The sequence below is a fragment of the Prosthecobacter sp. genome (assembly GCF_044222565.1).
GTDB lineage: Bacteria > Verrucomicrobiota > Verrucomicrobiia > Verrucomicrobiales > Verrucomicrobiaceae > Prosthecobacter.
In genome coordinates this window covers 1-57,355 of record NZ_JBGANA010000020.1, presented here as the reverse complement: position 1 = coordinate 57,355, position 57,355 = coordinate 1, and the positions used below count along the sequence as shown (strand labels likewise).

At 61.4% G+C, this 57,355-nt stretch carries 48 protein-coding genes (1 of these 48 cut by a window edge); 20 read left to right on the top strand and 28 right to left on the bottom strand.

Going from position 1 to position 57,355, the window contains the following annotated elements; genetic code table 11:
- Together ACILSR_RS24305 and ACILSR_RS24300 are read right to left on the bottom strand one after the other, a co-directional pair.
- Positions 1-51: the start of a segregation and condensation protein A gene (locus tag ACILSR_RS24305; protein ID WP_395752482.1), read on the bottom strand. Its footprint begins 678 nt before the window's first position; only the first 51 of its 729 coding nucleotides appear in the window; it begins with the start codon at positions 49-51; its stop codon lies beyond the left edge, outside the window.
- Between the two features lie 156 nt (positions 52-207).
- The gene (locus tag ACILSR_RS24300) at positions 208-2,568 is read right to left on the bottom strand and encodes a hypothetical protein (RefSeq protein ID WP_395752405.1); all 2,361 of its coding nucleotides are present in this window, start codon (positions 2,566-2,568) and stop codon (positions 208-210) included.
- A gap of 152 nt (positions 2,569-2,720) precedes the next feature.
- Here ACILSR_RS24300 and ACILSR_RS24295 point away from each other — a divergent pair, with 152 nt between their 5' ends.
- The 3 genes from ACILSR_RS24295 to ACILSR_RS24285 all read left to right on the top strand — a co-directional run bounded on the left by ACILSR_RS24295 (position 2,721) and on the right by ACILSR_RS24285 (position 6,016).
- On the top strand, positions 2,721-2,990 hold the full coding sequence (locus tag ACILSR_RS24295) for a Precorrin-3B methylase (RefSeq protein WP_395752404.1): 270 nt from the start codon (positions 2,721-2,723) through the stop codon (positions 2,988-2,990).
- 149 nt (positions 2,991-3,139) lie between these two features.
- Entirely contained in the window at positions 3,140-4,015 is an 876-nt protein-coding gene (gene rlmF / locus ACILSR_RS24290; RefSeq protein ID WP_395752403.1) for a 23S rRNA (adenine(1618)-N(6))-methyltransferase RlmF, read from the top strand.
- 429 nt (positions 4,016-4,444) lie between these two features.
- On the top strand, positions 4,445-6,016 hold the full coding sequence (locus tag ACILSR_RS24285) for a hypothetical protein (RefSeq protein ID WP_395752402.1): 1,572 nt from the start codon (positions 4,445-4,447) through the stop codon (positions 6,014-6,016).
- A gap of 232 nt (positions 6,017-6,248) precedes the next feature.
- On the opposite strand, the gene ACILSR_RS24280 is transcribed toward ACILSR_RS24285, so the two are convergent.
- Positions 6,249-7,331: a cytochrome-c peroxidase gene (locus tag ACILSR_RS24280; protein WP_395752401.1), complete on the bottom strand. Its 1,083-nt coding sequence runs from the start codon at positions 7,329-7,331 to the stop codon at positions 6,249-6,251.
- Between the two features lie 74 nt (positions 7,332-7,405).
- Here ACILSR_RS24280 and ACILSR_RS24275 point away from each other — a divergent pair, with 74 nt between their 5' ends.
- On the top strand, positions 7,406-8,299 hold the full coding sequence (locus ACILSR_RS24275) for a POTRA domain-containing protein (protein ID WP_395752400.1): 894 nt from the start codon (positions 7,406-7,408) through the stop codon (positions 8,297-8,299).
- Between the two features lie 37 nt (positions 8,300-8,336).
- Here the strand turns inward: ACILSR_RS24275 and ACILSR_RS24270 are convergent, their stop codons facing one another.
- Both ACILSR_RS24270 and ACILSR_RS24265 read right to left on the bottom strand, forming a co-directional pair.
- On the bottom strand, positions 8,337-11,450 hold the full coding sequence (locus tag ACILSR_RS24270) for a fused MFS/spermidine synthase (protein WP_395752481.1): 3,114 nt from the start codon (positions 11,448-11,450) through the stop codon (positions 8,337-8,339).
- Positions 11,451-11,647: 197 nt separating this feature from the next.
- Complete coding sequence (locus ACILSR_RS24265) at positions 11,648-12,946, bottom strand: Gfo/Idh/MocA family protein (protein WP_395752399.1); 1,299 nt, start codon at positions 12,944-12,946, stop codon at positions 11,648-11,650.
- Between the two features lie 563 nt (positions 12,947-13,509).
- On the opposite strand from ACILSR_RS24265, the gene ACILSR_RS24260 reads away from it, so the two are divergent.
- A complete protein-coding gene (locus ACILSR_RS24260) occupies positions 13,510-13,665 on the top strand; it encodes a hypothetical protein (protein WP_395752398.1) in 156 nt (51 codons plus the stop codon).
- A 606-nt stretch (positions 13,666-14,271) separates the two neighbouring features.
- Here ACILSR_RS24260 and ACILSR_RS24255 read toward each other — a convergent pair.
- Positions 14,272-15,012, bottom strand: coding sequence for a YARHG domain-containing protein (locus ACILSR_RS24255; protein WP_395752397.1), 741 nt, complete (start codon positions 15,010-15,012; stop codon positions 14,272-14,274).
- 22 nt (positions 15,013-15,034) lie between these two features.
- Here ACILSR_RS24255 and ACILSR_RS24250 point away from each other — a divergent pair, with 22 nt between their 5' ends.
- Entirely contained in the window at positions 15,035-15,709 is a 675-nt protein-coding gene (locus tag ACILSR_RS24250; protein WP_395752396.1) for a DUF2306 domain-containing protein, read from the top strand.
- A 942-nt stretch (positions 15,710-16,651) separates the two neighbouring features.
- Here the strand turns inward: ACILSR_RS24250 and ACILSR_RS24245 are convergent.
- The 4 genes from ACILSR_RS24245 to ACILSR_RS24230 all read right to left on the bottom strand — a co-directional run bounded on the left by ACILSR_RS24245 (position 16,652) and on the right by ACILSR_RS24230 (position 19,644).
- Positions 16,652-17,152 carry a hypothetical protein gene (locus tag ACILSR_RS24245; protein ID WP_395752395.1) on the bottom strand — a complete coding sequence of 167 codons (501 nt, stop codon included), beginning with the start codon at positions 17,150-17,152 and terminating at the stop codon, positions 16,652-16,654.
- Positions 17,153-17,231: 79 nt separating this feature from the next.
- Positions 17,232-18,338: a hypothetical protein gene (locus ACILSR_RS24240; protein ID WP_395752394.1), complete on the bottom strand. Its 1,107-nt coding sequence runs from the start codon at positions 18,336-18,338 to the stop codon at positions 17,232-17,234.
- Between the two features lie 28 nt (positions 18,339-18,366).
- Positions 18,367-19,086 (bottom strand): metalloprotease, encoded by a 720-nt coding sequence (locus tag ACILSR_RS24235; RefSeq protein WP_395752393.1) that lies wholly within the window; start codon positions 19,084-19,086, stop codon positions 18,367-18,369.
- Positions 19,087-19,203: 117 nt separating this feature from the next.
- The gene (locus ACILSR_RS24230) at positions 19,204-19,644 is read right to left on the bottom strand and encodes a hypothetical protein (protein ID WP_395752392.1); all 441 of its coding nucleotides are present in this window, start codon (positions 19,642-19,644) and stop codon (positions 19,204-19,206) included.
- A gap of 419 nt (positions 19,645-20,063) precedes the next feature.
- Here ACILSR_RS24230 and ACILSR_RS24225 point away from each other — a divergent pair, with 419 nt between their 5' ends.
- Positions 20,064-24,098, top strand: coding sequence for a PQQ-binding-like beta-propeller repeat protein (locus ACILSR_RS24225; protein WP_395752391.1), 4,035 nt, complete (start codon positions 20,064-20,066; stop codon positions 24,096-24,098).
- A gap of 283 nt (positions 24,099-24,381) precedes the next feature.
- A complete protein-coding gene (locus ACILSR_RS24220; protein ID WP_395752390.1) occupies positions 24,382-25,425 on the top strand; it encodes a hypothetical protein in 1,044 nt (347 codons plus the stop codon).
- Between the two features lie 70 nt (positions 25,426-25,495).
- Here ACILSR_RS24220 and ACILSR_RS24215 read toward each other — a convergent pair whose 3' ends face one another.
- Positions 25,496-26,566, bottom strand: coding sequence for a WD40 repeat domain-containing protein (locus ACILSR_RS24215; RefSeq protein WP_395752389.1), 1,071 nt, complete (start codon positions 26,564-26,566; stop codon positions 25,496-25,498).
- Positions 26,567-26,612: 46 nt separating this feature from the next.
- On the bottom strand, positions 26,613-27,938 hold the full coding sequence (locus ACILSR_RS24210; RefSeq protein ID WP_395752388.1) for a DUF1501 domain-containing protein: 1,326 nt from the start codon (positions 27,936-27,938) through the stop codon (positions 26,613-26,615).
- Positions 27,939-28,193: 255 nt separating this feature from the next.
- Here ACILSR_RS24210 and ACILSR_RS24205 point away from each other — a divergent pair, with 255 nt between their 5' ends.
- The gene (locus tag ACILSR_RS24205) at positions 28,194-28,535 is read left to right on the top strand and encodes a hypothetical protein (RefSeq protein WP_395752387.1); all 342 of its coding nucleotides are present in this window, start codon (positions 28,194-28,196) and stop codon (positions 28,533-28,535) included.
- A 417-nt stretch (positions 28,536-28,952) separates the two neighbouring features.
- Here the strand turns inward: ACILSR_RS24205 and ACILSR_RS24200 are convergent, their stop codons facing one another.
- Both ACILSR_RS24200 and ACILSR_RS24195 read right to left on the bottom strand, forming a co-directional pair.
- The gene (locus ACILSR_RS24200) at positions 28,953-30,836 is read right to left on the bottom strand and encodes a DUF1549 domain-containing protein (RefSeq protein ID WP_395752386.1); all 1,884 of its coding nucleotides are present in this window, start codon (positions 30,834-30,836) and stop codon (positions 28,953-28,955) included.
- 428 nt (positions 30,837-31,264) lie between these two features.
- Positions 31,265-31,885 (bottom strand): hypothetical protein, encoded by a 621-nt coding sequence (locus ACILSR_RS24195; protein WP_395752385.1) that lies wholly within the window; start codon positions 31,883-31,885, stop codon positions 31,265-31,267.
- 500 nt (positions 31,886-32,385) lie between these two features.
- Between ACILSR_RS24195 and ACILSR_RS24190 the strand changes: the two genes are divergently transcribed.
- A complete protein-coding gene (locus tag ACILSR_RS24190; protein ID WP_395752384.1) occupies positions 32,386-33,261 on the top strand; it encodes a hypothetical protein in 876 nt (291 codons plus the stop codon).
- A gap of 148 nt (positions 33,262-33,409) precedes the next feature.
- Here ACILSR_RS24190 and nth read toward each other — a convergent pair whose 3' ends face one another.
- The 7 genes from nth to ACILSR_RS24155 form a co-directional block, all read right to left on the bottom strand.
- Positions 33,410-34,063 (bottom strand): endonuclease III, encoded by a 654-nt coding sequence (gene nth / locus ACILSR_RS24185; protein WP_395752383.1) that lies wholly within the window; start codon positions 34,061-34,063, stop codon positions 33,410-33,412.
- A 23-nt stretch (positions 34,064-34,086) separates the two neighbouring features.
- Positions 34,087-34,566 carry a 3D domain-containing protein gene (locus ACILSR_RS24180; protein ID WP_395752382.1) on the bottom strand — a complete coding sequence of 160 codons (480 nt, stop codon included), beginning with the start codon at positions 34,564-34,566 and terminating at the stop codon, positions 34,087-34,089.
- 345 nt (positions 34,567-34,911) lie between these two features.
- Positions 34,912-35,595, bottom strand: a complete 684-nt coding sequence (locus ACILSR_RS24175; RefSeq protein ID WP_395752381.1) for a CDP-alcohol phosphatidyltransferase family protein — start codon at positions 35,593-35,595, stop codon at positions 34,912-34,914.
- A 16-nt stretch (positions 35,596-35,611) separates the two neighbouring features.
- Positions 35,612-36,085 carry a hypothetical protein gene (locus tag ACILSR_RS24170; protein WP_395752380.1) on the bottom strand — a complete coding sequence of 158 codons (474 nt, stop codon included), beginning with the start codon at positions 36,083-36,085 and terminating at the stop codon, positions 35,612-35,614.
- 62 nt (positions 36,086-36,147) lie between these two features.
- Entirely contained in the window at positions 36,148-37,479 is a 1,332-nt protein-coding gene (locus ACILSR_RS24165; RefSeq protein WP_395752379.1) for an MFS transporter, read from the bottom strand.
- Positions 37,480-37,538: 59 nt separating this feature from the next.
- Positions 37,539-38,183, bottom strand: a complete 645-nt coding sequence (locus tag ACILSR_RS24160) for a DUF2490 domain-containing protein (RefSeq protein WP_395752378.1) — start codon at positions 38,181-38,183, stop codon at positions 37,539-37,541.
- Between the two features lie 8 nt (positions 38,184-38,191).
- Positions 38,192-38,566: a group 1 truncated hemoglobin gene (locus ACILSR_RS24155; RefSeq protein WP_395752377.1), complete on the bottom strand. Its 375-nt coding sequence runs from the start codon at positions 38,564-38,566 to the stop codon at positions 38,192-38,194.
- Positions 38,567-38,721: 155 nt separating this feature from the next.
- On the opposite strand from ACILSR_RS24155, the gene ACILSR_RS24150 reads away from it, so the two are divergent.
- The 4 genes from ACILSR_RS24150 (at position 38,722) to ACILSR_RS24135 (ending at position 43,850) form a co-directional block, all read left to right on the top strand.
- The gene (locus tag ACILSR_RS24150) at positions 38,722-40,389 is read left to right on the top strand and encodes a putative transporter (RefSeq protein WP_395752376.1); all 1,668 of its coding nucleotides are present in this window, start codon (positions 38,722-38,724) and stop codon (positions 40,387-40,389) included.
- Between the two features lie 74 nt (positions 40,390-40,463).
- The gene (locus tag ACILSR_RS24145) at positions 40,464-41,471 is read left to right on the top strand and encodes a tetratricopeptide repeat protein (protein ID WP_395752375.1); all 1,008 of its coding nucleotides are present in this window, start codon (positions 40,464-40,466) and stop codon (positions 41,469-41,471) included.
- Between the two features lie 120 nt (positions 41,472-41,591).
- Entirely contained in the window at positions 41,592-41,969 is a 378-nt protein-coding gene (locus ACILSR_RS24140) for a BlaI/MecI/CopY family transcriptional regulator (RefSeq protein ID WP_395752374.1), read from the top strand.
- Positions 41,970-41,981: 12 nt separating this feature from the next.
- Positions 41,982-43,850, top strand: a complete 1,869-nt coding sequence (locus ACILSR_RS24135; RefSeq protein WP_395752373.1) for a M56 family metallopeptidase — start codon at positions 41,982-41,984, stop codon at positions 43,848-43,850.
- Between the two features lie 215 nt (positions 43,851-44,065).
- On the opposite strand, the gene surE is transcribed toward ACILSR_RS24135, so the two are convergent.
- Together surE and ACILSR_RS24125 are read right to left on the bottom strand one after the other, a co-directional pair.
- On the bottom strand, positions 44,066-44,755 hold the full coding sequence (surE, locus tag ACILSR_RS24130) for a 5'/3'-nucleotidase SurE (protein ID WP_395752372.1): 690 nt from the start codon (positions 44,753-44,755) through the stop codon (positions 44,066-44,068).
- A gap of 5 nt (positions 44,756-44,760) precedes the next feature.
- Entirely contained in the window at positions 44,761-45,747 is a 987-nt protein-coding gene (locus ACILSR_RS24125) for an MDR family NADPH-dependent oxidoreductase (RefSeq protein ID WP_395752371.1), read from the bottom strand.
- A 197-nt stretch (positions 45,748-45,944) separates the two neighbouring features.
- Here ACILSR_RS24125 and ACILSR_RS24120 point away from each other — a divergent pair, with 197 nt between their 5' ends.
- The gene (locus ACILSR_RS24120) at positions 45,945-46,544 is read left to right on the top strand and encodes a nitroreductase family protein (RefSeq protein ID WP_395752370.1); all 600 of its coding nucleotides are present in this window, start codon (positions 45,945-45,947) and stop codon (positions 46,542-46,544) included.
- Between the two features lie 222 nt (positions 46,545-46,766).
- Here ACILSR_RS24120 and ACILSR_RS24115 read toward each other — a convergent pair whose 3' ends face one another.
- On the bottom strand, positions 46,767-49,406 hold the full coding sequence (locus ACILSR_RS24115) for a right-handed parallel beta-helix repeat-containing protein (RefSeq protein WP_395752369.1): 2,640 nt from the start codon (positions 49,404-49,406) through the stop codon (positions 46,767-46,769).
- A gap of 138 nt (positions 49,407-49,544) precedes the next feature.
- Between ACILSR_RS24115 and ACILSR_RS24110 the strand changes: the two genes are divergently transcribed.
- The 4 genes from ACILSR_RS24110 to ACILSR_RS24095 all read left to right on the top strand — a co-directional run bounded on the left by ACILSR_RS24110 (position 49,545) and on the right by ACILSR_RS24095 (position 55,176).
- The gene (locus tag ACILSR_RS24110) at positions 49,545-51,701 is read left to right on the top strand and encodes a M48 family metallopeptidase (protein WP_395752368.1); all 2,157 of its coding nucleotides are present in this window, start codon (positions 49,545-49,547) and stop codon (positions 51,699-51,701) included.
- A gap of 104 nt (positions 51,702-51,805) precedes the next feature.
- The gene (gene ileS, locus ACILSR_RS24105) at positions 51,806-54,559 is read left to right on the top strand and encodes an isoleucine--tRNA ligase (protein WP_395752367.1); all 2,754 of its coding nucleotides are present in this window, start codon (positions 51,806-51,808) and stop codon (positions 54,557-54,559) included.
- Between the two features lie 49 nt (positions 54,560-54,608).
- Positions 54,609-54,974: a hypothetical protein gene (locus ACILSR_RS24100; protein ID WP_395752366.1), complete on the top strand. Its 366-nt coding sequence runs from the start codon at positions 54,609-54,611 to the stop codon at positions 54,972-54,974.
- A 4-nt stretch (positions 54,975-54,978) separates the two neighbouring features.
- Positions 54,979-55,176, top strand: coding sequence for a hypothetical protein (locus ACILSR_RS24095; RefSeq protein ID WP_395752365.1), 198 nt, complete (start codon positions 54,979-54,981; stop codon positions 55,174-55,176).
- Between the two features lie 179 nt (positions 55,177-55,355).
- On the opposite strand, the gene ACILSR_RS24090 is transcribed toward ACILSR_RS24095, so the two are convergent.
- Positions 55,356-55,736 carry a hypothetical protein gene (locus tag ACILSR_RS24090; RefSeq protein WP_395752364.1) on the bottom strand — a complete coding sequence of 127 codons (381 nt, stop codon included), beginning with the start codon at positions 55,734-55,736 and terminating at the stop codon, positions 55,356-55,358.
- 98 nt (positions 55,737-55,834) lie between these two features.
- Between ACILSR_RS24090 and ACILSR_RS24085 the strand changes: the two genes are divergently transcribed.
- Positions 55,835-56,155 (top strand): hypothetical protein, encoded by a 321-nt coding sequence (locus tag ACILSR_RS24085; protein ID WP_395752363.1) that lies wholly within the window; start codon positions 55,835-55,837, stop codon positions 56,153-56,155.
- A 9-nt stretch (positions 56,156-56,164) separates the two neighbouring features.
- Here the strand turns inward: ACILSR_RS24085 and ACILSR_RS24080 are convergent, their stop codons facing one another.
- The 3 genes from ACILSR_RS24080 to ACILSR_RS24070 all read right to left on the bottom strand — a co-directional run.
- Positions 56,165-56,464, bottom strand: a complete 300-nt coding sequence (locus tag ACILSR_RS24080) for a type II toxin-antitoxin system RelE/ParE family toxin (RefSeq protein WP_395752362.1) — start codon at positions 56,462-56,464, stop codon at positions 56,165-56,167.
- Positions 56,461-56,691: an addiction module protein gene (locus ACILSR_RS24075; protein WP_395752361.1), complete on the bottom strand. Its 231-nt coding sequence runs from the start codon at positions 56,689-56,691 to the stop codon at positions 56,461-56,463. Before ACILSR_RS24075 ends, ACILSR_RS24080 begins: the two co-directional genes overlap by 4 nt.
- A 98-nt stretch (positions 56,692-56,789) precedes the next feature.
- Positions 56,790-57,355 (bottom strand): alpha-hydroxy acid oxidase (locus ACILSR_RS24070; RefSeq protein ID WP_395752360.1); only part of this gene is annotated, 566 nt, incomplete at its 5' end.

Here is a 57,355-nt window from a genome sequence, read left to right as displayed (position 1 = left end):
CAGCGGGCCTTCAAAAATCTCGAGTCTTACTTTGTAGTCGGTGTCTTCCACCAAGCGAGATAGAACGGGGATTCGGGGATGGCGAGAGGAAAATGGGGGAAGGGATGGCCGCAAAGAGGCGCAAAAAAGACGCAAGAAAATCCGGATTGAAATTTCACCTTCCATCTTCAGCCTTTTTGTGGCTTCTGCGTCTCTTTGCGGCCAGCATCACTTCACCCTTCTCAGGCGCACCCAGGCGCCGCGGGTTTTTGTCTTGTCGCTGCTGGTGCTGCTGGGCGGGGCTAGGGGGTAAAACTTGTCGAAGGGAGGGCTGATGGTTTCGCTCCACTCATCCAGCTCATGCTTGGCGCCGGGGAAGGGGGCGTCCTCAATGGCTGAGATGCGGAGGGTCTCTTCCAGACTGGGCTCGACGGGGCGGGCGGTGGACTGTTGAAGCTTGAGTTTCAGGCTCGCGTTACCGTCTGGATCTTCGGCAAGTTCCACTTCAAATTGCTGGCCGACGGGGAGGTCCATCAAGGCGGTGGGGCGCATGCGAAGGGGGGCGTTCTTGGTGGGCGGGTCGAACTCGGTGGCGGTGCGATATTCCTCTGCCACGGAGAGGGTGGCGCTGGTCTGGGGATTGCTGCGCAGCAGGGTGTGGGACTGGAGGGTAGCGCGGCCGCTTTTGAGCTGCTGGCGGGAGAAGGTCTCAAAATCATCGGGCTTCACGGCCTGCCAGTCTGAGGCATCCTGGGTGGCGAATTCGAAGATCTGCGTTTCGATTTCATAGTCGTGGGTTTCGATGGTGGATGTCGCGCCGGTGTCGAGGTGGCTGAAGTAGAGGTAGCTCTCATGCTCTGGAAGATCCGCTGCGGCCATGACGGCGGGGAGATCGGCCGCGGAGAGCAGATGTGTGCCGGGAGTGACCAAGGCGAGAGAAGTGGTGGCCAGTTTCATCTGCCGAAAACGCGGCTGCCACATGATGGCTTCGGGGACATCCCGCGCGAGTTTCCACTCGGTGCGGGCAGGCGGTGCCAGGTGCTGGGTGAGGGCCACGATTTCTCTCTCCTCCTCCAGTTGTGTGCCGACCTGTCTCATCTCCCACGCGGAGGGGATGCTGGGCATCTCGGTGGGGTAGTTGTGTTTGCGTGTGCTGAACTGATTGCGGCGCGTGGGTTCATGCGCTGAGAGGGCGAAGGTGACCATGCGGGCCTTGCCCTCTCTCACTCGGGCCAGCAGATTCTGCAGCAGCGGGGCATCGTCCTGCCCCGGCTGGCGTGCGCCCAGAAGCCCATGCGCGACATCGCTGTTGAGCGCGATGCCGATGAAGAGGCGGCGTGGAGGTGAAGGGCTGGTATTTTCAGCGGGCTTGGCGGTCCAGTCTGGCTGCTGAGCCACGGTCACATTCAGCTGGCGTTTAGGGCGCTCTTTGCCCGTTCCCCATAGCTGATCCGCAGGCGGCATCATCGCCACCACGTGCGGAGCAGCGCTGTCGAACAAAACGGTCCCTGCGATCTCCGCTTCAAAGTGATCGTGCCAGTCCATAAAGCCGTGGATGGCCCTGCTGTGCACGCCTTGTTCATCGCGTGCCCGCAGCCATGAGGTGGGCCATTGCACAGACAATGGCGGACGGGGCGCAAAAGTACTGCTGAATGCCACCTGCGCAGGATCGATGGGGATGTCTGGAGGGCTGGTGGTATTGAGGACCAGCCGGGTGCCTTGCAGCCATGTTTCAAAAGCGGTGGGCGGCAGATAGAGCTGATCGAAGTATTGGTCCATCTCCGTGGGCACCCAATGCTCGGTGCCTGCCTGCGCCTCCACCTGCGTGCCCGGAGTCATCGAGACTGTGGCGCTGGAAATGATGCTGGCCTGCCCGGCTGCCTGCGCCTCTGCCAAATGCTGCACCACAGCCGCGTCATCGCGCGGGGCCTTGAGGAGCCATTCGATCATGTCCAGCTCAGGCACGCGGTAGATGGTCTGACGCACGGCGGTGAGAGCCTTTGCCTTCGCAGCCGCTCCGCCGCCCTGAAGAAAGACCACGATGCGTGTGCCGGGATCGTGTGGTGAGGGAAAGCTGGTGAGCATGCGCTCCTCCTGCGAGGCCATGACTTCGCCCTTCCAGCTTAGGCGCTCAAAGCGCGGCAGCGGCACGCTGCGCCTCTCGCGCTCGGCACCGGTGGCTGCGTTGGCATAGGAGTACGGCTGGCTCTGCGGCGGCAGCAGATCGTGGGTGAGGGTGATGTCCAGGCGCACCCTCTGGCCATCATCATCGAGGCTGTCGTGCTTCACCCGCATCTCGGTGCCGATGAACTGCTTCTCGGTCTTCGTGGCTTTGACGTTCTGACGGTCCTCGGTGAGGTGCCACTCGGTCGGGAATTCCTGCTCTTTACCGATGTTGAGCAAGGTCACCTCGTTTTCGTTCAAGAGGCCCGCCAGCTCCACCAGGGTGCGTGCACGCAGACTCTCGCGCAAGCCGATGGGGATGGCCGGCTGCGCCATCTCGCGCTGCCAATCGCTCTCTTTGACGGCGGTGATGCGGGCGGTGAGTAGACTGGGCGGATCTTGCGCTGCGCCTCTTAAGTGGAACACGAATGCCAATAACAGAAGCGTGCGTCCAAGCCACCGATGTATGCCCATGTGCAAGATGTATGAAATCTTGAGGCCCTGTGGCAATGCAAATCATCGCCGCTCTTATTTTTCTCCTCTTTTCCCTTTTTCGGCTAACCTGATCTCATCCCTGCATGCCTGCCAAAAAGAAACCCAGCGACAAACCGCTCAGCGGCAGCGCCTTGATCAAGGAAGTCTGCCGCCGCATCCGCGTGGCGCGCAGCTACTGGGACGCGCACAACAACCGCGCCTGCCGTGGCGAGCGCGAGAAAGCCATGGCGCTGTATGAAACCCTGGGCGAGGCGGAGCGCGAAAAAGTGCCGCAGGTGCTGCGCGTGTGGCTGCGCTACCGCAGCGAGAAATACTTCGGCGAAGACCGCACGCCGCCGGGAGGTGGCAGGTGAGGAAGGATGACCGCAAAGAAACGCAAAGGACGCAAGCACGAGAACAGCGGAAGGGCTGATGGTGCTGTGTATCAAAACGACGTGATCGGGTGTTCGGATCCCTTTTTGCTTTTCTTGCGCCTCTTTGCGGCCCACTCCTCTCTGCCATCATGACCCACGCCACCAAAGCAGGCCTGCACCCGCGCAACCGCTTCAACGGACGCTACGACTTTCCACAGCTCATCGCGTGTGCGCCAGCGCTGGCGGCATTTGTAAAGCCGAATGCGCATGGCGATGACAGCATCGACTACGCGGATCCGCAGGCGGTGAAGGCGCTGAATGCGGCGCTTCTGCGGCAGGCCTATGGCGTGGCGCATTGGGACATTCCACCCGGCGCACTCTGCCCGCCCATCCCGGGGCGCAGCGACTACATTCATCATCTGGCGGACCTCATCGGCCAGCGACGTGGCGCAGAGGTGCGTGTGCTGGACATCGGCACCGGCGCGAACTGCATCTACCCCATCCTCGGCGCGAGCGAGTATGGCTGGAGCTTTGTAGGCGCGGAGGTGGATGCTGCGGCGTGCCAGTGGGCGCGGAAGATGGTGGCTAAAAATCCGGGTGTGGCGGGCTTGATCGAGTGCCGTTTGCAGAAATCGGCGCAGCACTGCTTTCACGGCATCATTCAAAAAGGAGAACACTTTGATCTCACGATGTGCAACCCGCCCTTCCATGCCTCGGCCGCCGAGGCAGCCGCAGGCACGCAGAGGAAGCTGCGGAATCTGGGTGGCAAGAGCACCGGGCTGAACTTCGGTGGCAAAGCAAATGAGCTGTGGTGCGAGGGCGGCGAACTGGGCTTCATCCGCCGCATGATTGCGGAGAGCGTGGAGTTTGCGCCGCAGTGCGGCTGGTTCACCACGCTGGTGTCCAGAAGCGAGCATCTGGGGCCACTGGAGAAAGCCCTCCGCAAAGTGAAGGCGGCTGAGGTGCGGAAAATCGACATGGCGCAAGGCCAGAAGAAAAGCCGCGCGCTGGCTTGGCGGTTTTGAGACGGAGGTCAGGCATCCTGCCTGACGGTCTGCAGCGTCGCAGCATGCATGCATGCATGCATGCGATCGCTCAATACGCCCGAACCGACAGGCTGGAAGCCTATCCTCCTTGCTGTGTTCGCGCGCAGTTCAGAGCGGAGGTCAGGCATCCTGCCTGACGGTCTGCAGCATCGCAGCATGCATGCACGCATGCGAACACCCAATACGCCTATACCGACAGGCTGGAAGCCTATCCTCCTTGCTGTGTTCGCGCGCGGTTCGGAGCGGAGGTCAGGCATCCTGCCTGACGGTCTGCGGCGTCGCAGCATGCATGCACGCATGCGAACTCTCCATACGCCCATACCGACAGGCTGGAAGCCTATCCTCCTGCATGCATGCTGGCGCTAGATCTTGCTCTGCCGTCCGTATAGCCTTGCCACATCCCATCTCATGAAATCTTCCTTTGCCTGCATCTCCCTGCTTTTGCTCGCCTCCGCTCTCCATGCGGAGGTGAAGCTCTCCAAAGTCTTCACGCCGCACATGGTCCTGCAGCGCGGCATGGCGGTGCCGGTGTGGGGAACGGCAGCTCCGGGAGAGAAGGTCACGGTCTCCTTTGCCGGTCAGAGCAAGACAACCAAGGCGGACGACAAAGGCGCGTGGAGCGTGAAGCTCGATTCCCTGCAAGCCAGCGCGGAGCCGCGCACGCTGACGATCGGCGACAAGAAGATCGACGATGTTCTCGTGGGCGATGTGTGGATCGGTTCCGGCCAGTCGAACATGGATATGGTGGTGGCCAGCTACACCAAGGATGATCCCGTGCTGGATGCCGCATCCAAGCAGAGCTGCCCACATCTGCGCCTGCTGCGCAAAGATGCCAATGCCACCTGGGAGCAGTCCACGCCGGAGACGAATGTGAAATTCAGTGCGCTGCTGTTCTCCTTTGGCTTTCCTTTGCAGAAGGAGCTCGGTGTCCCAGTGGGCCTGATGGTGGGCGCAGTCGGCGGAACGCCCTCCGGCTTCTGGCTGAGCGAGGAAATGTACCGCAGCGATGCCGCCAGCGCCGCGGCGGTGAAGGCCTTTGCCCCGACGTATAAATATGACGAACTCGTGGCCAAGTATGCCACCGACAAAGCCAAGTGGGATGCCGACATCGCCGCATGGAAGCCGCTGGCAGAAGCCGCGAAAAAAGAAGGCAAGCAGCCGCCTCCCGCTCCGCGTGCACCACAGCCTGTGGGCAAGGCGGGCGAGACGAATTTTGGCAAAGTGGGCCAGCTCTTTGAGCAGTTCATCCGCCCCTATGTCGGCTACGGCATCAAAGGCGTTCTGTGGGATCAGGGCGAGAGCCGCACGAACATCGTCGGTGTGGATCAGGTCACCCTCATGGGCGCTCTCATCGGCGGCTGGCGCAAAGCCTGGGGCCAGGGCGACTTCCCCTTTCTCTATGTGGAAAAGCCCAGCGGTGGCGGCTGTGCCTACGACTACTCGCAGCCGATGAACCGTCTCGCGGAGAAGTTTGCGGCGCTGCCCAAGACCATCCCGAACAATCCGGACCGCGAGTACTCGCACGTGGCCTTTGAGCAGATCATGAAGTACAAGAACACGCACATGGTCATCAGCAGCGATCTCGGCAACGGCATCCATCCGCCGAACAAGTCCGGCTACGGTGCGCGTGCCGTGCAGGTGGCGCTGGCGGTGGCGTATGAAAAAGGGAACGAATACCTCGGCCCGCAGCTGGCCTCACACAGCATCAGCGGCGGCAAGGTCACGCTGAAGTTCAAGCACCTCGGCAAAGGACTCGCTTTCAAGAACGGCGACAAACTGCAGGGCTTCGCCATCGCGGGTGCGGACAAGAAATTCGTCTGGGCCGATGCCGTCATCGAAGGCGACACCGTCGTCGTCTCCAGCAAGGACGTTCCCCAGCCCGCCGCCGTGCGCTACGCCTGGAGCAATGCCTTCCAGTGGGCCAACCTCTTCAACAAGGATGGTCTGCCTGCGCAGCCGTTTCGTACGGATGCGTGGTGAGAAGGGGACGCATAACGGAGGTCAGGCATCCTGCCTGACGGTCTGCAGCGTCGCAGCATGCATGCATGCGAACGCCCAATACGCCCATACTGACAGGCTGGAAGCCTATCCTCCTTTGCTGTGTGGCTCGCGCGGTTCGGAGCGGAGGTCAGGCATCCTGCCTGACGGTCTGCAGCGTCGCAGCACGCACGCATGCGAACGCTCAATACGCCCATACCGACAGGCTGGAAGCCTATCCTCCTACAGGCAGCCCGCTCGGCACTTTCTCCGGCACCGTCTTCTCATACTCATCGCTGCTCAGCGCTTCCAAGAAAGCCCGGATGGGCGCATGGTCTTCCGGCAGCAAATTCATCTGGCGGAGCAGAGGATCGAGCGGTGGGAGGCTGCTCTCGTCTCCGCCTTCCAGGGTCTCTGCGGCCTGATCCATGAGGCGGTCATAAAACAAGAGCACTTCATCCAGCGAGGTGCTGCCGCCGTGGTGCATGTAGGGCGCGGTGTGCCGCAGATTGCGCAGGGAGGGCGTGCGAAATTCGGTGCGGTTCGTGGCGCTGTCGGTGAGGCCGATGGCGTGCAGTTTGAAATCAGAGAGCATGGGGCCGTTGTGGCAGAGGGCGCATCCGGCTTTCTGAAAGGCGGCCATGCCCTGCTGCTGTTCAGCGGTCATGGCAGATTTGTCGCCACGCATGAAGCGGTCAAAGGGCGTGTCCGGCGCAATGAGCGTGCGCTCATACGCGGCGATGGCCTGTGTGACTTTCTCTGCGGTGATCTCGTTTTCAAACAGCGCCAAGTATTCGGGGATGGCCTTCAGGCGCGCCACCATTTGCGGGACCGCTTCGGTTTCGCTGCACGCATCGCCGCGCATTTCCTCGCGCTGGCGGATGGGCGCGAGCGCCTGCGCTTCCAGACTGCTTACACGATTGTCCCAAAACATCGGTGCCTGCGCGGGATCATAAGGCCTGCCGGAGGCGATGCCATTGAAGGCCGCATTGAGGATCGTGGGCGTGTTGCGTGTGAGCGGGGTGAAGGCAGCGCCCTGCACCAGCCTGCGTGCTGGCCCGAGGCCCGTGGCATGCACGCCGAGCGGTGTGGGCCTGCCGTCCGCCCACCCATGCTGCGGATGGTGGCAGCTCGCGCAGGAGACGGTCTGCGTGGACGAGAGAATGGGATCAAAAAACAGCAGCTGCCCCAGCGCGATCTTCTCACGCGTATCCCCCGGCAGCGCGGCCGATTTCGGCAGCGCGTCGATCTGCGTGCTCGGCAGCGGTTCAGCCGCAGCCGCAGCCGTCGCGAGGATCACGAGCAGGGTGGAGAGCATAAACAACGTACGTGCATGCGGGGTGCGATCATCCAAGCGGTGATTCACGTGTGGCAGAATTTGAGTGAGGCTGCTTGCAGGCCGGCGCACCTATCAATACTTTGCTGCCTGAAGAGCGTCACCGCCTCTCCTGCATTCCCACTTCCCTGTGCCATGACTGCAAACCCTTGGAATCCTCGGCTTATGATGCTTTTTCTGGGCCTGCTTTTGACTGTAGGCATCGCAGCATGGGCACAAAATCCAAAGGGGCCGGAGATGAAAAGGTTATTGAATCCATTGGTTTTGAAGGCGTCAAAGGTCTGAACGCGGAAGAAATGCGCTCAAAGCTCGGCCTCAAAGAAGGGGGGATCTATGATGAAGACACCCTGAACTCTGATGCGGAGATTGTTGAGAAAAGCCTGCGCGATCAAGGTTACACCTATGTAAAGCTCAAGGATGTAAGAGGCGATCTGGCGAAGGATGATCGCATGAAACTCGTGTTCGTGATCGACAGCGGAGACCTTTATCGTGTGAATGAACTGGAACTGACCGGAAACGAAACGTTCACTTCCAAGCAGATCGCGCCGACGACCCGCGCCGTTGTCGGGCAGCTTTATTCGGGGTCAGCATTGGAGCAGGACCGGAGGATGATCACCCGCTTTTATGGCGCTCGCGGCTACGCGGATGCAGCCGTGGAAACGAGCATCAGAGAAATCGGCAAGGGTTCGCTGCGGGTGCAGTATGAGATTGATGAAGGGAAGAAATCTCTGCTGCGGGAGGTCAGGATCTCAGGCAATGGGAGCGTCAAAGAGGAGGACATACGCAAGGAGTTCAAGCTCGCTCCAGGTGATGTCTTTAACACGGTTCTCATTGAGGAAGGACGTCAGGCACTGCTGCGCACGGGTCTTTTCGAGGCTGTGGAGGTCGAGGGCATCCCTGCGGCGAAGCCGGGCTTCAAGGATCTTCAGATCACGGTGGAAGAAAAATAGTCTGCCAGGACAAGCGGTGGGTTTCATGCCCGCTGCCCTATCGCGATGCCGCATTCGTACCTTCATCCAGCGGCCGGTCCGCATGCCGCAGAAACTCCTGCACATCATGCTCGGCCTGCGCGCTGAGTGCATGACCGGCAGCGCGATACGTCTTGGCGCGGAACTCCAGGAACTGGCGCTGCCAGGGGGGATTCGGCTCAAACAGGGAGAGCACCTCGATCTTCTCCGCATCTGAAAGCAGGGTGATGATCTGGATCAGCGTGTTCAAGCGGCTCGGCTCGGCCAGTCCGCCGGGAAAGGGCTGCTGCAGTGCAGCGACGAACTGCGGCACCAGATCGCGATTGTTGGCCGCGAGCGGCGGCACCAGTGAGAGCGCGGTCTGCACGGAGGAAAGCCGCACCCAGACCTGCGGGCGCAGCGCTTTGAAGCCTTCCAGAAGGTGGGAGGTGGTGTCGTCGTAGGACTCGTTTCGGAAATCCGCGAGCGCATGGCCGAAGTGAGCATCTGCCGGCCAGTCTGCGCGCAGGGCTTCGTAATAAGGTTTCACCCGCTCGGCCGTGCCTGCCTGCGCTGCGGATTCAAGAAGCATGAGCTGCTCAAAGGGACTGCCAGGCGCGCCCGTCCATGCGGCGAGGACCTGTGGGAAATTTCCCTGCGCGTAGGCAGAGATGGCATCGGCGCGGCGCTGGTCATCGCCTTCGAGTTCCACCGGGATGGAGGCCTCGGCACCGTCTGCGGTCAGCATGCGCAGGCGCTCATAGCCGAGGCGTGTGCGGTCGATCTGCGTGGCAAGGTGCGCGGGCACATCCTTTTCCTGCTCCATCGCCATGCCGAGGATCTGAGTGGTTTCAAAGGTGTTGTCTTTGGAAAGGGCACGTGCAAAGCCGTACTCCAGCAGGTTGCGGTCGTCGGTATTGATGTTGGCGGGCTGGGCCTTCAGCAGGCTCCGGGCAAAGTCCGGCGAGGCGAGATGATGCGCCAGCAGGCCTTCGAGGGAGCCGGAGAGCCACACGCGCTTCATCGCCTCCGCATACAGCGGCTGCGCAATGCGCCCACGGAGCTGCTCCATGGTATAGGCTGGTGCTTCCTGGTGCCCGATGAAAAGCAGGTCATTCGGTCCGGAGATCCACGTCTCCACATGGGGAAATACCGAGGTGAGCGTGGCATACACCTGGCGGATGGCCTGCGCATCCACCTCATAACCCTGCACCCATTGGGCAAAGAGGCCGTGCTTGTTCAGCCTTGCTTTGGCGGCAGCGTAGAACTCCTGCGTGAAGAGAGTGGACACGCCGGCGCGGTAGGGATTCGAAGGCTCGGAGATGATGAGGTCGTAGCGGCTGCCTGCGGCCAGCAGCGCCTCGCGGGCATCGCCGGGGATGAGGCGGACGTTTTTCTTCTTCATCACGTCGCGGTTCACGGGAGCGAAGTGATCGCGCGCGAGAGTGGCCATGGCGGCTTCCAGTTCCACCACGTCCACCTGCTTCATCTCGGGCACATCAGCCACCCAGCCAGCGGTGGTGCCGGTGCCGAGGCCGACGATGAAGGCGCTGTGTGGCTCCGGGTGCAGCATGGCGGGGACGAGGCCCTGCATCACCTGGGTGTCCGCATCGCCAAAGGCGGAGCCGTCGGACTTGCCGTTCACGTAGAGGCAGTAGCCGTCGTCGCTACTCACAGCGGCCACGCTGGCCTCGCGGCCTTCAAACTCATGCGCGATCTTCCAGCGGCTGGCGTGCAGCCAACCGCGCAGGCCATTGATGGAAGCGGGCAGCGCCTCAACGCGGCCGTAGCCGATGGGTTTGTGCCGCCACGCTGCCGTGGGGCCGGTGGGCAGAAACATCAGCGCGCCCGCACCAAGCCACAGCGCCGCGAGTGCATGGCTGGAGAGGATGGAAAAAGAGCGCAGGCCGAACAGCGCCGCTGCAATGCTGAGCAAGAGCGTGAGCACAAACACCGCCTGCCATGCGCCCAGTGCGGTGAGCCAGGGCAGCAGCACAAAGCCTCCCGCGAGCGAGCCTGCGATGGCTCCCAGCGTATTCGCCGCATACGCAAAGCCCAAATGCCGCCCGGCATTGCGGCTGCCGCTGCCCAGCAGGCCCACGAGCAGCGGAAACTGTACGCCCGCGAGGATGGATGGCAGCAGCACCAGCAGGCTGGCGATGAGCGTCCATCCTGCAATCTGCCCCGGCAGGCCAAGCGAGCGCAGTTGATTCACATCGATGGCAAACACCGCGATGCGGTCTCCCAGCGCCCAAGGCAGCGCGAGAAACAGCGCCTGCCACGCCGCCACCCGTGCGAGCGCCGCCTGCGTGACGGCCCCCTCCCGTGACGCCCACAGCATGCGATACAGCAGGCCACCGAACCCGATACCAGCCAACGCCAGCGCGAGGATCAAGCCAAAGCCATAGACCGAACTGCCCAGCAGGGGTGCCAGAATGCGGAACCACACGAGTTCGCTGAGGAAAAAGGTGAATCCAGTGATGCCTGCAGCAGCATACAGAAAGCGCCGCGTCAGTCGTCCGCTGGGATCTTCCGGGGTTTCTTCTTCTGCGGCCTTTGCATGCTTCTGCGCCTTCCTGCCTTTCTTTTCCACTTCCTGCTCCGAATCTCCCCGCGCCGCATACCACGCCATACCACCAATGAGCAGGTTCACGCATGCCGCCGCCACGACGGTGCTGCGGATGCCCCACAGCTCCAGCAGCCAGAAGGTGCTGCCCAGCACGCCAGCGAGCGCGCCGAGGGTGTTCACGCCATACAGCACGCCCAGGCTGCCGCGCTGCGCGTCCTGGTCTGTCTCCACCCATTTGAAAGCCGCAGGCAGGCTGCCGCCCATCAGCAGGCAGGGCGGCGCGAGCACCACCGTGGCCAGCACCAGCTGCAGCAACGTCGCTGGCACCACCCCCAGCGTGGAAATCCCGCCGGTGCTGAGATAAAGCGAACGCACCAGCGACAGCAGCAGGGGCGTGAGCAATGCCGCCACGCCCACGCCAAGCTCAATAAATGCATACAGCCGCAGCGGATTCGCGGAAGCCTCTGCCCTGCGGCCAAACAGCGCGCTGCCCGCACCCATGGCTCCCATGAAAATGGCCAGCACCGCCGCCGTGGCAGGCGTGGCTCCGCCAAAGACCAGCCGGAACTCCCGCAGCCAGGCCATCTGGTACACGAGTGCACAGGCACCTGAAAGCGCCAGCAGCGTGGCGAGGAAGGGGAGACGGAGGGGAAGTTTACGGTCGTTGACCGTGGTTGACGATGGTTGACGGTTGATAGCGATGGAAGGGCAGGGGTTCTGGGTGATTGGATAAACAATCGTCAACCACCGTCAACAACTGTAAACGACCGTCAACTCTTCCCTCACCCCACCGGCGTCGCCCAGTGCTCGCGATATTCACGCCTCAGCAGCTTTGAGGTGTCTGCGACAGCGCCGATGAACTGCTCTTTCGTGGGATCAAATACCAGCGCGCTGCGGGTGCGGGCGGCGACGTTGCCGAGGTGGCAGAGGGAGGTGGAGAGGTGGTTGATGGTGATGTCGGCGTTCAGCCTGGCACCGGTGCGGATGGCATCGAAGAAATTGGCGTGGTGCGCGGCCAGGTCGGGGCCGGAGGTGGGTTTGATGTCTTCGATGAGCTTGTTTTTCCGCCCGTAGATCTGCCAGCTGCCTTTCTGCTTGCCGCCGACGACCATGCCTTCCGTGCCATACCAGGCGCAGCCGTTTTCGTGACCTTCCTGTACGTAGGGGGACCAGTCGCGCTGCTCGTAGATGAGCTGCTTCGTCTTGCCTGCGATGTCGTACTCAAAGGCGCAGTAGAGCGTGTCCGGCCACTCCTGGTCGTCGTCAAAGAAGAGCTTGCTGCCCTGGCCGATGATGCGGTTTGGGTGCTGGTCCACGCCGAGTCCCCAGCGGGCGATGTCGATGTCATGCACGCCGTCGTTGCCGAAATCTCCGGCGCCGAAGTGGTGGAACCAGCGCCAGTGGCCGGGATGGTAGGTGGTCTTGAATGGCACCTTGGGCACCGGTCCCAGCCACTGCTCGTAATCGAGGTTCGCCGGTGGCTCGGTGTCGGGCTTATGGCCGTGGTTCGCGCGGAGCTGGCTGTTCCAGGCCTTCGCCACCAGGACCTCGCCGATGACGCCGCTGCGCAGTTTTTCGATGATCTGGCTGATGCTGGCCGTGCTGCGGCTCTGCGTGCCCACCTGCATGGCCACTTTGTTTTTCGCGGCGGCTTCAATCATGAGGCGGCCTTCGTGCAGATTGTGCGAGCAGGGTTTCTCCACATACACATGCTTGCCGGCATTCGCGGCCAGGATGGCGCCCGGTGCGTGCCAGTGGTCCGGCGTGGCCATCAGCACGGCCTGCACCGCTTTGTCATCAAACACCTGCCGCATGTCCTTGGCGATCTTCGGCGTCTGGCCGGTCAGTTCCTGAATCTTTTTGGCGGCGGCTTCGGCTCTCTTGGAGTCCGCGTCGCAGACCCAGGAGTAGATCACGTCATCGCGTTTGCACATCGTGTTGATGTGGTTCGTCCCCATCCCGCCGGGGCCGATGAAGGCCAGGTTGATTTTGTCCGCTCCTGCCGCCCTCAGAACAGCGGGAGCAGCGAGCGATGCCAAAGCAGAGGTGCGGACGAACTGACGGCGGTTGAGCGTTGTCATGGTTTCGTGAATACGGCCTCAACCCACCCGGCCCTTGCACAGACACGCAGCATGCTGCAATCCGCTGCGGAGCGGGGCAGGGGACTGCGCTGCATGGCAGAGTGCTGAAAAGCCGAAGTCCCTGGACTCAAAAGCAGGAGGGGAGGTTTCGTCGGTTTCGTCGGTTTTGGCGGTCCTTTTCAACAGGGAGAGATTTTTTTCGCGCTGCCTGGGATGGGGATTCGGCGGTTTTGGCGGTTTTGGCGGTTCGTTTTCAGGGGGGGAGTTAATTTGTGCGCCGGGAGGTTTCGAGGGTTTTGAAGGTTTTGAGGGTAAGTTTTGAACAGGGAGAGTTTTTTCGTGAGGAGTGGTTGATGCGCCAAAAGAGGAAAGAGGTGGCAGGAGAGGACTGGTGATAGTCACCTGGGGAAACTCTCGTGAGGGGGAGGGGCAGGGTAGGTGTGTGCCAGGAGAAGGAGGGTGGCACGCGGCATCTCATGGAGGGGGCGGTGTCTCTAGGGGGGGCTGTCCCTGATCACTGTGGAGGTAGCCCTCTTCACTGTTTCACATTCAATCTGTCAGCTTTGCTTACTCTGCGCGGGGGGATGCCATGGGCTGATGCTGAGGTTGTTGAACTTGCCGAGGATGTTGAAGATACTGAAGATGTTGAAGTTACCGAAGATGTTGAAGTTACCGAAGGTGTTGAAGATGTTGAAACCTGCCTTTGGCGGAACTTCTGACTAACGACACCGCAGAGCAGGCAGTAGCACGGGCAATCTTACCCGTGGCGTGAGCGCTCTTCGCGGGCAGGATTGCCCGCACTACTTTCCCCCTCGTCGTTACCCTAGGGTACACAACCCAGCCTCCTTGAGTTCTGCCGCTCTGTCATGGGAGTGTGGGCCATGAAAAAAAGTCTCCCTTGTTAAAAAGCACCCTCAAAACCCTCAAAACCTCCCGCGCGGAGATGGATAGTCGCAAAGATGCCTTCCTTTGCTGGCTTGCATGCATTCAGTGAGCTTTGCCTGCCTGAGGCGGGTGGTATGGGTTCATACCATGGGCTGGTCTTGGGACTGGCCGGAGTGACGCAGAAGTTTCGGACCCTTCTCAAAATGAACCGCCAAAACCGACGAAACCACCCTCCGCTGGGCTGGTCGTGAGCTGCGGGGACGCAAAAAAATGTCTCCCTTGTCAAAACACACCGACGAAACCCTCCCGCTGAAAAAAGTCCCTCCCTGAAAAAGGAACCGCCAAAACCGCCGAAACCGACGAAACCCTCCCGCTGAAATAGGAACTGCCAAAACTGACGAAACCCCGGCGATGGGGGCCTGCGGGAAGGGGGGGCGCGCTTATCGGCCGAAGCGGTCGTAATACTGTGCGCCGTAGGTCTCGTAGCGCTTGATGAGGGCGGCGTTTTTGGTTTCGATGTCGGTGAGCTTGGTCGTGACATCGAGCACCATGGGCATGTACCAGTCCTGGGTGGCGAAGTGCTGCTGCATGTCCGTGATGGTGAAGGTGTAGCCGTGGCGTGCGTAGATCTCGTTGCGCATGAGGCGCAGCTCTGCCTGGCGCAGGTTTTCCACGTCGGCGGTCTTGAGCAGTTTCGTGGAGGCTTTGGGGAACTGGCCGGCCTTGGGATCGTATTTGAACTTCCGTGGCTTGAGCGCCAGCTCCACGGGGGTCTTGCTGCTGTCGTTGGGCTCCCAGCGCCCGGCGAGGTCCTTGGTCTGCCTGTTGAAGGTCATGCTGAAGTTGCCGTCTTCGGCATTGTCTCCCGGCTCCTTGGCCAGAAAGTGGATGCCTTCGGGAAGCGCCTGCCATGAACCGCTGAAGGCGCGCTGGTTGGCGTTGACGATGCTGTAGCCGAGGACGGTCTCGCCGACAATTTTTTCAATGCTGAGGGTGATCTTGAGGTCGCCAAAGAAACCGACGTAGGTGCCCACCATGGCGGTGGCGTCTTTGCTGACCTCGGCCACTTCATCGTTTTTCACCACGACTTTTGGCTGGGCGTGGCAGGGGGCGGCAGCGGAGAGCAGCAGGGAAACGAAAGCGAAAGCGGAAAGGAGGAAAGTCTTTGGCGGAAGGCTCATGCCGGGCAGTATGCGGGGAGGGATGCTGTTTTCCACCGCAAAAAAATCCAGGGCGCTGCAAACGATTTTGCGGGTGCTCGGCTACGCATTGCTCGCATGGCTTTCGTGGCTGATGCTGGAGATCACGCTGAACTACTGGCCGGTGCGGGATGACGCGGGCTTTCTGCAGATCAAGCAGGACTACCTGGGCATCCGCCACTGGGAGGCGGCGTTCTGGGTGCATGTGTTTACCAGCATGCTGGCGCTGGTGGCGGGCTTCACGCAGTTCGCGCCAGGAATCCTGCGCCGCATGCCGGGGCTGCATCGGTGGATGGGCCGCTGCTATGCGCTGAACGTGTGCTGCATCACCGGGCCCGCGAGCCTGATCATGGCCTTCTATGCCAATGGAGGGATCACTTCGCGGCTGGCGTTCGTGATCCTGGCCACGGGCTGGATCCTGACCACCGCCATGGGCTGGCGGCTGGCGCTGCGACGGCAGTGGGCATGGCATCGCGAGTGGATGATGAGGAGCTACGCGCTGACGCTTTCCGCGCTGACTTTGCGAGTGTGGAAGTACACCCTGGTGCTGCTGTTTGAGCCGAGGCCGATGGACGTTTACCGTCTGGTGGCATGGCTGGGCTTTGTGCCGAATGTGCTGCTGGTGGAGTGGCTGATCCGGCGGCGAAGGAGGGGGCTTTCTTGTGAGACACAGGGGTGAAAAATCCTTCTCTTCCTCCTGCTCTTTCTCTTCCTCCCTTTCCGTGAACGCGGAGTCGGTATGCGTGGAAGAGAGCGAGGAGCCGTTCGGCGGCGGCTTGAGGACAAGCCGCCCTAACTGCGCTGGGCACCTCGCATGCCCAGCGCAGGTAGGGCGGGCTGTCCCAGCCCGCCGTCGTCGAAGCCCGGCGGGTGTTTGAGCCGAAGGAGTGCCGGGGCTTCCTGTGCGTTTCCGTCCGGGAGGAAGAGGAGTAAGATCTTCCTCCCTTTCCGTGAATGCGGAGTCGGTATGCGTGGAAGAGAGCGAGGAGCCGTTCGGCGGCTGCTTGAGGACAAGCCGCCCTACCGCCGCTGGGCAAACGTGGGCGTCCAGCGCAGGTAGGGTAGGGCGGGCTGTCCCAGCCCGCCGTCGTCGAAGCCCGGCGGGTGTTTGAGTTGGAGGAGTGCCGGGGCTTCCTGTGTGTTTCCGTCCGGGAGGAAGAGGAGGAGTAAGAGGAAGAGGAGGATGCTGACGCACGGGGGCGGGGCGGGTCGTTGCTTGGAATCGTAAACTTGAAGCAATGCCCCACGATCGAGGACCCATGTTTCGTTAAAGCGATGAAGGGCGGGCCGAGTGCGAGTACGATAAAGCTCGCGCGTGCGTGCGGCGGGAATTGGGAGTGCGGCTGCGGCGCGAGGGACGAGCGAAGCTGCCGCTTTCGGGCGTCTCGTGGCGGGCGTGGGCATACCGGGTGGCGTGAGGTCGATCGCTCCCGCTCCCGGTTGGATTTGGGGGACTTTGCGCATCGTCCGGCATGGCGGAAAGCGGTAGCTGCGCTCATTCTTCGCTGCGCGACCGCACTCCAAATTCGGCCTTTCCCTCTACTTCTGATAAATCGGCAGGAAGTGATGATGCACGCTCATGCTAAGCAGGGCGCAGTGGAACTGGCTGACACAGCTTTATCTAACCGTATCCATTGCAATTGATCAGCATGACTTTGAAAGTCGTTAAATCGACGAAAACGCGGCAGCTGGCAGTGCCTCCATCGAAGATCGTGAAATAGGTTTTACGCCAATTGTCCACACCGACTTCCGCCGCCAGCAGGTGGAGCATGAGCACTCGCTTCCCTTTAATGAGGACGGGCATCATTTGAATGTGATACGCGGCTCGCTGCAGGCTGTTTATGATGCGCTCAATTTCGAATTCTTCCCCGGTTCCGAGTCTGCGGATGCGAAATTTTTTGACCATCGAGGTTAGGTTGAGGAGTACTTTCTTCTCTTCCTCGGGTGTGAACTGGCTCTCGAAAGCCAAACCGTAAAAGGCTTGAGCTACCATCAAGAAATTGCGGTCGCCGTGGAAAACGACGTGTTCGCAAACGGCTGGAGGCAGAGCCAGGCAGGGACTACTGTCCAACGACAGGATGAAGCCCAGGAAGACCGATTTGCAGAGACCTTTGAATGTCATGTCGATTCTGTGGTTGGGGAGAGAAAGACACGAAACTCTGAGCAACTCGGCTATTTTCCTCACCCCTAACCCGCACGCACTACTTCTGATAAATCGGCAGAAAGTGATGATGCACGCTGAGGCTCAGCAGGGCCAATGAGGTGGCATACACGGCACCAGCGCTTTTCTCATTTCCATTGCGCGGGTACCAGCTGCCGTCCTGGCCTTGGGCGGCGATGAGGGTCTGCTCGGTTTTTTGGCGGGCGGTGGCGGCGTGGTCGCCGCCGCGCTGGTACATGCCCTGGGCGTAGTAGTAGCAGCCGTAGAAGAACCAGGGCTCATTGATCTCGGGCGGGGACTTGAGCAGCCAGTTGGCGGAGCCGAGCACTTCGGGGGCTTCATACTGGCCGCAGACTTGCAGGGAGAGCAGACCGGCGGCGGTGGTGGAGAAGGTCTGGCGGCCGCCGTAGGGCTCGTAGCTGAAGGCGGCGTTGTCGCTCTTCGGCCTGCCATTGGAGTCGCGGTCCACGCGGTAGCTGCGCTTGATGTAGGCCACGGCGTTGTCGATGGCTCCTTTGGGCACTTCAAATCCGGCGTTCTTCGCAGCACGCAATGCCATGACCTGCCACACGCTCACGGAGATGTCGCTGTCGCTGGAGCTGGGCTCATAGCGCCAGCCGCCGCGGTTGGCCTCGCTCTTGGGCACCTGCTGAGAGCGGATGATGAGCTGGATGGCGCCCTCCAGCTGTTTGCGCAGGCGTTTGTCCGTGGCCTCGTCGGGGGCGTGGCCGACCATCTCTCCCATCATGAGGGAGATGATGCCGTGGCCGTACATGCGCGAGCGGTCGCTGCGGCCGAGGTAACCGTTTTCATCCGGCTCCACACCTTCGACCACATAGCGCAGGGCCCGGCCGCAGGCCTGGCCTTCGGGCGTGGGGTCGCTCGGCATGTAGCCCACGGAGGCCAGTCCCATGAGAGCGAGCGAGGTCATGGCCGCGCTGTGGGAGGGGAGGTCGCCACGCGTGGGCTTGGCATCGGTCTTTTCATCGACGATGTAGCCGGCGGACTTTTGCTGTTTGATCAGCCAGGCGACGGCCTTGTCCACCGCCGCTTTGACCTGCGGGGAGATGAGCTCCGGTTTGGGAGTCTGGGCTGCCGCGAGCGTGGTGGCCGCGAAGAGGATGAAAAGTGTTCGGGAAAGGCGCATCAGGGGACGAAAACAGTCCAATGCACCTTCAACGCGCATTCATCCACGGAATTTGCGGCTCATTCTGCAACTGCTTCCAATTATTCCAGGCCAGCATGCCGAAGACGATGAGGGTGAAGAGGCCTCCACCGACGCGTGCGTGTGCGTCGATCTGCAGCAGCCGCAGCACGCCATCCTGCAGCCCCAGCCACAGGCCGGGCATGAACGAGACCACCGCCAGAGCCACCGCGCAGGCCAGGCTGATCTTCAGCGCCTGCGTCTGCTTTCCAGGCCCGAGCAGCGTGCGGCACAGGTGCCCGCCATCCAGAGGCAGCACGGGCACCAGATTGAGCAGCGCCCAGAAAAGGCTGATGACTGTGAAATTGGCCAGCAGCAGGTACAGCCAGAGAGGGGGCGCCTGCCAGAGGCTCATGGCCCAGCCGACGACCAGCCCCGCGAGAATCTGCAACCCCGGCCCCGCCGCGCTGACGATCAGCGACTCCCTCCGCGTGCGGAGCTGGCTGCCCTGCGCCAGCCCGCCAAAGGCAAAGAGAATGATGCCCACCCGGCGGTCGCCAAAGTTTCGCATGGCCAGGGCATGCCCCAGTTCATGAATCATGACCGAAAAAAACGCCGCAGCCACCCAGGTGAGCACCTGCAGCCACTCGAGCTGGGACTGGGCACTGATGGCACCGCCCATGAGCGCGGCATTCAGCCAGAACATGCCTTGGATGATGACAGGGAAGCCGAAGAGTGTGAAGCGGAGCATGGGAGCGGAATGTCGGATGAGGATGGACGAATGTCGAATGGGGAGACAATCAGACAGGGAGATGAGGGGAGGTGCGATTCATGAATATCTGAGAGCGCCAGATCCATCGATGTTTCCTCAGGTCTTGAACGGCTTAAACCGGGGGATTTTGGCGTCGTATCGGCCTCGTTTGAATAGGGAAACGGTTCGCCCTTCATCGGCGCTTTCATGGTAGCCTCCAAGTCTCAAACCGAGGTTCATCAACATGATGAATCCCACCCAGATAAATGGCTCACCATCAATGTCCGCGAGCCTGCGCAGAGCATCTGCTCCTTTCATGATCTCAATGCCCCTGAACAGCAGTTCACCGGAGAAGCTTTTATCGAATCCAATCTGGTAGAGTTTATCTTCGGTGTCGAATGCCAGGTTAAACTGATCGTACACCCACTCTTGACCTTCGGGGCCATAGCTGGTGGCTTGTCGATGCCGGGGAATTCCAAGAATCTGTGATGCTTCGGGGGTGGTCAAACCAAACTTCAAAGGTAGTGCTCCATGGTAGGGTTCGAAAATAAGGTGCATGGCCGTTTTGACCCTTTAAGAACTGCACCCGTCACATTTGCGCAAGGATTCTCTTGTCAGGGTTTTGAGGTCTGCTGGGCAAAGGCTGAATGTCGAATGGGGAGATGGGAGGGCGAGGAGTTGGTTTGGAGTGCGGTCGCGAAGGGAGGCACGACCGCAGCTACCGCTTTCCGCAGGCGGGGTGGATGTTCGTACGCCGTGAGTCTTTTGATGGCGAGAGCGAGAGGACGTTCGCAGGCCGGGTGAGCCTGCGCCTGCCACGAGACGCTCGAAAGCGGCAGCTTCACTCGTTCCTCGTTGCGCAGCCGCACTCCAAAGATGCTGCGCATCGGCTCCGGGAGGGGGGCGTACGCCCAGAACCAAAAAAACCGTGGAAACATCCGTCCCTCGGGCATCGTTACGCGCTCTTCCTCAACCCCATGAAACGATTTCTCACCTGCCTCCTGTTTTCCTCCGCACTTCTGGCCGATGACGCGGCGGACTTGCTCTCCCAATCCGGTGTCAAAGGCGGGATCGTGGTGCACGTGGGGTGTGGCGATGGCAAGACCACGCTGGCGCTGCGGCCCAGCGAGCGTTATCAGGTCCAGGGGCTGACGCAGGATGCAGCGGCTCTTTCCACCATTCGGGAGTCCATTCACAAAACGGGCAAATACGGTCCCGTGGCCGTGGACGCCTGGGATGGGAAGCACCTGCCTTACATCGAGAATTATGTGAACCTGCTGGTGGTCGAGGACGCGGCGGCAGTGGACAAGGCGGAGATCGACCGCGTGCTGACGCCGCTCGGCGTGGCGATGCTGCGCAAAAAGGGCGGCGGCTGGGAGAAGATCACCAAGCCGTGGCCGAAGGGCATGGATGAGTGGACGCACTACGCGTATGACTCGAAGGGAAACCCCACTTCCAAGGACATGCTCACGGGGCCTCCTTCGCGCATGCAATGGGTGGGAAATCCGCGCTGGAGCCGCCACCATGACCGCATGTCTTCGGTCAGCGCGGAGGTGAGCGCGGGCGGGCGTCTCTATTACATCATGGACGAGGGCAGCCGCATCTCCATCCTCATGCCGGCGAAGTTTGCGCTGATCGCGCGCGATGCGTTTAACGGCACCGTTTTGTGGAAAAAGGCCATCCCACAATGGAGCACGCACCTGTGGCCGCTGAAGTCCGGACCCACGCAGCTCACGCGCCGCCTCGCGGCGATTGGGGACAAAGTGTATGTGACCCTCGGCATCACGGATCCCATCACCTGCCTGGACGGCGCGACGGGCGAGGTGATCCGCGAATACCCGGAAACGAAGGGCGCGGAGGAGCTGCTCTATCGCAATGGCACCCTTTACGCTCTCGTGAACCCCGATGCATGGCGCTTGAACGAAGAATTCGCCGTGAAGCAGCAGAGCGACCAGAAGCGCGTGGAGACGGAGTTCAACTGGGATGGCAAGACGCGGCACCTCATGGCCGTGGACGCCGAGAGCGGCAAAACGATCTGGAAGGTGGATGACAAGGTGGGCCCCATCACCATCGCGCTGGATGACAAGCGCATGGTCTATTACAATGGCGACGGCCTCACCTCCCGCGATGTGAAGACGGGCAAGGTGCTGTTTGCCGATGTGCCTGAGGCGCGCCGCAAGCTCTATGAGTTCAACTTTGCCCCGCGCGTGGTGCTGAACAACGACGTGATCCTCTACGCCGGCGGCGATGGCCTCATGAAAGGCATCAACGCGGACACCGGCAAGGAACTGTGGAAATCCTCCCATGAGAAGAGCGGCTACCGCAGCATGGAGGACGTCATTGTGGCGCAGGGCTTGGTCTGGAATGCAGGCACCACGCAGGGCAATCAAACGGGCGAGTACACCGGGCGCGATCCGCTCACGGGCGAGGTGAAGAAGCAGTTCTACCCCGACGTGCCGCAGGGCACCTACTGGTTCCACCACCGCTGCTACATGGCCAAGGCCACGGAGAAGTTCATCATCCCATCACGCACCGGCATCGAGTATGTGGACATGGAAAAGAAGCACTGGGACCTCAACCACTGGGTGCGCGGCGCCTGCCTCTATGGTGTGCTTCCTTGCAACGGCCTGACCTACGCCGGCCCGCACAACTGCGCCTGCTATCCTGAGGCCAAGCTGGACGGCATGGCCGCCATGGCTTCCGCACCGCGCTACCCCATGCCACCGCACACCGCAGACAGCGCCCGCCTGACCAAAGGCCCCGCCTATGCCGAGGCCATCGAGGAAAAGCCCGCCGATGCGAAGGACTGGCCGACGTATCGCTCCGACAATGCGCGCAGCGGATTCTCCAATCAGGACCTGAAGAAGGACCTCGGCATGGCCTGGGAAGTGAAGCTGACGCCACCGCTCAGCACCACCACCAGCGCTGCCGGGCTGACGTTTGTCTCCGAAGTGGACAAGCACACACTGCATGCCTTCGACTCCGCCACAGGCAAGGAGGCCTGGCATTTCATTGCGGGTGGCCGCATGGACTCACCGCCCACGTACTGGCAGGGCAGGGTGTTCATCGGTGGCAATGACGGCAACGTGTACTGCCTGCGCGCCAAGGATGGCGCTCTGGTGTGGAAGTTCCAGGGTGCTCCGGTGATGATGAGCCACGGTGCGTGGGAAATGATGGAGAGCGTGTGGCCCGTGCACGGCAGCGTGCTGGTGGAAAACGGCCTCGTGAGCTTCGTCTCCGGCCACTCCTGTTTCCTCGATGGCGGCCTGTGGTTCTACCGCGTGGATGCCAAGACCGGCGAGATGAAGGTCAAGATCAACTACGATGACCGCGATCCTGACACCGGCGGCGATTTGAACGACCGCCACAAGACGCTGCAGATGCCTGTGGCTCTGAATGACATCCTGAGCAGCGATGGCAAGTGGACCTTCTTGCGCACGCAGAAGATCGGCACCGATGGCAAGCGGGTGGAAGTGGGCCCGGTGAGCGGAGATTTCGACAAGCAAGGCGGCGCGCACAAAGGCGAAGGGCAGCACCTGTTTGCACCGATGGGCTTCCTCGATGACTCGAATTTCCACCGCAGCTACTGGGTCTATGGCAAGAGCTTTGCCGGCGGCCACGGCGGCTATTTCCAGGCGGGCAAGTATGCGCCTGCGGGCCGCATCCTGGTGCACGATGACAAGAACGTGTACTCTTACGGCCGCGAGGCGCAGTACTACAAGTGGACGACCACCATGGAGTACACCCTCTTTGCCACGCCGAAGGCTCCGCCGGAGGAAGCGTATGACACCGAGTCCGCCACCACCGAGCGCAAGGGCAACAGTGTCGTGCTTGACGAAAAAGGCGTGCCTCTCGCGGTGCAGCCCAAGGGGGAAACCCAGGTGGGCCACAGCGAGACGCTCAAGGCCCAGGCCGAAGCCAAAAAGAAGGGCAAGGGCAAAGGAGGCGAAGCCAAGGGAATGGCCAAAGGTGCTGCCAAAGGAGGCGGAGCCAAAAACGCGCCGCTGCCCGGCAGCGTGCAGTTCCCGGCCGTGGAAGCGCTCGATCCAACGCAGACCCCCATCACCGTCGAAGCCTGGGTGCTGCCAGACAAGGCCAGCGGCACCATCATCAATCACGGCGGCCCGCGTTTGGGCGTCGGCCTGGACTTCCACGACCGCAAGCCGCAGTTCCACATCCGCGACGACTCGAAGGTCAGCACCATCGTCTCCGCCGAAGCCTTTGGCGAGGGCTGGCACCACATCGCCGGCGTGCTGGCGGCGGACAAGAAGATGACCCTCTACATCGACGGCAAGCTGGTGGCCGAAGGCACTGCCGGAAACCTCATCTCCGCCAAGCCCGCCAACCCGCTGATCGTGGGCAATGGCAATGGCGTGGCCGAGGACAATGCCGGTGCCTACAGCGGCCTGCTGGACCAGTTTGCCATCTACCACAAGGCCCTCAGCGCCGCCGAGGTGCAGCAGCGCTTTGAGCAGCCGGACGCCAAGCCCGTGGATGCAGTGCTTTACTGCAACTTTGACAACGGAGACTCCCGCGACAGCTCCGGCCACGATGCCCACGGTGTGGGCGCGGGCGTGGAGTCCGGCAAGGGCAAGGTAGGTGGCGCACTGTGGTTCAAAGGAGCCGACGACGGCAAAGGCGGCGGCAAAAGCAAAAGTGGCGGCAGCTTCGTGCAGCACACCTGGGACCGCTTTGTGCCCATCGTCGCACGCAGCATGGCGCTGGCCGGCAAAACGGTGCTCGTCAGCGGCGCACCGGACACCATCGATGAAGAGTACGCCTTTGAGCGCCTCGCCGCCAAAGACCCCGCCATCCTCCAGGAGCTCAAGGAGCAGGACGAAGCACTGGACGGCAAGCGCGGCGCCAAGATGTGGACCGTGAACACCGAAACCGGAGAGCAGGGCAGCGGCCTCGAACTCACCAGCCCGCCCGTGTGGGACGGCATCACCGTCTCCCAGGGCTGCATCTTCGTCAGCACCATGGACGGTCGCCTGCAGTGCTTCGGGAAATGAGGACTGGGAATGACGAATGACGAATGCGGAGCAGCAGTTCATTTGGAGTGCGGTCGCGCAGCGAAGAATGAGCGCAGCTACCGCTTTCCGCAGGCTCTCAAGCTTGCGCCCGCCCACCACCTTCCCCAAGTACCCGCCTCTCAGCACTCGCCAGCCTGTAAGTTTACGCCCATCATGAGACGCTCGAAAGCGGCAGCTCCGCTCGTCCCTCGCTTCGCAGCCGCACTCCAAATTAGACGCTCCGCTCTCTCAGCCATTCGTCATTCGTCATTCGCTTCTCCCCATGCCCCACAAGCGCCTCATCCTCCTCATCGCCCTCTGCACCACCAGCGCGCTGGCCTGCACCATCCCCGTGTTCCGCTTCGCGCTGGACCGCTGGGAGGCGGACAAGTTCCACCTCGTGCTGCCCGCTGCCGTGGCGCAGGACGCGGCGGTACAGGATCTGCTGCGGCCCATGCGCGCCAATGGCAAGGCCAACCTCGACATCACCACTTCAAAGGATCCGGCGCAGCAGGAGGCCGTGCTCCTCTCCTCCCGTGACAGCGGCAAAAAGATCTGGTCTGGAAAGCTGGATGCCGCCACACTCGCCGCTGTGCTGGATTCGCCCGGGCGGCAGAAGATCGTGCAGCAGATCCTCGCGGGGGATTCCCTCATCTGGGTCATCGCGGACAATGGTTCGCCGCTCGATACCGCAGAGGTGGAGCGCATCGAGAAACGCCTCAAGTTTCTGGAGCAGGTGGCCGCGCTTCCGATCCAGGACCCCAATGATCCCGACAGCCAGCTCGGCCCCGGGCCGCCGCTGCGGCTGAAGTTTGCCACCCTCCGCCTCAACCGCGACGATCCCGCGGAGCAGGTGCTCCTGCGCATGCTGGCAGGTCCCCAGACCGCCATCGATCCGGCGAAGACCAGCTTTGCCAGCGTGGTCTTTGGCCGGGGCAGGGTGCTCGGAGCCTGGCCGCTCGATATTCTGGACGATGCCGCTCTGGAAAATGCCTGCATGTTCCTCGTGGGCCGCTGCGGTTGCCGCCTCAAAAACGAAAACCCCGGCTGGGACATCCTGCTCAATCTCGACTGGGAGAAGGCTCTCGCCGCCCCACAGTCCGCTGCACCATCCTCAGCGCAGCCCCCGGCGGCAGATCCCGCCCCGGCTCCTGCCGCACCCCCTCCTCCGGCCCCGAGCGCCCGGCCCGCCGCCGTGCCCGAAACGGTGAAGATCATTCCTGACAAACCCCAGGCCGAAGTGCAGCCTGGCAAAGGCCCCTACATAGCCAGCATGGCCGCCGGACTGGCCCTGCTGGTCTTAATTCCACGCTGGATCAAGAAATAGGCGGGTGGACCTGAGCCGTGTTTTTGCAAGCCTGTGGCAAGCACGAGCCGACAGCAGGGGATTTCGAGCTCTAAGCTCCCACTTCATACACCTGCACCCGTCCCATCGCCGCCCACGGCTGCCCGGCCTTCACTTTCCCGGCACCGGTGATCACGCCCGTCACCAGCCGCTTCCCATCCACCGTAAACTTCGCCTGCGTCAGCCGCGACTTGCTGTCCAGAGACGTCACCAAATTTCCGTCTGCTGCGTTAAACACCGCCACATTCCACGTCCCCTGCGCCTGACGGCCCGCCATGAGGAAATGCTGCCCGTCCGGATGCCACGCCAGTGCCTCCATCAGGCCCGAGCCGTGCTGCCCGTCCTTGATCTGATCCATCTTCTTCCCCGTGCGCCAGTCCCAGCGCTGCCACGTCATCTTGCCATTGCCCGCCATCGGGTCGCCCATGGGCCCCATGCCGCAGCCCAGCACCGCATTGCCATCCGGCGAAAACACCAGGCCGTAGATGCCCCCTGAGTAGTGGTGGGACTTCGTCGTGCCCCATGAGGTAAAATCAGGCGAAGTCCACTGCGCCACCGGCTTGCCGCCATCCTTCGCCGTCACATCCCACACCCGCACCTCGCCCAGCATGTTGCCCGCGGCCACATGCTTGCTGTCCGGGCTGAAGGCACAGCTCAGCACCGGCGGCGTGTGGCTGTAGCTCGCCACCAGCGCACCGCTGGCGGTATCATACACACGCACGCTCGGCTCCGTCTCCGCCGCAGGCTCATACTTCCACCCGCCGGAGATGTACTGCCCTGTCACACTCGCCACCCGCGTGCCATCCGGGGAGAGCGCCATCTGCCAGCTCCAGAACTCATGCGCCTTCACCTCACGCAGACATTTGCGCGATACCACATCATGCCAGAGCAGGCGGCCATCGTAGCCCGAAGAGATGAGCGTCTTCCCGTCCGGCAGCAGCGCGCAGCCGCTCGCATACGCCTCGTGGTGCTTCTCAAACACCTCCGTCTTCCCGCTCGCCGTGTCCACCGCATGCACGCTCCCGTCCACGCATGCCGCATAGGCCAGCGCGCCATCCGGCGTCGTCGCCAGGCCCATCACACCCGCAGGCAGTTCGTATTGCTTGGTCCGCGTCAGTTTCATCAGCTCAGCCTTTCATCATTCATAATTCATCCTTGCTCCGCCGCGTTTACGCCAAAATCTCCCTTATTGGCTCCATCTTGTTCTCCACCCGGTGAAAGGTCGGCATTCCCGGCAGGTCGTACTCCGCATACGGGTCAATCCCCAGCGCAGTGAAGATCGTCGCAAACAGGTTCTGCTCGCTGTACGGCTTCTCCGTCACATCCACGCCGTCCACGTCCGTCGCGCCCGTCACCACGCCGCGCTTCAGGCCGCAGCCCGTCATCATCAGGCTCCAGGCATTCGGGTAGTGGTCACGCCCGCGCGCCGCGTTCATCCATGGGCTCCGGCCAAACTCGCCCATCGCGATCACCAGCGTGGAGTCCAGCAGCCCGCGCTCCTCCAGATCATTCACCAGATGATACACCACCCGGTCGAGCTCCGGCACCAGCATCTGATGGATCTCATGGTTGAAGACATGGTTGTCCCAGTTCATGCCATTGGCCACCATCACAAACGGCGCGCCCTTTTCCACCAGATGCCGCGACATCAGCGCATGCTGCGCAAAACTCCCCGGCCCATAGCGCTCGCGATCCTTCGCCGGCAGCTTGTTCACATCAAACAAGTCCGCGCTCGCCGTCAGCCCCTTCATCCGCTCAAAGGCCGCATTCTGGCTGCGCGCCACGCCGCTGCGCCGGTCACGCTCATACTTCGCCGTCAGAAACTTCCGCAGCGTCTCGCGGCTCTCCTTGTCATGCTGCGGAATGGTGGACCCTTCGCTGTTCAGAAACTGCGTGTAGTCGCCCCCCAGCCGCACCGGCGCATGCTCCGCGCCCAGCCAGCCCGCCCAGTTTCCCGCCTTGAATCCCTCAAATTCATTCCCGCCCGGCACTGGATCCAGAAAGATGAAGTTCGGGATCGCCGCGTCCATCTGCCCCATCGCCTGGGACAGCGCGCTGCCCAGCGTCGGCCGCACAAATCCCGCACGCTCTGGCGCACCCCGCGTCAGCAGATTGATCGCCTGCAAATGCTCCGGCTGGGACGTCTTCATGCTGCGCACGATGTTCAGCCTGTCAGCGATGCTCGCGCACTTCGGCATCAGCCCCGAGAAGTGAATCCCCGGGATCTTCGTCGGCATGCTCCCAAACGGCCCGTTCGCCGGCCTGCCCGGTTTCGGATACCACGTCTCAAACTGGCTCGGCGCACCGCACAGCCACAGCAGGATGCAGTGCTTTTGCGCCTTCTTCGTCTCCTCCGCGAAGACCGGATTCTGAAACAGCCCCGTAAAGCTCCCCACACTCGCCAGCGCGCCGCCGGAGAGCCCCTTCAAAAACAGCCGCCGGTGCAGCGTATGCTCATGCGTCGGACAGCGGGGCAGGGGATCACGGGGATTCATCAGAGGGAAAAAACGGGAGCCATTCAGGCGCGTCAAAACTTACACACTTGGCCGCCCCTTTTTAGCAGCAAATTTGGCCCGCTCCTTTTGTCTGTTCCTTGGCCTGCCAAAGCGAAGTCAGAAATTACAGCGTCGATGGCCCGCTCGTCAATCATGGCACCCTCACATAAACAGGTGAGGCAAAACCACTCGTGCCGCTGCTCGAAAAGGCTAATTTATTGAAACAACGATAAATACAGAAGTTTCACATACTCCATGACCCAAAGTCCTCCAGAGGCCAAGCGCCGCTTTCACCGAGACGACCCCACGGCCGTCCCCGTGGTCCTGCTCGCGCCCTACATGGCAGAGGGGACCGTCGTTTTTCATCAAGACCGCGCCCACCCCGGCAACTCGGGCGATTTCTTCCCCAGCCGCACCCACGTTTCCATCTCCGAAAAAACGCGCTGCCAGCTCCTCCTCGCCAAATCCCGGGTCGTTCTCAATGTGACCCTCCACCCGCCCGCCACCGAAGGCAGCCCCGAGACCTTCCCCTTCGAAATCGCCGCCTGGGAGCCGATGGAACTTCCAGCAAAGAAAGCCGTCGCTCAGGCTCTCTGACTTCATCAAAGCGGCTTCGTCACTGCGCCCATCAATCCAGCGCGCAGGTCATTCCCCATCTCCCAAGACAGCGCGCACCACAGAGTTGGTAGGGCACCGCTGCGTCGGGGCCGAATTTTCGGGTCTATCCCCTGGCCAGCTCATCAAAAGCTGCGCCGTCCCTACGAAGTGGAAAGCCAGCCGCACCGCCCGTCCTCAGCGATGGGTCATGCACACTCCACATACCCAGCCACCTCAACCGCCTCCAAACCGGGGACCAAGATGGTCCCCATCCTCCAAGGCATGCGCCTCCCGAACGCTCCGTCAGGAGAGGGACCATCCTGGTCCCTCAACACCCCGCCTCGCCCACCGTTCCGTCACTCCCCATCGACTCCCCAACTTGAAACTTTAAACCTCAAACTTTAAACTCCTCCGCCTTCACGGCATCGCCAGAAACTCCGCGCTCGTCAGCAGCGCCCAAACAAGATCCCGCGTCGCCGCAGTCACATCCTTCCGCTCCGCTAAAAACGCCGCCGAAGCTTTCTCTTCCTCCGCATCCGGCGTTCTCCCATACACCATCGAAAACGCTTCCTTCACCCGGATGGTATTGTCTGGTAGCGCCGCGATCCTCTTCACGCTCCCCTCCTGCGCCGCATTAAGCAGCGCCGTCATTGTCGGCGATCCTGACAAAAACTGCGCCTGCTGAAACGTCGCGATGTACTCCTTAGGCAGCACGTCCGGCATCGCCGTGATCACCTGGCGGCGATACTCCTCCTCATCCGCTGGCAGGCCCAGCGCCACACGCCACGAGCGTGCGAGCTGCTCCGCCGTCAGCGGCCGCTCCGCCATGCCTGCAAACAGCTCCGGCGCCGCACCCGCCTCCGCCGCGCCCAGCGCATACACCTTGCTGCGCACGATCTCCCGCACCACCCGCCGCGTGTCATAGCCATGCGTCTCAAAGTCCTTTGCCAGCCACTCCAGCAGCTCCGGGTGGCTTGGCACATTGCGCTCATTGATCTCATCCGGCGGATTCACGATACCACGACCCACCAGCGCCGCCCACATGCGATTCACAAACGCCTTGGCGAGCAGCGGATTCCCCTCTGTGGCCGCCTCCGCGAACGCCTCTCGCCGCGAATACTTCGGCACCCGCACCTTCGCCTTCGGGTCCAGGTACAAATCATCGCCGTCCTTCTCCTGCGACTCCCCCGTTGGCCACACCTCCGGCAGCGTCTTGCCCGTCAGCAGCGTCACCACCGCCGGCTGGGACTCCTTCTTCAAGTTGGTAAAATTCATGAAGCCGCCGATCGCGCTCTCCGCAACCGAGTTGCTGCCGTCCACATTCTTGCCGCGGTTAAACGCCGCCACCAGCCCCCAGTAATGCGCCTGCTTGATCTCACGCGCCAGCGGGTGGTCATGGCACTGCGCGCAGTCGATCTTCGTCCCATACACCACCGGCGCCACCGCCTCAGCGATCTTCTGGAAGTCGTTCTTCCGCTCAAACAAAAACCAAGACGCTCCCTTGCGGTCCAGTCCGTTCTCCGGCTTGGCGCACAGCACATCGTACACCACCTCATTCCACGGGCGGTTGTCCTTGAAGGCCTTCTCCAGGAAAGTCCACCAGCCCGCGCCCTTGCGCCTCCCATCCGGATTCCCGCGCTGCAGCCGCCCCATCAAAAACGTGTCCCACAGCTCCCGCATGCGCACCGCATACTCCGGAGCCGCCAGCAGCTTGTCCACGAGGGCATCCCGCTCCGGCTTCGCCACAAACGCCGCCAATTCTGCCTCCGTCGGAATGCGCCCCGCCAGATCCAGATAAATCCGCCGGCACCACACCGCATCCGGCACCGCCGCCGCAGGCTTCACCCCTGAGCGCTTCCAGCCCTCCTCGATCAAAGTCGCGATCGCTTCCTCGCCCGACTTAAACTCCCGCACCACCTTCGGCTTCTTGTCCTCCGCCGCCGCCACCGGATTCGCAGGCATCGTCGCGATCCATTCCTTTACCGTCGCGCGCTCCGCCTCCGTGAGCTGCTTCTTCGGCGGCATGTGAGGGTCCGCGCCCTTCTCCAGGCTCGCAAACAACGCGCTCGCCTCCGGCTTCCCCGGCACCACCACCGCGCCATTTTCGCCGCCTTTCATCACCATCGCCGGCGTGTCCAGTTCCAGCCCGCCCTTCTGCTCCAGCACCCCGTGACACTTCACGCAGTTCACATCCAGAATGCCCTGCACCTTTCCCCACCCCTGCGCCCCACCATCCGCCGCCCACGTCATTGGGGCGAAACTCACTGGAAAAAGAATGAAAACAAAAGCGCGGCGCATCATGCAGAAAAAGGGGACCAAAACGGGGGAGCAAAAACTACACCCCTCACCCCCATTTCTTGCGGGAAAAACGTGATTCGGACAGCCTGCCCGTCCCTCAGCGCCCTCACTCCCCCCCAAACTCACCGCACCTCTACCAACCCACCATTCCAGCTCCGCCCCACGCCCTGTCTCGTCCACATCAAACAAACAGGCCCTGTTGGTCCTATGTTATCTCCAGTAGATGAAAAGAGGACATGGCTTCCTCGATGCATCCGCAGCCTTCATCCAACGCGGGACGCTGGGTGATCGCGCAGCGTTGAGGGATCAAGATGATCCCTCTCCTCCAAGGCATTCGCGTGGCGGAGCTCTGGCAGGAGCGGGACCATCCTGGTCCCGGAACCCTCCGCAAGGTCTGCCGTTCCCATTCCCATCCGCAGCCCCCTACCTCCTCAATCCGCAGAATACTCCACATACGCAAAGCTGAATGCCGCGTCGGTATAAACCACGCAGTGTCCAGTCTCCTCCCCCAGATCCATGCGGTAGTACGTCACCACATCCGTCAGATCCTCCCGCGAATGCAGATCCGCAAAGGGCGTCTGCCGAAACGAAAACGTGACCGCCGTTCCCTCCACCCGCTTGAACGGCGGCTTTTCCAAAATCCCACGCAGGCTCGCCGGATCGCACTCAAAGTAAGCCTTCACCACATAATCCGTCCACCCGTCCTCATTCACCCGCAGTTCACGCAGCCCCTCCGGCACATGCCCCGCCAGAGCCACTCTCACAGAAGCGACGGGCTGCGGAGCTGAAAAGGACATCGGCGTGTTCAAGAGGATCGCCAGAGACCCCAGCCCCGCTGCCACCACCAGCGCAGGCACCAGCATCACACTCCGTCGAAACCACACCGAATACCGCAGGCTCACCATCACCCGCCTTACCACCCACTGGCACCCCAGCACCACCGGCAGCACGCCCAGCAGCACAAACGCGCCGACCCTCACATTCATCGACACCACCGCCACGCAGGCAAACGCCAGGACCGTGATCCACAAAACCGGAAACCGCAGTCTCATCTCCTCGCGCCTCCCTTCATCCCCTCGTTCAAAAGCCCCCGCGACACCTCCCCGCTGCGCAGAGCATTCGGCGGCAGTTCCAGCAGCAGGGCGCAAATCCAAGGTTTCATCATCGGCACTTCCCGAGTGTGCTCCCGCCACTCCCGAGGTCAAGCCTTGCGAGGATCATCTTCGTCACCGCGCCAATGCTTGCATGATCACCAGGGCCCTGTGGCGGCGATGACACGTGAGCCACCCGAGGGACTGATAATCGGCTTGGTTCAAGATCGCTTGGCATCCCAGCCCCCACGCTCAATGAAACGCGATGCGCTGGGTGGCACCTAGTGCCAGGGCGATCCCTCCTCCGTCCCCGCCCGCAAGCAGTCTTCAAGGCTGTAGTGAGTGAAAATCTCAAAATTTAAAAAAAGATTTGCCGAAACCATTCATTTGAGAGAATATTTAAGTTATCTAAATAATCAATAGATGCCCCACTTGTCATGAAAAGGATTCTCTTTTGCGTCATGAGTCTCGGCGTTGCCATGTGCCACAGTGCATGGGGACAGCCTAGCGGCGGGGTCATGGGCGTTCCGCCCCCTGGTTACGGCACGGCTCCCAGCGGCTACGGACCGCCGCCTCCTGGCTACGGTGGCGTTCCTGCTTATCCCAATTCTTTGCCGCCTTCCTCGGTCTCCGCAGGAGTCACGCCGCCACCGCCTTCGGCAGATCCGTATGCGTCTGCGCCCATGCCGGGGCAGACATCCCCATACACCCCGCAGGGTGTTAGCAATTACGCTTCCTCTCAGCCTACTTCTGCCAATTATGGCGGCTACGGCGCTCCTCGGTCCGGGCCAAACATGGTCAACTTCAACAACATCGAGGCCTATTACCGCTATCTGGCTCCCAAGCACGGCGACCTTTCGGGGGCGAACACCATCGGCGCGACGCTGACGGTGGCTCTGTTCAATCCGCTGTATCTGAAATTCGGCGCCTCCTGGGGCAGTGGTTCAGGCGGTGGCGGCACCGTCGCTGGAGCTACCAAGGCCAACTATGATTTTGCCAGCATCCAGGCCGGGGCCGGTTTCCACACTTCTCTCATCAACGAAAAGCTCACCTTCGTGGCCGAAGCGGGCATCATCTACGCCAGTCTGAAGGCCAAAGACTCCAGCGTGAGCTTCAGCGACGGCTCCATCTACGTGCGCCCGGCACTGCGCTACACCCCGCTGGACTGGCTGGAACTGCAGGGCGGCGTCACCGTCAGCAGTGCGGACCGCTACGACAGCAAGATGATCGACTTCACCGCTTACTTCCGCCTCCTGCCCATGTTTGACGTCGGGGTCGGCGCCGATTTTGGCGACACCACCCGAGCCTTCCGCACCGCTCTGCGTCTGCGCTGGTAAAAGGAGTCATGAGCTTTAGCTCGCCTCCCGGAAAAGCGCCGCAGCGCCCAGCGCTCCACTTCTGTGAAGCAAATGGCCTTTCCGGCTGAATAGCCTTCCCGGCTGAAGAGCGCTTCCCAGGACGAGCTGTAGCTCTGGACTGCTTTCCTCAGCTCTTCCGCGTCTCCACCGGCTTCTTCCGCTTGGGGAAGCAGGTGCGGCAGATCTCGCAGACGGTGCCGTCGCAGCCGCGGGCGGGGCAGTGCTCCCGGCCGTAGTAGATGATCTGCAGGTGCAGCTTGTTCCAGGAATCCTCGGGAAACAGGCGCTTCAGATCCCGCTCGGTCTGCACCACGGACTTTCCATCCGTCAGCGCCCAACGCTGGGCCAGACGGTGGATGTGAGTGTCCACCGGAAAAGAGGGAACGCCAAAGGCCTGCGCCATCACCACCTGGGCGGTTTTATGCCCGACGCCTGGCAGCCGCTCCAGGGCCTCCAGTGAGGCGGGCACTTCGCCCTGGTGCTCCTCCACGAGAATTCGAGAGAGCTCCTTGATGGCCTTTGCCTTCTGGGGTCCGAGACCACAGGGCCGGACGATGGCCTCGATCTTTTCCAGAGGAGCCGCCGCGAGCCTGGCCGGCGTGTTTCCCAGCTTGAAAAGGGCCGGCGTGACCTGATTGACCCGGAGGTCTGTGCACTGCGCGGAAAGCAGGACGGCCACCAGCAGGGTAAAGGCATCGCTGTGATCCAGCGGAATGGGAGGCTGCGGGTACAATTCCCCGAGCCGATTCCGGATGTAGTCCGCGCGCTCCTGCTTGGTCACCGGGGGGGAAGAAAAACCGGGGTCTAGGTGCTGGTTTCGATGCGTGACACCATGCGCCGGATGTGCTCGTAGCCCTGGCGCTCCTTCATGATGGAGAGGCTCTTGGAGAAGGAGCCCCACTTCAGCACGCGAATGTTCACATTGCGCACACCCCAGGCCTTCATGGTGGCCTTGTCCGGCTTGTAGAGATCAATGGTGTTAGTGCCCACCAAGGCGGAGCCGTAGTCGTCCACCTGGTATACGTAGGGCAGGCCTTCGATCTGGAAAATGGTGCCCACAGGGTAAACGGACCAGTCTGCGGCGGCACTGCGGACGTTTCCATACTTGAGCTGGGTGCCGACGGCAGTCTTGGCTCCATACACGATGTGATCCGCCTCTCCATGAGTGTAAGCGGTGGTCCGCACCGAGGTGATGCGCGTGCCCCTTCCAAGAAAGCCTGAGGATTCACAAGAGACCAGAAAACTGGCGCAGAGGCTGAGAAGGAGGAGGGAGTGGATTCGCATTTTATTAACAATATCTGATTGTTAACTTTCCTTTTAGAAGACTTATTGTGAGTTAAATCCGCATTGAAATCAATCTTTGATTTTTGCCTCAGTTTTGACAATCCCGCCGCCCGCTGCCAAACCGTGGGAGGCTAGACAGGGGAGGTTGGCCGAAAAAAAGGGAAAGGCAGGAAGAAATTCCCGACGAGAACACCCACGAATGAAAGCGAATCGTTCTGGGTTGGATGCTGATTCGCGTCAGTTCGCCGTCATGCCTCCGCATTCGCTTTGGGAATGAAGGCGGCAGACTCCCTCCGGGCTTTTTTCCCTCTTTCCCGTGTTTCGGCCAAACCAATCCGCGCCTCCTCACTTGCCCAGCGCCTGCCCCAGTACGCTCAAGCGCCTCCAGCAGGTCCAGAGACCACCGAGGAAGATCACGGTCAGCGCGGTCAGGATGCCCCAGCGCTCCCAGCCCATGAGATGCTGGGTCAGCTCTATCAAAATACCGCCGCACAGCACGGCCATGCGGTGCTGCTTGGCCATGGGGCCGCGGAAGTCGTGCTTGCCGGTCAGGGAGGCCCCCAGCACGCGGATGTAGGCCGTCCAAACCGCCGTCACCGCGCAGCACCAGCCCAGCGGGATGACGTGGAAGAGCTTCACCACGCCCGGATCTCCCGCTCCGCTGTAGCCCGCTCCTACCATGATCAGCACATCGGCCACCCGGTCTGGCGCATCATTGTAGATGGCTCCTACCGGCGAGCCTTTACCGCCCTCCACCGCCACCATGCCATCCATCAGATTGCAGATCAGGCGCATCTGGATGCAGACGAGCGCCCCGAGCCAGACGGCCAGGATGCTCGCCGTGCTGGTTTGATCTCCAGCCACCATGAGGCAGGCCATGGCCACCCCGGCAAAGACGGCGCTGAGGACTGAGATCGCGTTTGGAGTCACGCCCGCCCGTGCCAGCCTGCCCGCCAGAGCATGCGCCCAGCGTGTGTCGCGGGACTTCAGGCTGCGGCGTGAGGCCAGATGCTCCTCAGGAACACTCATCCGGGAAAGTGCAGGGTTATCGGGCCGTGGACTTCCAGCTCACCACCCGGCCGCCCACGAAGTCCGCCACACCGGCAGTGTAGGGGATGTAGGTCACAGACGTGCCGCTGCCCCACATGGGGTAGCCGCCCAGACCACCGTAGCCGTAGGGGCCCCAGCCACCGAAGCCAAATCCGCCGAAGCCAAAGCCCATGCTCATGTTCATGGACCGCACCGGGCGCTGCCCTTCATAGGTCCAGCTTTCTCCGGACCTGCCGCGACTCACGCCCACCGAAACGGCGTCCGGCCGCCCCCAGGCGAGAAACACCGCGTCCCGCGTCATGCCTTCACGGATGAGTCCTTTGGAAACGAGACTGCGGTCCTGCGCATTCAGTTTCGAAAAAAGCTGCGGGTTCTTTTCAATGCGCGTCTGCGGGGTGGAAGAACATTGAACGAGGAAGGCGGTGGCGATCACTGCCAGACCGAGGCGGAGGAGCGAGAGCGAGTTCATGGTGAGATTGAAGTTGTTGCCGGTGCGGCGGTTTGTCGAATAGTCTTAATGACGGTGGATCATTAGACTTCGTTCAAGCTTCTTTTCTTGGGTGTCTTAAAACGTCGCAGCAGCATCCAGCCGCCCGCCACCACGAGGGTGCCCGCAAACCACCAGGGCCAGAGTTTGAGGGACTCCGCAAACACGCGCGGATCATCCGTGCTGAGATTCAGATGGCCGGCCTCCCACCCCGTCTGCCAGCCGAAGAGCAGCGTCAGCGAGCCATACGCGAGATTGATCGTCAGCCCGCGAAAGCTCAGCGCGGTGGCGCGTTGCTCGGAGTCCACGATCTCATTGAGGTAATGCGAGAGGAAGAACTGCAGGAAGCGCATGCTTAGAAACAGCGGCACCACCAGCGCGATGCCCGCCCAGCCCGGCTGCGGATGCGCCGCCGCCATCAGTCCGCCGAAAACCATGAGGGCCAGCCAGGTGAAATTCTGCCGCGCATTCATCGACCTGGCGCTCGTTTCCATCAGGCCTGCTGTTGCCAGTCCCAGAAGCGAGACCCCGGTGCCGATAACGCCATACCAGCCTTCCTCGATGCCGACGAGGCGGTAGAAGTTGCTCGCAACGGTCAGGAACAGACGGATCATGCTGTCAAACACCACGCCGAAGAGGATCAATGCAAAGGCCGCCTTGGTGCGCCACATCCAGCCGCCGGTTTGCAGGATGGACACCCAGGTCTCGCGGATGCTCTGCAGCAGCGGGATTTTCGGGGCAGGGGAGCGCACTTCCGTCATCCGCAGCGTCACCACCAGGCTGCCCACCGCCGTGCCCAGGCAGAGCAGCAGCGGCAGCTTCATGGAGACGCTTTTTGGCACCGTGACGTCCAGGCCGAGGAACTGCAGCGCCTTCGTCAGGCTGTGCGCATCATACAGCACCGCGCCCAGGATGGAGGACACCACAAAGCCCAGCGCCATGCCGCGGGAGAGCCTGGCCATGATCTGTGGCCACAGCGTGGTGCGTTCCGCCTCCGGCAGTGAATCATAAGTCAGCGCCTCGTCCGCCCCGCTGGCGCAGGCCTCCGCCGCACCGCTCAGCACCCGGTTCAGCACAAAGAGCCACAATACCAGATCATGGTGCCCCGGCTGCATGAGGCAGAGCACCGCCATCTCCAGCACCATCAGCCAGCCCGCCGCCACCACCAGCGGCCGGCGCCCATAGCGGTCCGCCAGCGCTCCGGAAGGCACCTCCAGCACCACGCTGGTCAGCGCCCACACCACATTCAGCGCCGCGAATTCGCCAATGCTCAGCCCCAGATCGAGAAAGAGAATGGTGAACACCGGGTAATAGAACCGGCAGTTGAAGAGGATACGGAACCAGACAAAGAGGCGCGCATTGGAATGCTGGGGCATGTCTCTCTCTACGCTTCAAAAGCAGATGTGGGCAAGCAAAGCCGCCAATTCATCCACCCTTAGAACCTCACCCGCAAATACGTCCCCAGCACGGACTCATGCTTCCACGCCGTCTTGGTGCGCTTGGAGTCGATCATGTAAAAGAGGTCGAGGTCCATGGAGTCGGTGAGTTTGAATGTCAGGCCCAGCGGCACAAAGCGGTTCTCGGTTTCCCGGCGCAGATGCAGGTCCATCAGGCATTCGTCGTTGGCAAAAAGGCGCGTCAGCGGACCCAGCGGGCGCGGCAGAGTGTAGGCCAGCTGCAGGCGGTGGCGGCTGCGGTTTGTCGCGGAGGGGGCGCCCTGGTTCTCGCGCCACTCCATGCGGTTGCGCCAGTCCACGCGGAGCTGTTTTGTGAGATCGTAGTGCGGGTTGATCTCCAGCTCCATGCGGATCTGGTCGTAGCGGTCATGCGTGGCCAGGTTTTCCAGCCTGAGCATCGAAAGACCCAGCCCAACGTCCAGCCAGGAGGATGCGGCGTACTTGACCCGCGGGCTCACGATCTGCGCATATGAGCCGTCCACTTCATCGGCAAAGTTTCCCATGAAGACGCTGCCAGTCCAGGGCGGCTTGCGGTAGTAGTCCACGTTCGACCATGCCCACCACTCATCCGCATGCGCGGGCAGTGCCGCGAGCATGCAGAGAAGGGCGGGGAGCAGACGCATGAACTGCATCAGTAGGAGGCGCCGGTGATTTCATTGGTCATGGCGTTGATCCGATCAATGACCTCGTCCGCCTCCTCCTGGGTCACATTCAGATCAAACAATGTCTCCACCAGATGGCCGGTGAAGCTGGCGAAATGCTGCCGCGTGATGCCGCGCCCATGGTGGGCGTGGGCCAGGGGGCGGCCGTTGTAGGTCAGCGGCCCGCCCGTGGCCATCACGAAAAACTCACGCTGCATGGAGTGCAGCTTTTCCAGTTCCGTGTGTTTGAAAAAGGGGGCGAGCTCGGGATCTGCGAGCACGCGGGTGTAAAAGGCCGGGATGAGGGCGGAGATGAGTTCTTCGCCGCCGAGACGTTCATAGAGAGAGGGGGCATGAGGGTTCATGACCACCGTATAAGCACGAACAGCGCCGACATGCCGGTGCAAAGAGAGCGGTGACAAATCCTGAACACTGAATGCCAGCGGAGGCGTGCTGCGAAGGCAAGAATGGAACACAAAACCATTGCACCTCTGGCACCTTTCGTGCCTATGAGGCAGGCATGTCATTCATTCAGCATCTGCATCAGGACAATCCCGTCGCGTGTGATCTGCTCATCTACAGCATCGTCATTCTCGGCGGCATCGGCCTTGGGCACATCCGGGTGAGGGGAGTGCGGCTGGGGACTGCGGGCGTGCTCTTTGCCGGGCTGGTGGCGGCGCACCTCGGCATGCGGCCGGGCGCGGAAGTGGCGCACTTTTTGAAGGAGTTTGGCCTGGTGCTCTTCGTCTTCGCGCTCGGCATGCAGATGGGGCCGGGCTTCTTTGCCTCCCTGCGGCGTCAGGGGCGCTTGCTAAACACTTATGCCTTTGCGCTGGTGCTCTCGGGCGCTGTGGTGGCTCTGGCGGGCGGGTGGGTGCTGGGCATGCCGCTGCCTGCGGTGGCAGGTCTGTTCGCCGGTGCCACCACGAACACCCCCGCGCTCGGTGCCGCGCAGCAGGCGCTGGCCTCCGCGCACGCAGACTCCGCGCTGGTCACGCTGCCGGCGCTTTCCTATGCGGCCTCGTATCCGCTGGCCATCGTCGGCATCATCGTCTCGCTCATTTTCCTGCGGACCTTCTTCAAAGTGGATGTGGCTCAGGAGGCCGATCTCTTCCTGCGTGAGCAGGGCGCAGGCATCGAGCCGCTGCAGCGCATGAACCTGAGGGTGGATAATCCGAACCTCGAAGGTGTGAGCATCTCCCACGTTCCGGGCATTCAGGAAAACAGCGTCGTGGTTTCCCGGCATCGCCCGGCCGCCGCCTCGGAGGTTGCTGCGGCCACGCCTGAAACCAAACTGCATGTGGGAGATGTGATCATGGCCGTGGGGACGCAGGCGCACCTGGAGCAGTTTCGCCTCGTCATCGGCAGCGTGAGTGCGGAGAACCTCATGAAGGCTCCCGGCCGCATCACCTACCGCCGCGTGGTGCTCACCAACAAACACCTGCTGGGCAAGACCGTGCATGAGCTCGGCCTCGATCACTTGTATGGAGTGGCCGTCACACGCGTGAGCCGTGGCGATCTCATTTTCACGGCGCTGCCCGATGTACGCCTGCAGTTTGGCGACATGCTCCAGCTGGTGGGCGATGACGAATCTCTCAATGCGGCCACGCAGAGGCTCGGCAATGCCGTGCAGATGCTGCAGGAGACGAAGTTCGCCGCCATCTTTGCGGGCATTCTCCTCGGCGTGCTGCTCGGTCTTTACCCCATCCACATTGAGGGGCTGCCTGCGCCCGTGCGCCTGGGGCTGGCGGGAGGCCCGCTCATCGTGGCCATCCTCATGAGTCATCTGGGCCGCCTCGGCCCCATGGTCATGCACATGCCGCTGAATGCCAACCGCGCACTGCGTGAGCTGGGCATCATCCTCTTTCTGGCCAATGTGGGCCTGCTTTCCGGCGAGCACTTCGCGGCCACGGTGTTTTCCGCCCAGGGCCTGCAGTGGGTGCTGCTGGGAGTGTGTGTCACCGTGCTGCCGCTGCTCGTAGTAGGTTGCATCGCGCGCAAAGTTCATCGGATGAATTTCATGTCGCTCTGCGGCCTGCTGTCCGGGGGCATGACGGACCCGCCTGCGCTCGCCTTTGCCACCACCATGGCGCGGTGTGATTCTCCCGCGCTGGCCTACGCCACGGTGTATCCTCTCACCATGCTGCTGCGTATCATTGCAGCGCAGGTCATCGCGCAGCTGGCCTGAGCACGCCAGGGTTTCCTGGACCGTGCACTGAAAACACAAGACATCCCGCGCTCTCTGCGTTCCTTGCCCATTCCATGAAGCCAGCCCTCGTCATCGCCCCGCTCGCGCTCCTTTTGACAGCCGCCTCCTCCCTGCTCTCTGCGGAGCCTCCCAAGGCTGAGGTAAAGCCCGCCCCCGCTCCGGCTCCGGTTCCAGCTCCTCCTGCTGAGGCCAGGCTGCCGGAAAACCTGCCGCCTGAGCTCAAAAAGAAAGCCGAGGAGATCAGGACGCAGCAGGCCTCCGTGCGCGACTTCATGAAGGAAGGCAAATATGCGGAGGCGGAAAAGGTGCTGCGCAAGCTGATCTATGATTTCAAGGGCATGTTTGCCGCTGACAATGCGTTGCTGCCGGAGTGTCAGGGCGCGCTGGGGACCTGCCTGCGCGCCCAGGGCAAGGCGGCCGAGGCCGAGCCGGAATTTCGCGCTGCCTGGCAGGGGCACCTGAAGCACTCAGGCGCGGACAGTCCTGAAACGCTGCGGCTGCACAACGCCCTGGCGGAAACCCTGCATGAAGAGCGCAAGTATGAGGACGCGGAGAAGGAGATCAAAGCCGTCATCCAGGAATCCGAGCGCGTCTATGGCAAAGACCATCCCGCCACCCTGCTCAATCGCGGAAACCTCGCCGCCGTGCTCAGCGACCAGGGCAAACACGCGGAGGCGGAGGCGGAGCTGCGAGAACTGATCAAGGCGGATGAACGTGTGATGGGGCCCGCTTCGCAGCCGACGCTCATGGCCCGCGGCAATCTGGCGATCACCCTGCGTGAAGAAAAGAAACTCCCGGAGTCGGAGCAGGAGTTTCGCTCGCTTCTGCAGGTCATGGACAAGTTTCCCGGCAAAGACCATCCTGACACGCTGACCTTCCGTTATCACTTCGTGCTCTGCCTCATCGCGGAGAAAAAGATTCTCGATGCGGAAAAGCAGGCGGAGGCCGCCTTGAATGACGCCAAGAACAAGCTGGGCGCCGACCATCCGAATACCAAGGAGCTCCAGTTGCTGGTCACCAATCTGAACGGCATTCCCGCCGGATCCGCCCTCAGGCGCTGAGCCACGGCACAGGCAAGCCCCAAAAAAATTGCAGGCGGTACGGGTGCCGGAGAACCCATGTGCTAAATATTTAGCACAATGCGCTTGCATGCCTCCGGGCTTATGTGCTAATAACTTAGCATGTCAGACCAAGCCCGCCAGCTAAGCCGTCGCGAACGCGAGATCATGGACATCATCTACGCGAAGGGGGAGGCCACCGCTTCGGAGGTGGCGGAGGCCATGGCGGAGCCTCCGAGCTACTCCGCAGTGCGTGCTCTGCTGCGCATTCTCGAGGAGAAGGGCGTGCTGAAGCATCGCGAAGACGGCCGCCGCTATGTCTTCCTGCCCACCGAGCCCGCGCAGAAGGCCAGCCGCTCCGCGCTCAAAAACATCGTGAACACCTTCTTTGAAGGCTCGCTCGTCAATGCCGTCGCCGCGCTGGTGGACGGGCGGGAGAAGATTTCACCCGAGGAGATCAAACGCCTCGAGTCGATCATCAAGCAGGCCAAGAACCGCTAACCCAACCATCCCATGCACCTCACGCTGTTCCACGTCTTAGACCTGCTCGCCAAGAGCACCAGCATCATCCTGCTCGCCTTTGCCACGCTGAGCGTCTGGCGCAGCGCCTCCGCCGCGCAACGCTGTGCGGTCTGGCTGGCCGCCTTCCTGGTTTTGCTCCTTTTGCCGCTGACTCTGCTGTGGCAGCCTTACTGGTCCATCGCGCTGCAGCAGCTGGAGAAGGCGGCGCCTCCGCCCGTGCTGCCGTCCGAAGTGCTGCAGTCTGCAGCAGACACCTTCACGCTCGCGGCGCCACCTGCGCCATCGGGTTTTCAGCTCTCATTCAGCGCCGGGCAGTGGCTGGCCTTCATATGGCTGGCCGGATGCGTCATTCTCGTGGCGTACCGCGCCATCGGCAGCCTGCAGCTTCGTCGTTTGATGTCTCAAAGCCAGCCGGTGGATGATATCCGCATGCTCAGCGCAGCCGCACGCATCGCCGCAGAGTCCGGCGTGCGGCGTGCCATCGCGCTGCGTATCTCCTCTCACGTCACAGTCCCGCTGACCTGGGGCAGCCTTCAGCCGGTGCTGCTGCTGCCCGCCTCCGCCTCGCAGTGGGACGATGACAGCCTCGAAGCCGCGCTGCGCCATGAGATGGGCCACATCCGCCACGGCGATGCACTGACGCGCCTCATCGCCACCTTCATCACCGCTTTCTACTGGCCCAACGTGCTCGTCTGGCTCGCGGGGAAATCATGGCGCGCTGTGCAGGAGCAGGCAGCGGATGACCTCGTCATCAGCTCTGGAGCAGCGGCGGAAAATTATGCACTGCAGCTGCTGGAGGCGGCGCGTGGTGTGCAGGCAGCGGGCGGCTTGCGCGCTCCCGTCATGGCCATGGTCCAGCCCTCCACTTTGGAGACTCGTCTCTCCGCCATCATGGACGGCTCGCGCAATCGCAGTTCCTACAGCCTGCGTGGTGCGGTCACCGGCCTGGTGCTGGCCTCTGGCGTGCTCGCTCTTTGTGCCGCGGCTCAGCTCAGTGCCGCACCCGAAGCCAGCGCTGAAAACCCGCTGAAGACCAAGGCGAACAAGCTCATCATCCCCAGCATGAAACTCAAAGGCGCCAGCCTGGAGCAGGCCGTCGCCTTTGTGCGTCAGCAGGCCACAGAGCTGGATACCGAGCACAAAGGGCTGAACATCGTCATCGAAGATCCCGACCACGAAAAGGATGTGGAGATCACCCTCGATTTCATCACGATTCCGATCAGTGAGGCGATGCATTACATTGCAGAGCTCAGCAATCGCAAGGTGCGCTACGAACCCTTCGCGATTTTCATAGGCCCGGCAAACACCCCGGCCAAACTGGTCACCCGCAGCTTCAAACTGCCCGACGGCGGTGCGGCAAAGATTGGCAATGCGAAGACCTGGCTCTCGCAGCAGGGCGTCTCTTTTCCCGATGGAGCAGCCGCGACTCTTACGCCGGACGGCACCCAGCTCATTGTCCGAAACACCGAGGCGGAGCAGCAGAATGCGACCGTGCTCGTCGAGGCCCTCAGCGCTGGCAAAGCAGTCGCTCCAGCTTCACCTGTGACAGCGCCCGCAGGCAAACCCTCCCCGTTGGAGGCCAAGGCCGCAGCCATCATCATCCCGCAGGTACACTTTCAAAATGCGACGGGGGCCGAGGCCGTGGAGTTTCTCCGACTCAGATCGCGTGAGCTTGATCCCGACAAGAAAGGGCTGAACATCCTGTTCAGAGCCGAAGACATGCCCGCGAATGCAAGCATTTCGCTGGATCTGCGGGACGTGCCCGTGAGTGAAGCACTGCGATACACGGCTGACCTTCTTGGCCTGAGCCTCACGGTGGAGCCCTACGCTTTCATTCTGAAAGCCAGGGCGAACAAGTGATGTGGTTTCGCATTGTTAAGCGTCCCGGAGGGATGCGGAGCGTTCTTAGTTCCGCAGGAACAAAGCCACCTTGCTTCGCCAAGGGCGGCAGCCCAAAGTAGCTCAGTTCCTGTGGAACTGAAGAGCGCACCGTCACGCCGGAAGCGTTCGCGGTTCAAGCAAGGGGTTTGCTGGACAGCGGTACCACTTTTTAACAAGGTGGAAGCAGGACGGCGTCAAACCTGCAGGAGAGACATCGCCACGCTGCCGCCAAAACATGCCTCCACGTCCGAGCCTGCATCGCGCGGACGTGAGGCATACGAGGCGTTGTAAGCATAACCTCCCGCCTCCTTCCGATAGCTCACATTCAACGGTGAATTCGCAGGCTGGCACAGCACGCGTGCCGGCAGGGCCGAGGAACCCGCCGGCAGATGCGGAAGGTTGATGTTCCAAAACGTGCGCTGCGGCTGCTCCCGCGTCAGCGTTTCCTGCAGCAGTTCCGCCACCCACGCCGCCGTGCGCTGCCAGTCCACCGCCAGCTCGCGAATGAGGTAATGTGAAAACGCCATCGAGCGGATGCCATGATACGCCGCCTCCCGCACTGCGGCCACCGTGCCGGAGATCACCAGATCCTGCCCCATGTTCCCACCCGCATTCACTCCGGAGAGCACCAGATCAGGTTTCAAATCGAGCGCAAAGAGAGCCAGCCGCACGCAGTCTGCCGGCGTGCCATGCACCGCGTGGCGGTTCTCTCCCAGCGTCTCCACCTTGAGCAGTTGATGCGTCGTGACACGGTGCCCGCACTGGCTGTGCTCCATGGCCGGAGCCACGATGCTGCACTGCCAGCCTAGCGAAGCCACCGCGCTTTCCAAAGCCTGGAGTCCCGGTGCCCGGATGCCATCGTCATTCGTGAGGAGTACGTGCATCGGTGTTAAGCGAGGTCGAGGATCACTTTGCCACCGCGAGAGCCTTCCTGCGCGCGCTTGATCGCTTTGTTAAAATCCGCCAGCGGCACGATCTCATCGATGGCCGTGACGAGATCTCCTGTTTGGATCAGCGCGGTCAGCGGATTGAGCACTTCGTACAGTTCCTCTGAGCTGGCTTTCTCAAACCACTTGGTGATCCACAGCCCATGCAGCTGCAGGTTTTTGAAGATAAGGAATTTGTTGGGCACCTTCAGACTGCGACGGCTCATGGCACCGTAGGTGACAAGGATGCCCTCGGGGCTGAGCAGATCCATCATGTGAATGGCGCTGTCTCCGCCCACCGCATTGGTGGCCAGCATCACCGGCTCATCGCCCACGATCTTCTTGGCCTCCGCCACGCCTTCGTCCGTGTCCAGCAGCACCGCGTCCGCGCCCAGCGTTTTCAATTCATCAAACAACTCCTCTCGCCGCACAAAGTTCAATGTGCGAAGGCCGAAGTGTTTTGCCAGCTGGATGAAGGCGCGCCCCACGCCGGAGTTTGCCGCATTCTGCGCCACCCATGCGCCCTTGGGCAGATCGGTCTGGTAATGCTTCAGCAGCGCCCAGGCCGTGACGGGATTGATGCGCAGCATGCTCGCCTGCACCTGGTCGATCTGCGGCGGCAGCTTGGCAAAATGATGCTCCGGCTGCGTGAGATGCTGCGTCCAGCACCCCGTGCCCACCAGCGGAATGACCACATCTCCCTTCTCCAGAGACGTCACCGCACTGCCCACGGCCTCCACCTCGCCACACCCTTCATGCCCCGGAATGCAGGGCGGATGCGCCGGGCGGCCATAGGTGCCCTCAATGAAATTCAGGTCCGCCGGATTGACCGGCGCATAACGCATGCGCACCCGCACCTCATGCCCCTCCGGCGGCGCGAGTTCACGTTCTTGAAGCTGCAAAACTTCGGCGGGATTTCCAGTGCGGTCGAATTGAAGAAACTGGGACATGATGGGGAGAGTTACGTCGGGAAGGGGTTTGCGGCTGCGGTTTCAGAGTGGCTTTCAGCCGAATACATTCCTTCGGCAGTCACGTCAAAAGATCAACCTTGGCTCCGGCGTGTCATTCGCGGGTTTCCCGGGGGGCGGGGCCTCGTTCACACGCGAAATCAGACAGCCGCAGACTCTGCCCCAAACGATTTCTTGGCATGAGCCAGCTTCCAGATGCCGCCCAGAACCGCAAGGTGGACCATGCTATCGAGCCTTTGATCTATCGTCGCTGGTCCCCGCGTGCGCTCAGCGGGGAGGGCATTTCGGAAGAGGAAATGCTGACCTTGTTCGAAGCCGCCCGCTGGGCGCCCTCCACCTACAACGAGCAGGAGTGGCACTTCTTGTACGCACGGCGCGATACGCCTCAATGGCCGGCCTTCTTCGGCCTGCTGATGAAAGACAATCAGACCTGGTGCGAGAATGCCGCCATGCTGGTCGTCATCCTGGCGCACAAGGTGTTTGCCAAAAACGGCAAACCCAATCCTGTGCATTTGTTTGACTGCGGCAGCGCCTTTGAAAATCTGGCGCTGCAGGGCGCGGCGATGGGGCTGGTAGTTCATGGCATGGCCGGGTTCGACTTCGAACGCGCGCGCAGCGAACTCAGGGTGCCCGATGACCACGACATCGCCGCCATGTTTGCCGTGGGTCGCCCCGGAGACCCTGAAGAGCTCCCTGAGAAATTGCGTCAAATGGAAGTCCCCTCGGATCGCAGGCCCGTCCATGAAAGCATTCAGGAGGGAGCCTTTCGGAAACACTGACCCTCAACCCAACAATTGGCGGCTATGAAAATCACGATCATCATCCTGCTAACCCCTTCAGGGCTGCTGCCTGTAAACATCAGCATGCAGTCCACGAATTCTGTCCATCAACCCGTGGCTGAGAATGCACTCTGTCCGATAGCGAAGCCCAGCCGGGCGCGCCGGAGGCTGACGCCTCCAGGGCTCAACTGAACAATTGGTCGCGTGGGCTGTCTTGCTCCGTCACTTCGGTTCTCGGATTCCAATTTGCTCCACCGGGATCTTCTTGAACCCGAGCTTAAACGCGGGTGAATCCGGCTTCAGCCTGAAGTCGTCCTTCTGCCAGTCAACAAACAGCGGATCGGCAACCACGCTGTGCTTGTCCCATCCCGCGTTCTGCCACGCTGCCCACTCATCCAGCGGTTCGGCCTCGGTGATGCGCACGTCATCGATGAAGACCTGCCCCTTCGGCTCATGGCAGTCGATGCGCAGCCAGAAGGCGGTCATCCAGGGTTTCCAGCCCGCTTCGTTTTCACGCAGCATGCGGCCAGTGGCTTCGACTTCCTTCCACTCGGGTGTCGCGGTAATGCTGGTGCTGCCGACCTGCCAGTAGCCTTCGCCGTTTTTGAAGGAGGCAAAGGCAAGGCTGAGCTTCGCGGTGGGTTCAGTGCTCTTCACCCGCAGTTTCACGCGATACGCCGCGCCGGGCTTGATCGGCACATCAGGGCCATGGAAGACGCTCTTCGGATTCGGCGGAGTGCCGAGCGCGCAGTCCACGCGCAATGCGCCATCCGCCACCACGAGATTCACATCCTTGTTCGGGCGATGGTTAAAGCCCCAGCCCTTCGGTGTTTTACCGGCTTCGGTTTTGTCAAAGCTCTCCACTACCAGCGGCTCGCCTTTGTCTGGCCCCACCTGATTGATGCCGGTGACAATGGGGTGGCCGCTGTTCCAGGCGATGTTGTTATCAATGGTGTTGTACTTTGGCGAGGCATTGCGGATGTCGCCGTACTTCACGCCGGCGGTGTCGCCAAACATGATGTTACGCTGGAAGCTGTTGCCGCTCATCATCGTGCCGTCTTCGCGAATGGCGTCCTTCGGGTGCAGGTCCATATTGCGCATGCTGTTCCACGCCAGCTGACCGGCCACGGATTCATAGCCTTTGATCATCGTTTCAATGTGGCTGGTGTAGAAGCGCTGGTCCTTCGTCCAGCCATGGAGATCAAACTGAAACTTGCCGCCGAGCGCGAAGATGTTGTTTTCCACCACGCAGTCGCGCGCGTTGTGCATGTGGATGGGCGTGTGCGCCACGCGATAGACGATGTTGCCGATGATGTCGATGCCGCCGCTGTTGTCGTCCGGGTAAAGGCCGAAGGTGAACCACGGATGCTTCAGGCCTCCAGATTCCTGCCCGCAGCCGATGATGTCGTGGATTAAATTATACTGCCACTTGCTGCCGCGGCTGCTGATCCAGTCGCGCCCGCCGGTGTAGATGGCGCCGCCGTCCTGCGTCTCCAGGCAGAGGTGGTGCAGGTGATTGTACTCCACCACCAGATTGTTCCCGCTCATCTGCACGCCCATGCGCGGGCCATCGTGGATGTGGTTGTGCGTAGCGGTGTTGTCCACGCCGTAAATGCTGATGCCGCAGGCGTTCTTATTGTACACACCCATGTGGTGAATGTGATTGTCCGCCGCCACATGGCCCGGCCCCGTAAGCGTCTTGCGATCTCCCCCGCTCAGGCTGATGCCATTGCTGCCAGTGTAACTGATTTCGCAGCGCGAGATGCGCACGTTTTTGCCGTCGCTCACACCCACGCCGCTGCCATGAAACGCCCCCACCTGCGTGATGACGCACTTCTCCACCACGCAATCCTCCGCACGCTCAAACGTGATCGCTGATCCATGGCAGCCCGTCAGCGTGAGGCCTCGAATGGCGATGTTCTTCGCCCCCGCCTTCACTTTGAAAAAGCTCTCCAGCACCGGCAGGCGGACTTCGTACAGTAGCCCTCTCGCTCCGCGAGAGGAGCTGAGAGTGTCCTTGGCCGCAGTGTCGGCGGATTTGTGAGCATCCGCTTTGCCTGCGCTAGCGCTGTGCTCATCTCGCGGAGCGAGATGGCTACTTTCCGGCCAGAAGTACAGCATGCCGCTGCGCTTGTCATAGTACCACTCCCCCGGCGCATCCAGCTCCTCCAGCGCATTCTGAAAGTGGTAGCGATTGTGCGGGTGCAGGTCGTAGCTGCAGTCCTTCTTCAGCGTGAGCAGCCGCGTCTGCGCATCCAGCGAAGCCACCGGCTCCACAAAATTCCACCAGCCATATTGCGCGAAGATGTCGATCTCCACATCCTCCGGGTGCGCCCACTTCCGCACATCCTCTGGCTTCACATACAGCGTGCGTTTCCACTGGTGCCCCTCCGGCGCGCCTGCGGGCGGAAAGGCCGCTACAAAAGCCCAGCCGCCATAGAGCGGATCTGCGGCATTAAAGTTCGGGTAGCGCGCCAGGATCTGTCGCTCGCCGTTGCACAGGAGCTGCTTTGGGATGAACCCCTTCGGCACGAGCTTGGACACATCCGCCTTGATGATCTGCCCGGCATGCTTCTCCCACCCGCTGACCACCGGCGCACCGATGAGGATGCTTTTTTCTCCCGTGATGGTCAGATTCGAATCCTGCGACTCCAGCAGAACCGGCTGCATCAGCTCCGTGGCACCCGCTGGCAGCACAATCGTCGCCGGGGAGCTGTCTCCCGCCTTACGCGCCGCCCGCACCTGCTCCAGCGCCTGAGACATCGAGAGGGCAGGGGACACCCGCACCTCTACGGCTTGGGTGGGGGCGGTGGCAAGTACGGCGAAAGTGAGAGCGAAAAGCAGGGAACGGGTCGGAAGCATGGTTGCCTCTAGCGATACGCGGCACCGGGCAGGAGGGCAAATGAGCGTTGTCATCATGACTTGTGCTTTTCCCTCAGACTTCCGCTTAGTTTCATTGACGCTTCCAGCTCCGCCTGATAAGAAAAACGGCAAATTCGCATGTCAGACACCGCCCCTGCTTCGCCACTGGACCAGTTCACAGGACGCATTGAGCCAACGAAGGTGTCGCTGCTTTACCAGTTGGGGCTTGGATTTGTCGCGTTCGCCATGGTGCTGCTGCCCGTCGTTTATGTGGCGTTCATCTTGGGGGTTGGCTGGCTGGTGCTTTGGCATTTGGAGGCCCATTCGGGCATGGGAGAGAATATCGAAGGGCGTGCCGCATTGATCGCGCTTGGGGCCTATCTGGCACCGGCTGTCGTGGGGGGCATTCTCATTCTTTTTCTGCTCAAGCCCCTGTTTTCAAGTCCGGAAAAAAAGCCGCAGGTGTTCAAGCTGGCAAAGGCAGACGAGCCGCTGCTGTTTGAGTTTGTGGCCAGAATTTGCCAGCACGTCGGCGCTCCGGTGCCCAGGGAGATTCGGCTGGATACCCAGGTCAATGCCTCCGCTGGATTTCGCCGCGGCTGGCTCAGTTTTTTCGGCAGTGATCTGGTGCTTGTCATCGGCCTGCCGCTGGTGGCGGGCATGACCACGCGCCAGCTCGCGGGCGTGCTGGCCCATGAGTTTGGCCACTTTTCACAGGGTGCCGGCATGCGCCTGAGCTATATCATCCGCAGCGTGAATCTCTGGTTTGCCCGTGTCGTTTTTGAGCGTGATCAATGGGATCAAACGCTCGCCGACTGGTCGAGCATGGAGGACGTTCCGAGCATCGAAGGTCTGCTGGTCAAGATTCCGCTCAAGCTGGCGCAGGGCGGCGTCTGGGTGGGGCGCAGGGTGCTCTGGTGCCTCATGCATCTGGGGCATGCCATCAGCTGCTTCATGTCCCGGCAGATGGAATTTGATGCCGACAGTTACGAGGCCAAGCTGGCGGGCAGTGAAGAATTTGCGCGCACCGCCGAGCGCCTGCGCCACCTCGGCCTCGGCCATGCGATAGCTATGCACGATGCCGAGGAGACTTATCAGTCCAAAGAGCTCCCGGAGGATCTGCCCGCCCTCGTTTCATGGCGCGAAAAGAATCTGACGGCGGACAAGCGCGTCGCAATCGACAAGCTGTCTGCCGAAAACAAAACCCAATGGTGGGACACCCACCCTGCGGACGCCGACCGGGTGAAAGCCGCCCTCGCCTGGCGTGCTCCGGGTATCTTCCACCACGAGGCCCCTGCGGCGGAGCTTTTTGCCAATTTTAACGCCACCTGCCGCGCCGTCACCCGCCACTTCTTTGAGCAAATCCTGGAAATCTCCCTGGAGAAGGTGAGCCTTCGCGATGCCGAAGGTGTCGAGGAAGGCCGCCAGGTGGCCGACACGTACAAGCAAAACCTCACGGCCTTCTACGACAAGAATTTCCACCCGCTGCGCATCAAGCCCATCGAGCTGGAAGACAGCGGTGCATGGCGTGAAGCACGGGCTCAGATGCAGGCGCTCAGCAAGACCTACGGCCATCAGCTTGAGCATCTGGAGCGGCAGCAGGACCGGCAGCTTAAACAAATCGTGGGGCGCGATCTCATCACCGCGGGTTTTGTGGTTTCCGAGCCCGGGCAGTTTTTCCTGACTTCCGGGTCAAAGAACGGCGCCGATCTGGCCCTGCAGCAGACCCAGCGAGAGCTGCAAAAGCTCCACGGCATGATGAGCGGCTACGAGGGCGGTTGTGCCCGCCGCCTGTCTGCTGCGCTGGGCGCATGGCGCTCCCGGCAGGCGGATGAGGCTGCCCTGCAAAACTTTGACCGTCTTCTGGTCGCTCAGCGCGTCTTGGCCGGGATGGTGTCCGGCTTGATGCTGACCTCTTGCACCATCCATTCCTTGCAGGTCATCTTGGGCAATGCCCAGCATCATCCCGATGGAGCGGAGCTGAAACGTCAGGCTCTCGCCTTGGTGCAGCGCATCGATACCGCCTACAACGAATGCAAACTCGCGCTGAGCGCGATACCGCATCCTTACCTCCCAGACCACCCGCCCATGTCTGAGGTGATGATCCTTCCAGACAAACTGGAAAACGAATGGGACGGCGCCGCCCAGCAGATCCGCATCTTCACCGAGGTGCTTGTCCCGCTGTTTATCCGCATCATGGGAGATCTCTGCGGCTTCGTCCTGGAGGCGGAAAAGGAAGAGAACGTGGGCACTGCCAGCCCCGTCCCGGCAGGGGCCGGCGCCGCGGCAGCTTAGGGCAGGGGGCGGGTCGTCAGCCCTTAGCCTCCCCCAACTTTGAACTTGAGGGCCTTGCCACCCGCCCCCATCTCGCTAGGCTCCGCGCTCCTTTTCCCTGAACCATGAGCGCCCCTGACACTGCTGCCAAGAACTACAAAGACACCGTCCTGCTGCCGAAGACCGACTTTCCCATGAAGGCGGACCTCGTCGCACGGGAGCCGCAGCGCCTGGCGAAGTGGCAGGAGGGCAAGCTCTACCAGCGCATCGTGGCGCAGTCCAAAGGCCGCCCCACCTTCATCCTGCATGACGGCCCGCCGTTTGCGAATGGCGACGTTCACATGGGCACCGCGCTGAACAAGATCCTCAAGGACCTCATCGTGAAGTCGAAGACCATGGCGGGCTTTCACACGCCTTTCGTCCCGGGTTGGGACTGCCACGGGCTGCCCATCGAGTTCAAGGTGGTGAAGTCTGCTGCTGGCCTCACGCCGGTAGAGGTGCGCCAGCGCTCCGAGGCGGAGGCACGCAAGTACATCGACATCCAGCGCAACAGCTTCAAACGCCTCGGCGTTTTTGGCGACTGGGACAACCCCTACCTCACGCTGGACCCCGTGTATGAGTCCGGCATCCTGCGCACCTTTGGCAAAGCGGTGGAGCAGGGCCTCGTGTACCGCATGAAGCGCCCCGTGCTCTGGAGCTACGGCGCGCAGACCGCGCTCGCAGAGGCCGAGGTGGAGTACAAGGAAAAGACCTCGCCTGCGGTGTATGTGAAGTTTGCCCTGGTGAATCCGCCGCCCGGCTGCGATGGCGCATCGCTCGTCATCTGGACTACCACGCCGTGGACGCTGCCTGCCAACCTCGCCATCGCCCTGCACCCCACCTTTGACTACGTCAGCGGCAGCTTCGCGCATGAAGACGGGCGGGTGGAAAAACTCGTCATCGCCAAGTCCCGTGTGGAGGCCTTTGGTGCTGCCGCCGGCTTCAAGCTGAACACCGAGCACGCCAATGAGGAGTTCAAAGGCAGCGCGCTGAATGGCCTCGACGCGCAGCATCCTTTCCTCCCGCGCACCTCCAAGGTGATCAACACTCTCTTCGTCACTGACGACACCGGCACCGGTGCCGTGCACATCGCCCCCGGCCATGGTGCGGACGACTACCAGGCTGGCCGCGAACATGGTTTGGAAATCCTTTCCCCGGTGGATGCCGATGGCAAATACACCGCTGAGTGCGGACTGCCTGAATTCGTGGGCAAGCACGTCTTCCAGAGCAACGAGGGCATCATCGAAATCCTCAACGCGAAAGGCGCGATCCTGGGCAACGAGAAGTACGTGCATCAGTATCCGCACTGCTGGCGCTCCAAGACGCCCATCATCTTCCGTGCCGTGGAGCAGTTCTTCATCAAGATCGACGACATCCGCGCCAAGGCGTTGTACGAAATCGACAAGGTTCACTGGATGCCCGCCTGGGGCCGCAACCGCATCTACGGCACGGTGGAGAGCCGCCCGGACTGGTGCATCAGCCGCCAGCGCACCTGGGGCGTGCCGCTTCCCGTCTTCTACTCCGCCAGTGGCGAGATCATCATGGACCCCGAGATCATCAACAAGGTGTCCGTCATCATCGCCCTGCACGGCAGCAATCTCTGGTTTGAAAAAGACGACGCCTGGTGGGCCGCCGAGGTGGGCCTGCCCGCAGGCACCAAGCGCGGCAACGACACGCTCGACGTCTGGATCGACTCCGGCTGCTCCCACGTCTCCGTGCTCGATCAGCACCCCGAGCTGCATGCCCCGGCAGACATGTACATCGAGGCCACCGACCAGCATCGCGGCTGGTTCCAGAGCAGCCTCATGATGAGCGTGATTGCCCGTGGGCACGCGCCGTACAAGGCCGTGATCACCCACGGCTTTGTGGTGGACACCAGCGGTAAGAAGATCAGCAAGAGCGACCAGGGCAACGCTGGCAAAAACGCCAAGCCCATGACCGCCGACCACTACTACAACACCTACGGCGCCGACATGGTGCGCCTCTGGGTGGCCAGTGTGGACTACCAGAACGAGGTGCCCTTCTCCGAAGACCTCTTCAAGCAGAATGGCGAAAACTACCGCCGCATCCGCAACACCCTGCGCGTGCTGCTTGGCAATCTTTCCGGTGAAGCACCCGCTTCAGGTGCCACACCCGCCTACACCCTCGTGGACCGCTGGATCCTCGAGCGCCTGCACGTCGTCACCAAGGAATGCGTGGACGCCTACGCGCACTACGACTTCCGCAAGGTCTTCACCGTCATCAACAGCTTCATCACCGGAGACCTCAGCTCGCTCTACATCGACATCACCAAGGACCGCATGTACTGCGATGCCGCCAGCAGCCCGCGCCGCATCGCCACGCAGGCCGCCATCCGCGAGATCACCGAAACCCTCTGCCGCCTCCTGGCCCCCATCCTGGCCTTCACCGCCGACGAAGCCTGGGAGCACCTCGGCCACAAGGACAGCGTGCACATGGAGTCCTTCCCGCAGCCCAATCCCGCTTTCCCCGGCAGCGATGCCACCCTGGCCGTGAACGAGCTGCTCAAGGTCCGTGGCGTCATTCAGCAGGCCATCGAAAAAGCCCGCCAGGAAAAGAAGATCGGCTCCAACCTCGAAGCCACCGTCGCCCTCACCCTCCCCGCCGAAGGCTTCGACCATCCCGTCTTCAACGATCCCGCCACCCTGCACGAGTTCCTCATCCTCAGCGAACTCAAGATCACCCGCGGCGGCGACCTCTCCGCCACCGTCCAGGAATCCACCCACAGCAAATGCGGCCGCTGCTGGAAGTATCTGCCGGATGTAGGAGCCAATGCCGAGCACCCGACGCTTTGCGGCAGGTGTGTGGAGGCGGTGTCCTAGGTTCGAGTAGCACTCAAATTCATTCTCTCGCTAAAGCCTGCATCTCACGATGGACCTCACCCAGTTTGATCACCTCGAACTGCTCGGAGGCTTTCTAGTTCTGAGTGTCAAAGTGAGCGAGGAACCGATGATTGATGCTATCGGCAGGGAGGCTCTTGCCACTACCTCCATTGTCGGACGTGAGTTTGAGATCACGCTTGCTTGCGGCATGTCCGAGAAAGAACTTTCCGTCACCCTCTATCATGAGGTCCTTGAAGCTGCTGCTGTGGCCTCTGATGATCCACCTGAAAGTTTAATCGAGTTCAACGAAGCTGACTTTGATGCCGCCGCCTACGCTGCGCATGCCAAGTTTGGTCCAGCCAGCCCGGCCACCCTGAACCACATGTTGCGTTTCCACGGTTTTGACGAACTTTAACTCTATGCACGCCGACAAGATCCAGATCACCCTGATCAAGCTGAAGAGCGGCTCCCGTCTTCTCCGCCTCACCGAGCCGGAAACAGGTCTGGCCCTTGAGCGGGCGCTGAACCCCGAGCGCCCGCTGCTTTCACAGAAGCAGCAGCTCAAAGCCCTGTTTGAGTCCATGCTTCAGAGTGCTGCGGTTCTGCTGGCGGCATGAACGGCCTTCTCTTCCATGCGACGGTGCCCAATAAAACCGCGGTGTTGGTCAGCAGGGCATTGAAAATGGTGTGCGAGAAGTGCGTGGAAATGGTGGGGTAATACTCTGAGTTAATAGATTTCGAGGGGGCGAGTGTTCTCCCGTCTCTAAATCATCATGGAGTGGAAAATCTGCGTTCTCTACATTTCAAAACAGTTACTTCGCTCGCACAAATCTCGAGCCTCCCCTTCCTGAATCGTCTCCTTGAGAGCGGCGAGTGACTTCCATGCCCTTCCGCATTCGCCGCATCCCCATGTCTTGACCTTTCGGTCATAGTGCACATCACCCCAACACTGTTTCTCCGGACATTTGTACATCAATTCGGTGCCATCATGGATCAGTGAAAGGAGTTCGTCTGCGTTCAGGTCTAGATCGGTATGTTTTGAGAGAAATGAAGTTACCAACTTAGCCTGCCAGAATTTGAGCTCCACCTTGCCTTGGTGATTCACATAGATCGCAGCCATGAACTTCTCGAATTTCGGCCCGCAGTACTGCTCGAAGAGTTCACGTGGAGAATTCATAAGACAGGTCTGATTCCTCAGTGCATGGGTGTCCGTTCTCTCAGTGGGCCAAGAAGGAGGATACGCTCGATGATGTAATTGATCGAGTAAAAGGAAAAATGCCAGGCATTTTGCATCCCTTCGTGGTGGGTTTGCTGTTGCCGTTCGGGCTTAGTTTTAGTTTGTTTGGGGGACGAAGCACGGTTGCCTACTATGTAAACTCAGGTGTTCTGGCTGCGATTGTCCTCAAGTTATCGTGGAACATGTTTACCATCAGATGGGCGCTCAAAGGGGCTTGGGCGACGGTGTTTCTTTTTGACCGCTGCATGGAGGCCTTTTGGCTCCTTCTGATCTGGCTTCTCTTCTACCGCTTCACCTTCGGCCTTCCCAGCCGCCGCTATTTTGGTGTATATGTGCCAAATGAATCGTCCGCGCCATAAGGCAAGGGGCTACAAGTCTGTAAACGACCTGCGGTAAGTCTCCGGATGTCGCGCGCTGTGGAGCAAGGCGCCAAAGTAGAGCAGATCGTCATCGACTAGATAATAGATGATGTAGGGAAAGCGGCGCACCAGGCATCGGCGAACGCGGCAGTCCAAAACTCGCCAGCGCAGCGGGTCTGCCTGGATTTCCACAGCAGCAGACTCGACGGTCTGCAGGAAGCGCCTGCCGAGCGCGACGTCCTCGGCGCTGTAGCGCCCTGTGATGCAGCAGAGTTCTGCCTGGAACTGCTTTGAATAGACCACCTTCATCCCACGAGCGCCTTGGCTGTGGCAAAAACCTCATCGTGGCTGAGGCCCGGCTCGCGGCCGGATTTGAAGGCTTCATAGCGACTTTCAATTTCCGCAACGAGGGTCGAATCGTTGTCCCACTGCGCAGGCAAATCGGCATCGACCGTTTCCCAGATGATTTCCGCCAGGAAGCGCCGCTCTTCGGGAGAAAGGCGAACGGCTTGCTCAAAGATTTCTCGGGTGGCCATGATACGGGGAGGTTAACGGCTACCCTTGAAATGCCAAGCTGGAAGTGTCTACATCTTGGGCTGCCTCGGATGCCTGCCGACATAACGTATCTCGCCTCCTACCTCACCAAAAAATCCCGCGTGATCTGCTTAACCGACGCCGCGCCCGCCTGCCTCATATCAATCTGCAGTTCTTTGCGCAGGAGCGTAAGAATGGTTTCGACACCGCTCTGGCCGAACGCAGCAAGCGCCCCGAGATACGGTCTGCCAATGCACACAGCGCTGGCGCCCATGGCGAGGGCTTTGAAGAAATCGGTGCCACGGCGGAAGCCGCCATCCACGAGCACGGGCACCTTGCCGTTCACGGCGTCGATGACTTCAGGGAGGCAGTCGATGCTGGCGCGTTTGCTGTCCTCGCTGCGACCACCGTGATTGGAGACGATAATGCCGTCCACGCCGTGCTGCAATGCGAGTGAGGCATCTTCCTTCGTGACGATGCCTTTGATGAGAAGCTTCATGGACGTGAGCTCTTTGAGGCGCGGGAGGACGTCCCACGTCATGTTCAGTGGGAGCTGCGTGGTGACCTTGGAGAGATCGAGCCCGGCAAACATGGGCCTGCGACTGGCGACGGCGTTGTAGGTGAAGCCGCCGATGTGGCAGTCCGTGCACTTCACGGGGGCGGAGC

Bases quoted from the DNA above. Each gene is read 5' to 3' on its own strand.
- ACILSR_RS24195 (WP_395752385.1), bottom strand. From the start codon at position 31,885: ATGAGACTGCGGTTTCCGGTTTTGTGGATCACGGTCCTGGCGTTTGCC.
- ACILSR_RS24270 (WP_395752481.1), bottom strand. From the start codon at position 11,450: ATGGCCTGGCTGCGGGAGTTCCGGCTGGTCTTTGGCGGAGCCACGCCT.
- ACILSR_RS24140 (WP_395752374.1), top strand. From the start codon at position 41,592: ATGTCAGACCAAGCCCGCCAGCTAAGCCGTCGCGAACGCGAGATCATG.
- ACILSR_RS24230 (WP_395752392.1), bottom strand. From the start codon at position 19,644: ATGCACCTTATTTTCGAACCCTACCATGGAGCACTACCTTTGAAGTTT.
- surE (WP_395752372.1), bottom strand. From the start codon at position 44,755: ATGCACGTACTCCTCACGAATGACGATGGCATCCGGGCACCGGGACTC.
- ACILSR_RS24170 (WP_395752380.1), bottom strand. From the start codon at position 36,085: ATGAACTCGCTCTCGCTCCTCCGCCTCGGTCTGGCAGTGATCGCCACC.
- ACILSR_RS24155 (WP_395752377.1), bottom strand. From the start codon at position 38,566: ATGAACCCTCATGCCCCCTCTCTCTATGAACGTCTCGGCGGCGAAGAA.
- ACILSR_RS24120 (WP_395752370.1), top strand. From the start codon at position 45,945: ATGAGCCAGCTTCCAGATGCCGCCCAGAACCGCAAGGTGGACCATGCT.
- ACILSR_RS24165 (WP_395752379.1), bottom strand. From the start codon at position 37,479: ATGCCCCAGCATTCCAATGCGCGCCTCTTTGTCTGGTTCCGTATCCTC.
- ACILSR_RS24245 (WP_395752395.1), bottom strand. From the start codon at position 17,152: ATGACATTCAAAGGTCTCTGCAAATCGGTCTTCCTGGGCTTCATCCTG.
- ACILSR_RS24110 (WP_395752368.1), top strand. From the start codon at position 49,545: ATGTCAGACACCGCCCCTGCTTCGCCACTGGACCAGTTCACAGGACGC.
- ACILSR_RS24075 (WP_395752361.1), bottom strand. From the start codon at position 56,691: ATGGCCACCCGAGAAATCTTTGAGCAAGCCGTTCGCCTTTCTCCCGAA.
- ileS (WP_395752367.1), top strand. From the start codon at position 51,806: ATGAGCGCCCCTGACACTGCTGCCAAGAACTACAAAGACACCGTCCTG.
- ACILSR_RS24100 (WP_395752366.1), top strand. From the start codon at position 54,609: ATGGACCTCACCCAGTTTGATCACCTCGAACTGCTCGGAGGCTTTCTA.
- ACILSR_RS24135 (WP_395752373.1), top strand. From the start codon at position 41,982: ATGCACCTCACGCTGTTCCACGTCTTAGACCTGCTCGCCAAGAGCACC.
- ACILSR_RS24210 (WP_395752388.1), bottom strand. From the start codon at position 27,938: ATGAATCCCCGTGATCCCCTGCCCCGCTGTCCGACGCATGAGCATACG.
- ACILSR_RS24180 (WP_395752382.1), bottom strand. From the start codon at position 34,566: ATGCGAATCCACTCCCTCCTCCTTCTCAGCCTCTGCGCCAGTTTTCTG.
- ACILSR_RS24190 (WP_395752384.1), top strand. From the start codon at position 32,386: ATGAGTCTCGGCGTTGCCATGTGCCACAGTGCATGGGGACAGCCTAGC.
- ACILSR_RS24090 (WP_395752364.1), bottom strand. From the start codon at position 55,736: ATGAATTCTCCACGTGAACTCTTCGAGCAGTACTGCGGGCCGAAATTC.
- ACILSR_RS24280 (WP_395752401.1), bottom strand. From the start codon at position 7,331: ATGCTCTCCACCCTGCTCGTGATCCTCGCGACGGCTGCGGCTGCGGCT.
- ACILSR_RS24160 (WP_395752378.1), bottom strand. From the start codon at position 38,183: ATGCGTCTGCTCCCCGCCCTTCTCTGCATGCTCGCGGCACTGCCCGCG.
- ACILSR_RS24080 (WP_395752362.1), bottom strand. From the start codon at position 56,464: ATGAAGGTGGTCTATTCAAAGCAGTTCCAGGCAGAACTCTGCTGCATC.
- ACILSR_RS24240 (WP_395752394.1), bottom strand. From the start codon at position 18,338: ATGCGCCTTTCCCGAACACTTTTCATCCTCTTCGCGGCCACCACGCTC.
- rlmF (WP_395752403.1), top strand. From the start codon at position 3,140: ATGACCCACGCCACCAAAGCAGGCCTGCACCCGCGCAACCGCTTCAAC.
- ACILSR_RS24095 (WP_395752365.1), top strand. From the start codon at position 54,979: ATGCACGCCGACAAGATCCAGATCACCCTGATCAAGCTGAAGAGCGGC.
- ACILSR_RS24150 (WP_395752376.1), top strand. From the start codon at position 38,722: ATGTCATTCATTCAGCATCTGCATCAGGACAATCCCGTCGCGTGTGAT.
- ACILSR_RS24265 (WP_395752399.1), bottom strand. From the start codon at position 12,946: ATGACAACGCTCAACCGCCGTCAGTTCGTCCGCACCTCTGCTTTGGCA.
- ACILSR_RS24200 (WP_395752386.1), bottom strand. From the start codon at position 30,836: ATGATGCGCCGCGCTTTTGTTTTCATTCTTTTTCCAGTGAGTTTCGCC.
- ACILSR_RS24175 (WP_395752381.1), bottom strand. From the start codon at position 35,595: ATGAGTGTTCCTGAGGAGCATCTGGCCTCACGCCGCAGCCTGAAGTCC.
- ACILSR_RS24235 (WP_395752393.1), bottom strand. From the start codon at position 19,086: ATGCTCCGCTTCACACTCTTCGGCTTCCCTGTCATCATCCAAGGCATG.
- ACILSR_RS24085 (WP_395752363.1), top strand. From the start codon at position 55,835: ATGCCAGGCATTTTGCATCCCTTCGTGGTGGGTTTGCTGTTGCCGTTC.
- ACILSR_RS24115 (WP_395752369.1), bottom strand. From the start codon at position 49,406: ATGCTTCCGACCCGTTCCCTGCTTTTCGCTCTCACTTTCGCCGTACTT.
- ACILSR_RS24205 (WP_395752387.1), top strand. From the start codon at position 28,194: ATGACCCAAAGTCCTCCAGAGGCCAAGCGCCGCTTTCACCGAGACGAC.
- ACILSR_RS24255 (WP_395752397.1), bottom strand. From the start codon at position 15,012: ATGAGCCTTCCGCCAAAGACTTTCCTCCTTTCCGCTTTCGCTTTCGTT.
- ACILSR_RS24250 (WP_395752396.1), top strand. From the start codon at position 15,035: ATGCTGTTTTCCACCGCAAAAAAATCCAGGGCGCTGCAAACGATTTTG.
- ACILSR_RS24285 (WP_395752402.1), top strand. From the start codon at position 4,445: ATGAAATCTTCCTTTGCCTGCATCTCCCTGCTTTTGCTCGCCTCCGCT.
- ACILSR_RS24220 (WP_395752390.1), top strand. From the start codon at position 24,382: ATGCCCCACAAGCGCCTCATCCTCCTCATCGCCCTCTGCACCACCAGC.
- ACILSR_RS24225 (WP_395752391.1), top strand. From the start codon at position 20,064: ATGAAACGATTTCTCACCTGCCTCCTGTTTTCCTCCGCACTTCTGGCC.
- ACILSR_RS24125 (WP_395752371.1), bottom strand. From the start codon at position 45,747: ATGTCCCAGTTTCTTCAATTCGACCGCACTGGAAATCCCGCCGAAGTT.
- ACILSR_RS24215 (WP_395752389.1), bottom strand. From the start codon at position 26,566: ATGAAACTGACGCGGACCAAGCAATACGAACTGCCTGCGGGTGTGATG.
- ACILSR_RS24295 (WP_395752404.1), top strand. From the start codon at position 2,721: ATGCCTGCCAAAAAGAAACCCAGCGACAAACCGCTCAGCGGCAGCGCC.
- ACILSR_RS24145 (WP_395752375.1), top strand. From the start codon at position 40,464: ATGAAGCCAGCCCTCGTCATCGCCCCGCTCGCGCTCCTTTTGACAGCC.